Source organism: Bacillus sp. ISL-75, from assembly GCF_018613095.1.
The window spans coordinates 1-57,671 of the sequence record NZ_JAGGQX010000094.1 but is presented as its reverse complement, the minus strand read 5'-3'; the positions used below and the strand labels follow the sequence as shown (position 1 = coordinate 57,671).

57 protein-coding genes (1 of these 57 running past the window's edge) are annotated in these 57,671 nt (G+C 39.6%); 45 read left to right on the top strand and 12 right to left on the bottom strand.

The annotated features are described in order from the left end of the window. The 8 genes from J7E63_RS28880 to spo0A all read left to right on the top strand — a co-directional run. On the top strand, window positions 1-156 hold the 3' portion of the coding sequence (locus tag J7E63_RS28880) for an exodeoxyribonuclease VII small subunit (protein WP_088088916.1). Its footprint begins 78 nt before the window's first position; only the last 156 of its 234 coding nucleotides appear in the window; its start codon lies off the left edge, out of view; the stop codon is at window positions 154-156. Between the two features lie 3 nt (window positions 157-159). Next, complete coding sequence (locus J7E63_RS28875) at window positions 160-1,053, top strand: polyprenyl synthetase family protein (RefSeq protein WP_215018749.1); 894 nt, start codon at window positions 160-162, stop codon at window positions 1,051-1,053. A gap of 187 nt (window positions 1,054-1,240) precedes the next feature. After that, complete coding sequence (gene dxs, locus J7E63_RS28870; RefSeq protein WP_215018747.1) at window positions 1,241-3,136, top strand: 1-deoxy-D-xylulose-5-phosphate synthase; 1,896 nt, start codon at window positions 1,241-1,243, stop codon at window positions 3,134-3,136. Between the two features lie 3 nt (window positions 3,137-3,139). Then, window positions 3,140-3,979 carry a TlyA family RNA methyltransferase gene (locus J7E63_RS28865; protein ID WP_215018745.1) on the top strand — a complete coding sequence of 280 codons (840 nt, stop codon included), beginning with the start codon at window positions 3,140-3,142 and terminating at the stop codon, window positions 3,977-3,979. A 150-nt stretch (window positions 3,980-4,129) separates the two neighbouring features. Continuing rightward, window positions 4,130-4,579, top strand: a complete 450-nt coding sequence (gene ahrC / locus J7E63_RS28860) for a transcriptional regulator AhrC/ArgR (protein ID WP_215018743.1) — start codon at window positions 4,130-4,132, stop codon at window positions 4,577-4,579. A gap of 15 nt (window positions 4,580-4,594) precedes the next feature. Next, on the top strand, window positions 4,595-6,304 hold the full coding sequence (gene recN / locus J7E63_RS28855) for a DNA repair protein RecN (RefSeq protein ID WP_215018741.1): 1,710 nt from the start codon (window positions 4,595-4,597) through the stop codon (window positions 6,302-6,304). A 174-nt stretch (window positions 6,305-6,478) separates the two neighbouring features. Continuing rightward, window positions 6,479-7,768, top strand: a complete 1,290-nt coding sequence (gene spoIVB / locus J7E63_RS28850; protein WP_215018739.1) for a SpoIVB peptidase — start codon at window positions 6,479-6,481, stop codon at window positions 7,766-7,768. A gap of 283 nt (window positions 7,769-8,051) precedes the next feature. Further along, window positions 8,052-8,843, top strand: coding sequence for a sporulation transcription factor Spo0A (gene spo0A, locus J7E63_RS28845; protein WP_214713105.1), 792 nt, complete (start codon window positions 8,052-8,054; stop codon window positions 8,841-8,843). Between the two features lie 81 nt (window positions 8,844-8,924). Here spo0A and J7E63_RS28840 read toward each other — a convergent pair whose 3' ends face one another. Further along, window positions 8,925-9,065 carry a YycC family protein gene (locus tag J7E63_RS28840; protein WP_215018737.1) on the bottom strand — a complete coding sequence of 47 codons (141 nt, stop codon included), beginning with the start codon at window positions 9,063-9,065 and terminating at the stop codon, window positions 8,925-8,927. A gap of 36 nt (window positions 9,066-9,101) precedes the next feature. On the opposite strand from J7E63_RS28840, the gene J7E63_RS28835 reads away from it, so the two are divergent. Continuing rightward, window positions 9,102-9,827, top strand: a complete 726-nt coding sequence (locus J7E63_RS28835; protein WP_215018735.1) for a glycerophosphodiester phosphodiesterase — start codon at window positions 9,102-9,104, stop codon at window positions 9,825-9,827. A gap of 10 nt (window positions 9,828-9,837) precedes the next feature. On the opposite strand, the gene J7E63_RS28830 is transcribed toward J7E63_RS28835, so the two are convergent. Continuing rightward, a complete protein-coding gene (locus J7E63_RS28830) occupies window positions 9,838-10,077 on the bottom strand; it encodes a DUF2627 domain-containing protein (RefSeq protein WP_215018733.1) in 240 nt (79 codons plus the stop codon). 184 nt (window positions 10,078-10,261) lie between these two features. Between J7E63_RS28830 and J7E63_RS28825 the strand changes: the two genes are divergently transcribed. The 18 genes from J7E63_RS28825 to J7E63_RS28740 all read left to right on the top strand — a co-directional run bounded on the left by J7E63_RS28825 (window position 10,262) and on the right by J7E63_RS28740 (window position 32,112). Continuing rightward, window positions 10,262-12,337 (top strand): sigma-54 interaction domain-containing protein, encoded by a 2,076-nt coding sequence (locus J7E63_RS28825; protein WP_215018731.1) that lies wholly within the window; start codon window positions 10,262-10,264, stop codon window positions 12,335-12,337. Between the two features lie 131 nt (window positions 12,338-12,468). Next, window positions 12,469-13,380 carry a phosphate butyryltransferase gene (yqiS, locus tag J7E63_RS28820; RefSeq protein WP_215018729.1) on the top strand — a complete coding sequence of 304 codons (912 nt, stop codon included), beginning with the start codon at window positions 12,469-12,471 and terminating at the stop codon, window positions 13,378-13,380. A gap of 24 nt (window positions 13,381-13,404) precedes the next feature. Further along, window positions 13,405-14,508, top strand: coding sequence for a Leu/Phe/Val dehydrogenase (gene bcd / locus J7E63_RS28815; protein ID WP_215005185.1), 1,104 nt, complete (start codon window positions 13,405-13,407; stop codon window positions 14,506-14,508). Window positions 14,509-14,730: 222 nt separating this feature from the next. Continuing rightward, window positions 14,731-15,834, top strand: a complete 1,104-nt coding sequence (gene buk, locus J7E63_RS28810; protein WP_215018727.1) for a butyrate kinase — start codon at window positions 14,731-14,733, stop codon at window positions 15,832-15,834. Window positions 15,835-15,855: 21 nt separating this feature from the next. Beyond that, entirely contained in the window at window positions 15,856-17,277 is a 1,422-nt protein-coding gene (lpdA, locus tag J7E63_RS28805; RefSeq protein ID WP_168245012.1) for a dihydrolipoyl dehydrogenase, read from the top strand. A 182-nt stretch (window positions 17,278-17,459) separates the two neighbouring features. Then, on the top strand, window positions 17,460-18,455 hold the full coding sequence (locus J7E63_RS28800) for a thiamine pyrophosphate-dependent dehydrogenase E1 component subunit alpha (protein ID WP_168245011.1): 996 nt from the start codon (window positions 17,460-17,462) through the stop codon (window positions 18,453-18,455). Window positions 18,456-18,467: 12 nt separating this feature from the next. After that, window positions 18,468-19,451 carry an alpha-ketoacid dehydrogenase subunit beta gene (locus J7E63_RS28795; protein WP_168245010.1) on the top strand — a complete coding sequence of 328 codons (984 nt, stop codon included), beginning with the start codon at window positions 18,468-18,470 and terminating at the stop codon, window positions 19,449-19,451. A 139-nt stretch (window positions 19,452-19,590) separates the two neighbouring features. Then, complete coding sequence (locus J7E63_RS28790) at window positions 19,591-20,889, top strand: dihydrolipoamide acetyltransferase family protein (RefSeq protein WP_215018725.1); 1,299 nt, start codon at window positions 19,591-19,593, stop codon at window positions 20,887-20,889. A 129-nt stretch (window positions 20,890-21,018) separates the two neighbouring features. Then, window positions 21,019-22,917 (top strand): methylmalonyl-CoA mutase subunit beta, encoded by a 1,899-nt coding sequence (locus J7E63_RS28785; protein ID WP_215018724.1) that lies wholly within the window; start codon window positions 21,019-21,021, stop codon window positions 22,915-22,917. Further along, entirely contained in the window at window positions 22,898-25,096 is a 2,199-nt protein-coding gene (gene scpA / locus J7E63_RS28780; RefSeq protein WP_215018722.1) for a methylmalonyl-CoA mutase, read from the top strand. Before J7E63_RS28785 ends, scpA begins: the two co-directional genes overlap by 20 nt. Then, on the top strand, window positions 25,096-26,220 hold the full coding sequence (meaB, locus tag J7E63_RS28775) for a methylmalonyl Co-A mutase-associated GTPase MeaB (protein WP_215018720.1): 1,125 nt from the start codon (window positions 25,096-25,098) through the stop codon (window positions 26,218-26,220). Before scpA ends, meaB begins: the two co-directional genes overlap by 1 nt. An 84-nt stretch (window positions 26,221-26,304) precedes the next feature. Further along, on the top strand, window positions 26,305-26,742 hold the full coding sequence (locus J7E63_RS28770) for a BrxA/BrxB family bacilliredoxin (RefSeq protein WP_088088895.1): 438 nt from the start codon (window positions 26,305-26,307) through the stop codon (window positions 26,740-26,742). Window positions 26,743-26,873: 131 nt separating this feature from the next. Further along, window positions 26,874-28,046, top strand: a complete 1,173-nt coding sequence (locus J7E63_RS28765; RefSeq protein WP_215018718.1) for a M20 family metallopeptidase — start codon at window positions 26,874-26,876, stop codon at window positions 28,044-28,046. A 208-nt stretch (window positions 28,047-28,254) separates the two neighbouring features. After that, window positions 28,255-29,031 (top strand): ABC transporter substrate-binding protein, encoded by a 777-nt coding sequence (locus J7E63_RS28760; protein WP_215018717.1) that lies wholly within the window; start codon window positions 28,255-28,257, stop codon window positions 29,029-29,031. 62 nt (window positions 29,032-29,093) lie between these two features. Beyond that, complete coding sequence (locus J7E63_RS28755; protein ID WP_168245002.1) at window positions 29,094-29,753, top strand: amino acid ABC transporter permease; 660 nt, start codon at window positions 29,094-29,096, stop codon at window positions 29,751-29,753. Then, window positions 29,746-30,468, top strand: coding sequence for an amino acid ABC transporter ATP-binding protein (locus J7E63_RS28750; RefSeq protein WP_168245001.1), 723 nt, complete (start codon window positions 29,746-29,748; stop codon window positions 30,466-30,468). The genes J7E63_RS28755 and J7E63_RS28750 overlap by 8 nt, the downstream gene beginning before the upstream one ends. A gap of 112 nt (window positions 30,469-30,580) precedes the next feature. Next, window positions 30,581-31,576 carry an aromatic acid exporter family protein gene (locus tag J7E63_RS28745; protein WP_215018715.1) on the top strand — a complete coding sequence of 332 codons (996 nt, stop codon included), beginning with the start codon at window positions 30,581-30,583 and terminating at the stop codon, window positions 31,574-31,576. 23 nt (window positions 31,577-31,599) lie between these two features. Further along, the gene (locus J7E63_RS28740; RefSeq protein ID WP_215018712.1) at window positions 31,600-32,112 is read left to right on the top strand and encodes a L,D-transpeptidase; all 513 of its coding nucleotides are present in this window, start codon (window positions 31,600-31,602) and stop codon (window positions 32,110-32,112) included. A 44-nt stretch (window positions 32,113-32,156) separates the two neighbouring features. Here J7E63_RS28740 and prli42 read toward each other — a convergent pair whose 3' ends face one another. Further along, window positions 32,157-32,255, bottom strand: coding sequence for a stressosome-associated protein Prli42 (gene prli42 / locus J7E63_RS28735; protein ID WP_179195915.1), 99 nt, complete (start codon window positions 32,253-32,255; stop codon window positions 32,157-32,159). A 161-nt stretch (window positions 32,256-32,416) separates the two neighbouring features. Here prli42 and mce point away from each other — a divergent pair, with 161 nt between their 5' ends. From mce to J7E63_RS28715, 4 genes are all read left to right on the top strand, one after another. After that, window positions 32,417-32,830, top strand: a complete 414-nt coding sequence (gene mce, locus J7E63_RS28730) for a methylmalonyl-CoA epimerase (protein WP_215018710.1) — start codon at window positions 32,417-32,419, stop codon at window positions 32,828-32,830. Next, window positions 32,831-34,381: an acyl-CoA carboxylase subunit beta gene (locus tag J7E63_RS28725; protein ID WP_215018708.1), complete on the top strand. Its 1,551-nt coding sequence runs from the start codon at window positions 32,831-32,833 to the stop codon at window positions 34,379-34,381. Window positions 34,382-34,605: 224 nt separating this feature from the next. Next, window positions 34,606-35,727: a tripeptidase T gene (locus tag J7E63_RS28720; RefSeq protein WP_214717233.1), complete on the top strand. Its 1,122-nt coding sequence runs from the start codon at window positions 34,606-34,608 to the stop codon at window positions 35,725-35,727. Window positions 35,728-35,807: 80 nt separating this feature from the next. Continuing rightward, window positions 35,808-37,085 (top strand): DNA polymerase IV, encoded by a 1,278-nt coding sequence (locus tag J7E63_RS28715; RefSeq protein ID WP_215018706.1) that lies wholly within the window; start codon window positions 35,808-35,810, stop codon window positions 37,083-37,085. Window positions 37,086-37,129: 44 nt separating this feature from the next. On the opposite strand, the gene zwf is transcribed toward J7E63_RS28715, so the two are convergent. Next, the gene (gene zwf, locus J7E63_RS28710; protein WP_215018760.1) at window positions 37,130-38,599 is read right to left on the bottom strand and encodes a glucose-6-phosphate dehydrogenase; all 1,470 of its coding nucleotides are present in this window, start codon (window positions 38,597-38,599) and stop codon (window positions 37,130-37,132) included. 271 nt (window positions 38,600-38,870) lie between these two features. Between zwf and rnz the strand changes: the two genes are divergently transcribed. Next, window positions 38,871-39,797: a ribonuclease Z gene (rnz, locus tag J7E63_RS28705; protein ID WP_215018704.1), complete on the top strand. Its 927-nt coding sequence runs from the start codon at window positions 38,871-38,873 to the stop codon at window positions 39,795-39,797. A gap of 164 nt (window positions 39,798-39,961) precedes the next feature. Here the strand turns inward: rnz and namA are convergent, their stop codons facing one another. From namA to proC, 3 genes are all read right to left on the bottom strand, one after another. Continuing rightward, entirely contained in the window at window positions 39,962-40,978 is a 1,017-nt protein-coding gene (namA, locus tag J7E63_RS28700) for an NADPH dehydrogenase NamA (protein WP_215018702.1), read from the bottom strand. Between the two features lie 80 nt (window positions 40,979-41,058). Beyond that, a complete protein-coding gene (locus J7E63_RS28695) occupies window positions 41,059-42,198 on the bottom strand; it encodes a glycosyltransferase family 2 protein (protein ID WP_215018700.1) in 1,140 nt (379 codons plus the stop codon). Between the two features lie 59 nt (window positions 42,199-42,257). Beyond that, window positions 42,258-43,103: a pyrroline-5-carboxylate reductase gene (gene proC / locus J7E63_RS28690; protein WP_215018698.1), complete on the bottom strand. Its 846-nt coding sequence runs from the start codon at window positions 43,101-43,103 to the stop codon at window positions 42,258-42,260. A 483-nt stretch (window positions 43,104-43,586) separates the two neighbouring features. On the opposite strand from proC, the gene J7E63_RS28685 reads away from it, so the two are divergent. From J7E63_RS28685 to J7E63_RS28675, 3 genes are all read left to right on the top strand, one after another. Next, window positions 43,587-44,546: an MBL fold metallo-hydrolase gene (locus J7E63_RS28685; RefSeq protein WP_215018696.1), complete on the top strand. Its 960-nt coding sequence runs from the start codon at window positions 43,587-43,589 to the stop codon at window positions 44,544-44,546. Between the two features lie 33 nt (window positions 44,547-44,579). Continuing rightward, the gene (locus J7E63_RS28680) at window positions 44,580-45,377 is read left to right on the top strand and encodes an SDR family NAD(P)-dependent oxidoreductase (RefSeq protein ID WP_215018694.1); all 798 of its coding nucleotides are present in this window, start codon (window positions 44,580-44,582) and stop codon (window positions 45,375-45,377) included. Between the two features lie 353 nt (window positions 45,378-45,730). Next, window positions 45,731-47,464, top strand: a complete 1,734-nt coding sequence (locus J7E63_RS28675) for an ATP-binding protein (RefSeq protein ID WP_215018692.1) — start codon at window positions 45,731-45,733, stop codon at window positions 47,462-47,464. Window positions 47,465-47,558: 94 nt separating this feature from the next. Here J7E63_RS28675 and J7E63_RS28670 read toward each other — a convergent pair whose 3' ends face one another. Next, on the bottom strand, window positions 47,559-47,750 hold the full coding sequence (locus tag J7E63_RS28670) for a YqzH family protein (protein WP_215018690.1): 192 nt from the start codon (window positions 47,748-47,750) through the stop codon (window positions 47,559-47,561). A 158-nt stretch (window positions 47,751-47,908) separates the two neighbouring features. Here J7E63_RS28670 and J7E63_RS28665 point away from each other — a divergent pair, with 158 nt between their 5' ends. The 3 genes from J7E63_RS28665 to J7E63_RS28655 all read left to right on the top strand — a co-directional run bounded on the left by J7E63_RS28665 (window position 47,909) and on the right by J7E63_RS28655 (window position 49,998). Beyond that, window positions 47,909-49,168 carry a Y-family DNA polymerase gene (locus J7E63_RS28665; RefSeq protein WP_215018688.1) on the top strand — a complete coding sequence of 420 codons (1,260 nt, stop codon included), beginning with the start codon at window positions 47,909-47,911 and terminating at the stop codon, window positions 49,166-49,168. An 84-nt stretch (window positions 49,169-49,252) separates the two neighbouring features. Further along, complete coding sequence (locus J7E63_RS28660; RefSeq protein WP_215018686.1) at window positions 49,253-49,588, top strand: YolD-like family protein; 336 nt, start codon at window positions 49,253-49,255, stop codon at window positions 49,586-49,588. 77 nt (window positions 49,589-49,665) lie between these two features. Beyond that, on the top strand, window positions 49,666-49,998 hold the full coding sequence (locus J7E63_RS28655; protein WP_215018684.1) for an iron-sulfur cluster biosynthesis family protein: 333 nt from the start codon (window positions 49,666-49,668) through the stop codon (window positions 49,996-49,998). 21 nt (window positions 49,999-50,019) lie between these two features. On the opposite strand, the gene J7E63_RS28650 is transcribed toward J7E63_RS28655, so the two are convergent. After that, window positions 50,020-50,940: an alpha/beta hydrolase gene (locus J7E63_RS28650; RefSeq protein WP_088090535.1), complete on the bottom strand. Its 921-nt coding sequence runs from the start codon at window positions 50,938-50,940 to the stop codon at window positions 50,020-50,022. Window positions 50,941-51,073: 133 nt separating this feature from the next. Beyond that, window positions 51,074-51,214 (bottom strand): hypothetical protein, encoded by a 141-nt coding sequence (locus tag J7E63_RS28645; RefSeq protein ID WP_168244984.1) that lies wholly within the window; start codon window positions 51,212-51,214, stop codon window positions 51,074-51,076. 245 nt (window positions 51,215-51,459) lie between these two features. Here J7E63_RS28645 and J7E63_RS28640 point away from each other — a divergent pair, with 245 nt between their 5' ends. From J7E63_RS28640 to J7E63_RS28630, 3 genes are all read left to right on the top strand, one after another. Then, window positions 51,460-52,149 (top strand): CoA transferase subunit A, encoded by a 690-nt coding sequence (locus J7E63_RS28640; protein ID WP_215018682.1) that lies wholly within the window; start codon window positions 51,460-51,462, stop codon window positions 52,147-52,149. Window positions 52,150-52,173: 24 nt separating this feature from the next. Beyond that, complete coding sequence (locus J7E63_RS28635; RefSeq protein WP_215018680.1) at window positions 52,174-52,842, top strand: 3-oxoacid CoA-transferase subunit B; 669 nt, start codon at window positions 52,174-52,176, stop codon at window positions 52,840-52,842. Between the two features lie 115 nt (window positions 52,843-52,957). After that, on the top strand, window positions 52,958-53,212 hold the full coding sequence (locus J7E63_RS28630; RefSeq protein ID WP_215018679.1) for a YqkE family protein: 255 nt from the start codon (window positions 52,958-52,960) through the stop codon (window positions 53,210-53,212). Between the two features lie 38 nt (window positions 53,213-53,250). Here the strand turns inward: J7E63_RS28630 and J7E63_RS28625 are convergent, their stop codons facing one another. Together J7E63_RS28625 and mciZ are read right to left on the bottom strand one after the other, a co-directional pair. Continuing rightward, complete coding sequence (locus J7E63_RS28625; protein WP_214731984.1) at window positions 53,251-54,162, bottom strand: aldo/keto reductase; 912 nt, start codon at window positions 54,160-54,162, stop codon at window positions 53,251-53,253. A 64-nt stretch (window positions 54,163-54,226) separates the two neighbouring features. Continuing rightward, window positions 54,227-54,358 carry a Z-ring formation inhibitor MciZ gene (mciZ, locus tag J7E63_RS28620; RefSeq protein ID WP_088088870.1) on the bottom strand — a complete coding sequence of 44 codons (132 nt, stop codon included), beginning with the start codon at window positions 54,356-54,358 and terminating at the stop codon, window positions 54,227-54,229. 71 nt (window positions 54,359-54,429) lie between these two features. On the opposite strand from mciZ, the gene J7E63_RS28615 reads away from it, so the two are divergent. The 4 genes from J7E63_RS28615 (at window position 54,430) to fur (ending at window position 57,503) form a co-directional block, all read left to right on the top strand. After that, on the top strand, window positions 54,430-54,984 hold the full coding sequence (locus J7E63_RS28615; protein WP_215018677.1) for an NUDIX hydrolase: 555 nt from the start codon (window positions 54,430-54,432) through the stop codon (window positions 54,982-54,984). Further along, the gene (locus J7E63_RS28610) at window positions 54,981-56,144 is read left to right on the top strand and encodes an endonuclease Q family protein (RefSeq protein WP_215018675.1); all 1,164 of its coding nucleotides are present in this window, start codon (window positions 54,981-54,983) and stop codon (window positions 56,142-56,144) included. The genes J7E63_RS28615 and J7E63_RS28610 overlap by 4 nt, the downstream gene beginning before the upstream one ends. 128 nt (window positions 56,145-56,272) lie before the next feature. Next, window positions 56,273-56,920 carry a stage II sporulation protein M gene (gene spoIIM / locus J7E63_RS28605; RefSeq protein ID WP_214718897.1) on the top strand — a complete coding sequence of 216 codons (648 nt, stop codon included), beginning with the start codon at window positions 56,273-56,275 and terminating at the stop codon, window positions 56,918-56,920. Window positions 56,921-57,038: 118 nt separating this feature from the next. Further along, on the top strand, window positions 57,039-57,503 hold the full coding sequence (gene fur, locus J7E63_RS28600; RefSeq protein ID WP_215018673.1) for a ferric iron uptake transcriptional regulator: 465 nt from the start codon (window positions 57,039-57,041) through the stop codon (window positions 57,501-57,503). Window positions 57,504-57,671: the final 168 nt, after the last annotated feature.

Sequence of the window (57,671 nt, the reverse complement as noted above, 5' to 3'; positions counted from 1 at the left end):
GATGTACCGTTAGAAGAAGCGATCATCTTCTATAAAGAAGGTATGGAGCTGTCCAAACTTTGCCATGATAAATTAAAAAGTGTCGAAGAACAATTAACACAAATTATTACGGAGGACGGTCGGACGGAGAGTTTTACGATTGATGAGGAGGAATAAGACTTGGGAACCGGGTTACTAGATGTATTTGCACGAGAATATAAACTTCAGCTTGATTCGGAGCTTCGGACTCTGGTTAATAAGCTTGACGCCCCTCCTATTATTAAGGAATCAATGATCTATTCACTTGAAGCAGGAGGTAAACGAATTCGCCCCCTTTTATTATTCGCTACTCTAGAAGCATTTGGGGTAGACCCCAAAAATGGGCTTCTTGCTGCTTCGGCTATTGAGATGGTTCATACATATTCCCTAATCCACGACGATTTGCCAAGCATGGATAATGATGACCTTAGAAGAGGAAAACCCACAAATCATAAAGTTTTTGGTGATGCTATTGCGATTTTAGCAGGAGATGCTTTATTAACATATAGCTTTGAGGTAATCGGGAATATTCCATCTGAATTCGCTTCAGCAGATACAAAACTAAAATTAGTGATTGAGTTGGCAAAGGCATCTGGAACGGAAGGAATGGTTGGCGGCCAAGTTGCCGATATGGAAGGAGAAGGGAAATCCTTAACTCTCGAAGAACTTGAGTATATACACATCCATAAAACCGGTAAGCTGCTCGGATTTAGTGTTCTGGCAGGAGCGATAATGGCGGGTGCAAATCAGGAACAATTAAAAAATCTTTCCTCTTTCGCCCATCATCTAGGTCTCGCTTTTCAAATCCAAGATGATATTCTTGATTTGGTGGGGAATCAGCAATTAATCGGGAAACCAGTTGGTAGTGATACCTCCAATCATAAAAGTACGTATCCGCAGTTGCTATCGTTAGAAGGGGCAATTGCAGCCTTGAATCAACAAATAAATCTATCGAAGCAATATCTGGGTATGACAGGCTTGAATACGACCCTTCTGATGGAAATAACGGAATTAGTTGCTTCAAGAGACCATTAGAAAACGGTATTTGAGGCATTGAAATAAGTGTGTTATAATTGTTTTCATTGTAGAAAACGTTGTCAATGCCGTTATCACTCTCGTGTTAGCGGCTATTTTTTAATCAAAACTTAATTATTTAAATGTGTAATATAACACAATGACAAAAAGAAGAATGCATAAAAGTATGAAAGTGAGTGGTCCAAACATGGATCTGTTATCAATAAAAGACCCAGCCTTTTTAAAAGGCATGTCGAATATCGAATTAGAGGCTTTAAGTCAAGAAATTCGCACATTTTTGATTGAAAAGCTGTCTGTAACTGGAGGCCATATTGGACCGAATTTAGGTGTAGTCGAATTAACCATAGCCTTACATAAATGTTTTAACAGTCCCACAGATAAGATTATCTGGGATGTGGGACATCAATCTTATGTTCATAAAATTTTAACGGGCAGAGCAAGTGAGTTTGATACATTACGGCAATATAAAGGATTATGCGGCTTCCCTAAACGGATTGAAAGCGAGCATGATGTTTGGGAAACAGGTCACAGTTCTACATCTCTTTCTGCTGCTATGGGAATGGCAATTGCTAGAGATTTAAAAAAGGAAAAATCATTTGTTATTCCAGTTATAGGCGACGGGGCTTTAACAGGTGGAATGGCGTTAGAAGCCTTAAATCATATTGGTCATGAGAAAAAAGATATGATTGTCATTTTAAATGACAATGAAATGTCAATCGCTCCTAATGTTGGTGCACTTCATAATATTCTTGGTCAATTGCGGACGGCTGGAAAATATCAATGGGTGAAAGATGAGCTTGAAGTACTGTTGAAAAAAGTACCTGCAGTGGGCGGGAAATTAGCTGCAACCGCTGAAAGAGTGAAAGACAGCCTTAAATATTTATTTGTTTCCGGTATGTTTTTTGAAGAACTAGGATTTACCTATCTCGGCCCAATTGATGGTCATAATTTTGAAGCATTATTTGAGAACTTCAGCTATGCTAAAAAGACAGAAGGTCCGATTCTTCTTCATGTCATCACTAAAAAGGGAAAAGGCTATCAGCCGGCAGAAAGTGATAAAACAGGTACATGGCATGGAACTGGACCATATAAAATGGACACAGGTGCATTCGTAAAGCCGGTAAAAACACCGCCCCCTGCATGGAGCAGCCTTGTCAGTGAAACGGTTCGAAAGCTTGCCAGGACGGATGAAAGGATTGTGGCGATTACACCAGCTATGCCTGTTGGTTCTAAACTCGAAGGCTTTGCAGGTGAGTTCCCTGAGCGAATGTATGATGTAGGGATTGCAGAGCAGCATGCAGCGACAGTCGCTGCGGGATTAGCTACACAAAATATGAAGCCTTTTCTGGCGATCTACTCAACCTTTTTACAGCGGGCTTATGATCAGGTGGTTCATGATATTTGCCGTCAAAACTTAAATGTCTTTATTGGAATCGACCGTGCTGGATTGGTGGGTGCCGATGGTGAAACCCATCAAGGAGTTTTTGATATTGCTTTTTTAAGGCATATCCCTAATATGGTGTTAATGATGCCAAAGGATGAAAATGAGGGTCAGCATATGGTTTACACCGCACTGAATTATGATGACGGTCCTATTGCCATGAGATTCCCGCGTGGGAATGGACTTGGTGTCCCATTGGATAAGGATTTTCAAGCCATTCCAATTGGGACGTGGGAGGTTCTAAAAGAGGGCGATGATGCGGCTATCCTAACCTTTGGAACCACCATTCCAATGGCCTTAGAAGCAGCTGAGGTGCTTGAAAAGAAGGGGATCTCCGTCAAAGTTGTCAATGCCCGGTTTATCAAGCCTTTGGATGGAAAAATGCTGACTCATCTACTTGTGAAAAATATGCCGATTCTTACCATTGAGGAAGCAGTTTTACAAGGGGGGTTTGGGAGTGCAGTTCTGGAGTACGCACAAACCCAAGGATTTTATCACGCGCACATCGACAGAATCGGAATCCCGGACCAATTTATTGAACATGGAGATGTTGACTCACTTCTTAAAGAAATTGGTTTAACGACGGAAGAAGTAATCAAACGGGTTTCTATACTAGCTAGAAAAAAACAACAAAGGGCTTAAAATATGAAAAATAAAGAACGGTTAGACGTTTTACTTGTAGAAAGAGGTTTAATTGAAACCAGAGAAAAGGCAAAACGAACGATTATGGCAGGGCTAGTTTATTCAAACGAAGAGCGGTTGGATAAACCAGGAGAAAAGGTGAAAACAGATATTCCACTTAGTATCAAAGGGAAGATCCTTCCGTATGTAAGCCGTGGTGGATTAAAGCTTGAAAAGGCTTTGAAGGTATTTGATGTGAGTGTTACGAACAAAGTATTGCTCGACATTGGATCTTCAACTGGCGGTTTTACCGATTGTGCATTACAGAACGGGGCAAAAATGTCCTATGCTTTGGATGTAGGCTATAATCAGCTTGCTTGGAAACTTAGACAGGATGAACGTGTCGTAGTAATGGAGAGGACAAATTTCCGCTATGTTACACCTGCCGATTTAATTGGAGAGATGCCAAATTTCGCCACAATCGATGTATCGTTTATCTCCTTAACGTTGATATTACCTGTCTTAAAAACACTCTTAGTCCCTGGAAGTGACGTCATAGCACTAGTAAAACCGCAATTTGAGGCTGGACGTGAACAGGTTGGTAAAAAGGGGATCGTTCGTGATGAAAAAGTACATTTACAAGTAATTGATAAAATTATTAATTTTGCCTTTCAGCAAGGATACACAATAAAAAACTTATCCTTTTCACCTATCACTGGCGGGGATGGGAACATTGAGTACCTGCTCCATCTAAAATGGGAAGGGGAACGGGAAATTGGAGTTAATCAATTACTTGTCACCCCCATTGAAATTGTAAAGGTATCACACGTGGAACTTAAAACAAAACAAAATTCAGAAGGGTAGGCTGATGCTTATCCTTTTCTTCTTTTGGAATGAAAATTCCCCCCTTTTACACAAGAAAAAATGTACAAGCTTGTAAAAATCGGCTAACATGTGTATAAGAGCGTGTTAGTATATATTACTTAGATGTTTTAACACTTATGGGGTGAAACAATGAACAAAGGCCAACGCCATATAAAAATAAGAGAAATCATTGCTACTAATGATATCGAAACACAGGACGAGTTAGTGGATGAACTAAAAAGTGCTGGCTATAATGTAACACAAGCAACAGTTTCTAGGGATATTAAAGAATTACATCTTGTTAAGGTTCCATTAAGCGATGGACGATATAAGTACAGCTTACCTGCGGATCAAAGATTTAATCCATTACAAAAGCTGAAAAGATCATTAATCGATGCGTTTGTACGGATTGATGCGGCAGGTCATTTGCTAGTCATGAAGTGCCTGCCTGGTAATGCAATGGCAATTGGCGCACTAATCGATCATCTCGATTGGGATGAAATATTAGGGACCATCTGTGGGGATGACACAATGTTAATCATTTGTCGAACTCCGGAAGATACTGAAGTTATCACAAACCGGTTCCTAGATATGCTTTAATTGGGGGAATGTTCCTTGTTAGCAGAATTATCAATTAAAAATTTCGCTATTATCGAAGCCTTATCAGTATCGTTTACAAAGGGATTAACGGTTTTAACGGGTGAAACAGGTGCAGGTAAATCAATCATCATTGATGCTATTCATTTATTAGTTGGTGGCAGAGGGTCTGCAGAATTTGTTCGTCATGGAGAGGAAAAGGCGGAAATCGAAGGGCTTTTTCAGATTGATGATAACAAACATCCGGTAATTGCTAAAGCTTTAGAATTCGGGATTGACATTGACGAAGGAACGGTAATCTTACGACGAGATATTGCCCAAACCGGTAAAAGTGTTTGCCGTGTGAATGGAAAGCTTGTGACAATCTCCATTCTTAGGGAAATCGGAGGAACACTCGTTGATATCCATGGTCAGCATGAGCATCAAGAGTTAATGGATGACTCAAGACACCTAACACTGCTAGATCAATTTGGAGCAGATGATATAGTACCTTCGCAAGGTGAATATCAGCAAGTATTTCGTCGTTATGAGCAAACCTTCCAAAAGTTAAAAGCATTAAGTGAAAATGATCAACAAACTGCCCACCGTCTTGATTTAATACAGTTTCAATTGGATGAAATTCAAAAGGCAAATTTAAAGCTTAATGAAGATGAAGATCTTTTTGAGGAAAAAAGAAAACTAACTAATTTCGAAAGAGTATTTGGAGCCATTCAGTCCAGCCATACAGCCTTGCAGGGAGAACAAAAAGGGCTGGATTGGATTAGTATGGTTATGGGGCACCTAGAAGACGCTGCTTCACTTGATACGGCGTATAAAGACATCTACGAATCTGTCTCGAATAGCTACTACCAATTAGAAGATGCCGCGCGTGCATTAAGAAATGAATTAGATATATTAGAGTTCGACCCGCAACGGTTACATGAAATCGAAGACCGGTTGAATGAAATTAATCAGCTCAAACGAAAATATGGAAAAACAATTCAAGAAATATTAGAGTATGCTGCAAATATTGAAGAAGAAATTGAAACATTGCAAAATAAAGAAACACATATAAGCGAATTAGAAAAAGAATTAACTTCTGTAAAAAAAGACTTAATCCTTGAAGCGAAGCAGTTAACTGAAATTCGTCTTAAATGGGCTGATAAACTAACAAGGTTAATACATAAAGAATTAAAAGAATTGTATATGGCGAAAACTGTTTTTGAAATTCGTTTTGAATCAAATACCATTCAATTTACAAAAAACGGTGTGGATCATGTCGAATTTTTTATCTCAACTAACCCCGGAGAACCATTGAAGCCCTTATCAAAGGTTGCTTCTGGAGGGGAATTATCTAGAATTATGTTGGCATTAAAAAGTATTTTTTCCAAGCATCAAGGGGTAACATCCATTATTTTCGATGAGGTAGATACTGGTGTAAGCGGCAGGGTTGCTCAATCAATTGCGGAGAAAATCTATAAGGTGGCTGCCGAATCACAGGTTTTGTGTATTTCGCATCTGCCTCAGGTAGCAGCCATGGCTGATACTCACTTGTTCATTTCAAAGATCATAAAAGGGGGTAGAACGAAAACTTCTGTGACCCCGTTAGAGATTGATGAAAAAATTAATGAAATTGGCCGGATGATATCTGGAACAGAAATAACCGACCTCACTAAAAAACATGCAGAAGAATTATTACATTTAGCTGCAGAAAACAAAAAAAGTGGAAGTGCTTTGACAAGTCACTAAACTGATACATTGCTTAAAAAGGCTAAAATTTCTATATTTTTAATAAAAATTGTAATGCTATCCATTTCGGGTAGCTTTTTTATGTAGAACCAAGTTATAAATGATTGTCAAGGAGGCAAAATTAAAGATGTAGCCATTTCAATGTAATGAAAAGAAGCGAGGAGAGTGAAGAATTTGAAGTTAGAAATAATTAGAAAGATTATTGGTGGAATTCTCCTTGTTTCATTAATTAGCCTTATTTTTTTTCAGCCTATACAGCAATACCTTGCGATACCTAAAACAATTACAGTTTTTGAAGGACAAGACTATAATTTTCAAAAGGCTGCCCCGGTATCAGCCGCTTTGGTTTCTCACAATTCGAATATTACACTTGATCAAGGAAAACATACGGTTTCAATGAAGGCAACTGAAAATGGAAAAAATGAAATGCTGTTAGAGTTTGCAGGGATTCCTATAAAAAAGGTTGACGTACGCGTTTTAAAGGATTTTAGAGTCATTCCAGGCGGGCAGTCAATCGGCGTAAAATTAAACACAGTCGGCGTTTTGGTTGTGGGCCACCATTTAATCAATACTATATCTGGAAAAAAGTCTCCGGGTGAAATTGCAGGTATAAAAATTGGGGATATCATTACAGAAATTAACGGTAATAAAATAGAAAAAATGTCAGATGTAGCACCATTTGTACAAACCGCAGGACAAGAAGGAAAACCTCTCGATATGGTTATTAGTCGGGAAAGTGGAAAATTTACTACACAATTAACCCCATTAAAAGATAAAGGGGAAAATATTTATAAGCTTGGTTTATATATTAGAGATTCCGCTGCAGGAATTGGAACAATGACCTTTGTTCATCCACAATCTAAGAAATATGGTGCCCTTGGGCATGTAATATCAGACATGGATACAAAACAGCCAATTGTTGTTGAAGATGGACAAATTGTCCGGTCTACCGTAACTTCCATTGAAAAGGGAAGTAACGGAGACCCAGGTGAAAAACTTGCCCGCTTTTCTTCGGACCGAGAAATCGTTGGTAATATCCAAAAGAACAGCCCATTTGGTATTTTTGGTGAAATGGTAAAAGAATTAAAAAATGGTGTTATGGATAAACCACTTCCTATCGCATTATCACATCAAGTAAAAGAAGGACCTGCAAAGATATTAACGGTCGTTAATGATGACCAAGTAGAAGAATTTGATATCGAAATTGTCAGCACAATTCCGCAAAAGTTTCCAGCAACCAAAGGCATGGTAATAAAAGTAACCGACCCTAAGCTCCTTAAAAAAACAGGAGGTATTGTTCAAGGGATGAGCGGCAGCCCAATTATTCAAGATGGAAAACTAATTGGAGCAGTTACACATGTTTTTGTTAATGATCCAACCTCAGGATACGGGGTACACATTGAATGGATGTTAAATGAAGCTGGAATTAACATATATGAAATGCCAAAAAATAAAGCGAGTTAGGACATTGGAGCAAAATAGGAAAATCCCCCTATTTTGCTTTTTACATAAACATTTTTCGACAAAAAACATCCATATTTTAGAAATAACGCGGTTTACGTCGAAAGGGTGAGAAAAACAAAGAAAAGATAAGATTTTATCACTATTTTAAGAAATATTAAAAAAATGAGAGGAATTTTTGTTGCATTGTCGAATTTCTAATTTAGAATAGAATTAGGAGAATACAACTGATTAGAAATGTTAGATGAAATAGATCTTATGATTTAAACCCGAGGAGGAACTAGAAGTGAAGAAAATTAAAGTTTGTGTCGTTGATGACAATAGGGAGCTAGTTGGATTATTAGAGGACTTTATTTCGTCCCAAGATGATATGGAAGTTGTAGGAATTGCTCATAATGGACAAGAATGTCTAGAAATGTTATCGACAACCGATCCAGACGTTCTAGTTTTGGATATTATTATGCCGCACCTTGATGGTTTGGCTGTACTTGAGCGCCTCCGTGATCTTAAAAAGGGAGTACTTCCCAACGTCATTATGCTCACTGCCTTTGGTCAGGAAGATGTGACAAAAAAAGCAGTTGAACTTGGTGCTTCCTACTTTATTTTGAAACCATTTGATATGGAGAATTTAGGAAGCCATATTCGACAAGTTAGCGGAAATAACAATTCATTTACACGAAAATCAACATCAACAACTTATCGTTCTCAAACTGAGCAAAAACCTAAAAATTTGGATGCTAGTATTACAAGCATCATTCATGAAATTGGTGTCCCAGCACATATTAAAGGATATCTGTACTTACGCGAGGCCATTTCAATGGTATATAACGATATCGAACTTTTAGGGTCAATTACGAAAGTGTTGTATCCAGATATCGCCAAAAAATATAACACAACAGCGAGCCGTGTGGAACGAGCAATCCGTCATGCCATTGAAGTGGCTTGGAGTCGTGGAAACATTGATTCCATTTCCTCGCTATTTGGATACACTGTCAGCATGTCTAAGGCAAAACCGACCAATTCTGAATTTATTGCCATGGTTGCTGATAAATTGAGGCTTGAACACAAGGCATCTTGAAATAATAATTAATTGTAAGCCTTCATAGAAAGAAATGAAGGCTTTTTTTTAAAACACTTAAAGATGGTGTTTTTATTTATGTTATTTTTTCTCCTCTTTCTCCAATTCCATCAGTTTTTGGATGAGAATATGTTGGGGCATATGCATAATCTGTTCTATAGGCACATTTAACTTTTGGGATAGCTTGATTGTTGTTTCTGGTGATAACTGTAAAGGTTTCATTGAAATCCTCCAATTAGAAAGTTGGGAAGTGAAAATATGACTCAGATTTTTGCGCACCGTGGCTATTCGGCTTCTTTTGCAGAAAATACATTAGGAGCCTTTCGTGAAGCAGAAAAAGCAGGTGCAGATGGGTTGGAATTGGATGTTCAGTTAACAAAAGACGGCGAATTAGTTGTCATTCATGATGAAAAAGTAAACCGAACAACGAACGGGAACGGGTTTGTAAAAGATTTCTTATTTAAAGATCTTCGGAAATTGAACGCCAATCTAAAAAGCAAAAAAGAACCTATACCTGCATTAACTGAAGTTCTTGAGTGGCTTACTTCCAATAGATTATTATGTAATATTGAATTAAAGAATGCGCTATTTCCCTATAAGGGAATGGAAGAAAAAGTCATTCAACTTGTTCGAAAATTTAATTTAATGGATCGGATTATTATTTCCTCTTTCAATCACTATAGTATTGTCTATAGTTACAGCCTAGCACCTGAAATTGAAATAGCCCCTCTTTTTCTTGAAGGCATCTACATGCCATGGATTTATTCCCAAGCGATCCGAGCAAAGGGGATCCATCCAAAATATTCAGTCATGTCTGATGATGTTATCATAAATACAATAAATAACGGGATTGCCGTACGGCCATATACTGTTAATAAAGAGATAGATATGCATCGCCTTTTTAAGATTAATTGCACGGCGTTTATTACGGATGATCCAGTAAAAGCGTTAAAAATACGAAAACAATATGAAAAGAGTCCGTAGAGGCCTCTTTTTATTTTGTATTTTTAAACCTTTTTTGAACCTTGCTTCTTTTTCGGTCTCGATGAAAGATAAATCCTGCCACAAACCCTAGACCGCCGACAAAAAAGATAAGCCCGGCTAGAAATTGCAACAATAAATTAGGGAATGGGGCTTGTAAAATCCCGAATAACATATCACGCATTAATTTAATACCAACAGCAGCCAAAATTCCAGGAATCAATACTATGATGAGGGCAATTATTCGCTTCATAAATAAATCCTTCCAGTTCAAATTTTACTGTAATATCATGTCATATTAAGATTATATCTCATCAAAATATTATTATATAGATAAAATTTGTCAAGGATTGTGATTGGTTATAAAATAGATATGAAAAAAGTTGCATATTTTTCTTAAGATGATATGAAAAAAGTTTCTTAAAGGGGTAGAAAAAATGCAAAATGTCATGATTGTTGGTGCTGGTAAAGGTGGTACGGCAATCTTAAAAATTTTAAAAGAATCTGAAGTATTAAAAGTCAGTGTGGTAATTGATCGGAACTTGGATGCACCGGGGATTTTATTCGCACAAGAAGAGGGGATAAAAACAGGGGAAGACTGGCGCCCATTTTTAGCAGGTTCTATTGATATTATCATTGAAGTAACAGGAAACGATACTGTTTTCCAAGAACTTAGAAAAGCTAAAAGTCAAAATACCATTCTTATTCCAGGAAGCGTTGCATTTCTGGTCGCAAAAATTATGCAAGAAAAAGAGGAGCTAATTGAAAAGCACAAAAATGAATCCTACCAGCAGGAACTAATCTTTAATGCTGCAAATGATGGAATGATTGTTATTGATAAGTACGGAAAGGTCATTTTATTCAACAAACGGGCACAAGAAATCATGGGTGTAAAGCGTGTACAGGCAATTGGGAAATTTGTTGTTGATGTTATTCCAACAACAAGGCTGCCTCAAATTTTAGAAACAAGAAGAATTGAAGCAAACCAAGAAATGGTTCTGAGTAATGATAGAAAAATCATTACGACCCGTATTCCAATTATTGAGGAAAATGGGACCTTAATAGGTGCGTTTGCTGTTTTTAAAGATATTACTGAGGTTGTTAATCTTGCGGAAGAACTTACGGATTTAAAGGAAATTCAAACGATGTTGCAAGCCATTATCCATTCTAGTGATGATGCAATTTCTGTTGTGGATGAAAATGGCAGAGGCATTCTTATTAATCCAGCATACTCCCGTATTACTGGACTGACCCATGATCAGATTATTGGTCAACCAGCTACAGCAGATATTTCTGAAGGGGAGAGTATGCACATGAAGGTGTTGCAAACCAGAAGAGCTGTACGCGGCGTTCCGATGAGAGTGGGGCCAAACAAACGAGAAGTAATAGTAAATGTGGCCCCGATTATCGTAAAAGGGAAATTAAAAGGCAGTGTTGGCGTTATTCATGATATGTCCGAAATAAAATCACTGAATAGAGAATTGAACCGCGCACGACAACTGATCCGCAAGCTTGAAGCGAAATACACCTTTGAGGATATAATTGCTCAATCTGATGAAATGATGCTTGCGATTGAACAAGCTAAACTAGGAGCGAAAACACCTGCAACCGTTCTCCTTAGGGGTGAATCAGGAACCGGGAAAGAATTGTTTGCCCATGCTATACATAATGCAAGCGACCGTAAATATAACAACTTTATCAGGGTCAATTGCGCAGCAATTTCGGAAACATTGTTAGAAAGTGAACTATTCGGCTATGAGGAAGGTGCTTTTTCTGGTGCAATGAGAGGAGGAAAAAGAGGCTTTTTCGAAGAAGCTAATAATGGGAGTATTTTTCTCGATGAAATTGGCGAACTTCCAGTGAATACACAAGCAAAATTACTTAGAGTACTTCAAGAAAAAGAAATTATCCGAGTCGGTGGGACAAAGCCAATTTCCATTAATGTAAGAATTATTGCGGCAACTAATGTCAATTTAGAAAAGGGTATTGCTAAAGGCTCCTTTCGGGAAGACTTATATTATCGTTTAAATCGAATGCCAATCCATATCCCTCCATTAAGGAAGCGAAAAGAGGAAATTCCTCTTTTGAATGAGCGGCTTATTCAAAAAATAAGCCAGGACTATGGACGAAACGTTGAAGGAATCACACCGGCAGCGTTACACCAGATAATGGATTATGACTGGCCAGGAAATGTTCGAGAATTAGAAAATATTCTTGGCAGAGCGATTATTTTTATGAATTATTATGAGCTCCTTATTGACGTTCATCACCTACCAGAGTTAAAAAATAAAAAAAGCACAAATGAACCTTCTTTAAGCTACAGTAACGATTCCTTTGTGATAGACCGTTCCTTATCAGATATGATGGATGAATATGAGACGAAAATTATTAAGCAGACACTTCTTCGCTTAAATGGAAATAAGACATTGACAGCGAAAACGCTGGGATTGTCTGTGAGGAATTTATATTATAAGCTTGAAAAATACAACATTGAAAAGAATAGCATGCAATAAATTTCGTAGTATGAAAAGTGTTTCATACTTTAGGATGAATAATAAAGCGTTTTCATGGGGATTTGTTTGGCACGGAAATTGCATATTACATTATGGGAGTTGCAGTAAGAGGAGAAAGGGTTGATGACAACTTGTTGCTGGATTCACTAATTAACAAAGCAGCCCAAGTAAGTTCAAACACTGTTGCAGTTGCTGCTGCAGAAGATCTAGAAGTCATTGAAGCGGTTATAGCTGCATTAGACCGGAATCTTGCCAATTTTATTCTATTTGGTGATGAAGAAAAAATAAATTCAATTATTGAATTAAAAAAACAGAAAAACATTAGAAATAATTATCTAAAAGTTATCAATGCAAATTCTAATGCTGCTGCTGCAGAATTAGCTGTAAAGGCCGTTTTTAACAAAGAAGCAAATGTCTTAATGAAAGGTAATATTCCAACAAATATTTTCTTAAAAGCAGTCTTGAATAAGGAATACGGACTTAGGACTGGAAATGTTTTATCACATATTGCTGCATTTGAGGTTCCAGGTTTCAATCGTTTTACTATTGTAACAGATGCTGCAATGAATATTGCTCCCGATTTAGAAGAGAAAGCACAAATTATTAAGAATGCTGTTTCCCTTGCGAGGTCGATTGGAATAGAAATACCTAAAGTGGCCCCTATTGCTGCCGTGGAAGTAGTTAATCCGGCAATGCAGGCTACATTAGATGCAGCATTATTAACTGTGATGAATAAACGAGGACAAATATCTGATTGTATAGTAGATGGCCCGTTAGCTTTAGATAATGCCGTATCAACACTGGCTGCCGAACACAAAGGAATTCATAGTGAAGTGGCGGGAAATGCAGATATTTTATTAGTACCAACTATCGAAGTAGGTAATGTATTATATAAATCATTAATATATTTCGCAAATGCAAAAGTCGGTGCGGTAATAGCCGGGGCAAAGGCACCAATTGTGTTAACGTCCAGAGCTGATTCTGCTGAAAGTAAGCTTTATTCTCTTGCACTGGCATTATGCTGTGCAACAACAAATAGATAGTCAATATTCGAGGAGGAATTTTACATGGAAATTTTCAAGTACTTAGAACAATACGATTATGAGCAAGTAGTATTCTGCCAGGATAAACAATCAGGATTAAAAGCAATTATTGCTATTCATGATACAACTTTAGGGCCAGCATTGGGTGGAACACGTATGTGGACTTATGCATCTGAAGAAGCTGCAATTGAAGATGCCCTACGCTTAGCAAAAGGAATGACTTATAAGAATGCTGCCGCAGGATTAAATCTTGGTGGAGGTAAAACGGTTATCATCGGCGATCCAAGAAAAGATAAGAATGAAGCCATGTTTCGTGCATTTGGCCGTTACATCCAAGGACTAAACGGCAGATATATTACAGCAGAAGATGTTGGTACAACAGTCGCTGATATGGATTTAATTCATGAAGAGACAGATTTTGTAACTGGAATTTCACCGGCGTTTGGCTCATCAGGTAATCCTTCCCCAGTAACTGCTTTCGGTGTTTACCGCGGTATGAAAGCAGCAGCAAAAGAGGCGTTTGGAACAGATTCACTTGAAGGAAAAGTAGTTGCTGTTCAGGGTGTTGGAAATGTAGCCTATACACTTTGTGAATATTTGCATGAAGAAGGGGCTCAACTTATTGTAACGGACATTAATAAAGAGGCGGTTAACCGTGCTGTTGAAGCATTTGGTGCACTTGCGGTCGACCCTGATGAAATTTATGGTGTAGAATGTGATATCTATGCTCCGTGTGCTTTAGGGGCAACAATTAATGATGAAACGATTCCACAGCTAAAAGCAAAAGTTATTGCTGGTTCAGCTAACAATCAATTAAAAGATACCCGTCACGGTGATATCATCCACGAAATGGGAATTGTTTATGCTCCCGATTATGTTATTAATGCTGGCGGGGTAATCAATGTTGCTGATGAACTCTATGGCTACAACCAAGAACGGGCAATGAAAAAGGTTGAACAGCTTTATGCAACAATTGAAAAAGTAATTGAAATTTCAAAACGTGATGGTATTCCAACATACGTAGCAGCGGATCGGATGGCAGAAGAAAGAATTGCAAGGATTCGTAATTCAAGAAGCCAATTCCTCCAAAATGGCCACCATATCTTAAGTCATAGAATATCTAGATAGGAACCTTATATTAAAAATTGCTGTGTTATAGGTCATTGTTGATTTTTGTAGCTATGTTGACTGGAGTGGAAATCAACAGGCAAGTTTAACTAAGCCTCAAAAATATATCCGCAGAGCGCTGAATGGGAATTCAGCGTCTTTGCCTTTCATAGGGCACTTATAGTTATATTAAATTACCATAAGACTTCAACCATAAGAAATCCAAAATGGAGGTCAAATACGTTGCAAGATAATGAATATCGGATTCTCGTCATCAACCCAGGCTCGACATCCACGAAAATTGGGGTTTTCGATAATGATATTTCCATTTTAGAAAAAACAATTCGTCATGATTCAGAGGATATAAACTCTTTTGCAAATATAATTGATCAATATGAATTTAGAAAAACAACAATTTTGGAAATACTGGATAATGAAGGTATAAATATTTCCAAACTGTCTGCTGTATGTGGCCGTGGAGGTTTGCTTAGACCAATAGAAGGTGGAACCTATGCCGTTAATGATGTGATGTTAGCTGATCTTCGGTCTGGTTATGCCGGACAGCATGCATCAAATCTTGGCGGAATCATTGCATACGAAATCGCTTCTGGACTAAATATTCCCTCCTTCATCGTTGATCCTGTTGTTGTTGATGAGCTTGAACCACTAGCGAGAATTTCTGGATTTTCCTTAATTGAACGGAAAAGTATCTTTCATGCCTTGAATCAAAAAGCAGTCGCAAGAAGGGTAGCAAAGGAATTAGGGGAAAAATACAATGACTTAAATTTAATTGTTACCCATATGGGTGGTGGGATTACCGTTGGTATCCATAAACATGGTAAGGTAATTGATGTAAATAATGGTCTTCATGGAGATGGGCCATTTAGCCCTGAACGTGCTGGAACCGTTCCAGTTGGGGATTTAGTAGCACTTTGTTATTCGGGAGAATATTACCGTGATGAAATAATGAAGATGCTTGTGGGCCAAGGTGGCCTTGTTGGCTACCTAGGAACTAATGATGCTGTAAAGGTAGAACAAAGAATAGCAGCTGGTGATGATGAGGCAAAGCTTGTATATGATGCAATGGCCTATCAAGTAGCAAAGGAAATTGGGGCTGCTAGTGCTGTATTATCAGGAAAAGTGGATGCAATTATATTGACTGGCGGCCTTGCCTACGGAAAAGGATTTGTGAAATCTATCACCGACCGAATTAATTGGATTGCTGATGTTATTGTTCAGCCAGGGGAAAACGAACTTCAAGCTCTAGCTGAAGGAGCACTTCGAGTCTTACGAGGTGAAGAAGAGGAAAAAGTTTATCCGGGTAAATTTAAAACAGCTAAAATTTAAGGTACTTGGGGAGGAAAGAAAATGGCACAAGAATATGATTTGGTCGTTCTTGGCGGGGGAACTGGTGGCTATGTAGCTGCCATTAGGGCCTCTCAGCTTGGATTGAAAACAGCTATTGTAGAAAAAGGAAAACTTGGCGGGACATGTTTACATAAAGGATGTATTCCAAGTAAAGCGCTCCTTAGAAGTGCGGAAGTTTATGCAACAACCAAACATAGTAAAGATTTTGGGGTTATCACTAGTGATGTAACGGTTGATTTTAGTTTAGTACAGGATCGGAAAAATAAAATAATTGATCAACTTCACAAAGGAGTTCAGCATTTAATGAAGCAAGGCAAAATCGATGTCTATGAAGGATTAGGCAGAATCTTGGGACCATCCATCTTTTCACCGATGCCGGGAACAATTTCTGTTGAAATGAATAACGGGAAAGAAAACGAAATGCTGCTTCCGAAAAATGTAATTGTCGCAACAGGTTCTAGACCGAGGACACTTCCAGGGCTTGAAATTGATGGAGAATATATAATGTCCTCTGATGAAGCATTGCAGTTAGAAACACTTCCAAGTTCCATCATAATTGTTGGTGGGGGTGTAATTGGAATTGAATGGGCGTCTATGTTATCGGATTTTGGTGTGACAGTAACGGTTATTGAGTATGCTGACCGCATTATTCCGACAGAAGACAAGGAAATCTCAAAAGAAATGCAGCGCTTAATGAAGAAAAAGGGAATTAAACTTGTTACAAGTGCAAAAGTGCTCCCAGAAACGTTGGTTAAGGATAATGGCGTGGCAATTTCTGCAGAAGTTAAAGGAGCATTGAAAGAGTTTAAAGCAGAAAAAATTCTAGTTTCGGTTGGACGTCAAGCAAATACAGAAGGAATTGGGCTTGATAATACAGAAATACAAGTGGAGAAGGGTTTTATTTTAACAAATGAATTTTTTCAAACAAAAGAATCACATATTTATGCGATTGGTGATGTGATTGGTGGATTACAACTGGCCCATGTTGCTTCACATGAAGGGATTGTAGCTGTTGAACATATCGCTGGGAAAGATCCTTCTCCATTTGACTATAATTTGGTCTCTAGATGTATTTATAGTAATCCAGAAGTTTCAAGCGTCGGGATAACAGAAGATCAAGCAATAGAAAAAGGTCATAAAGTGAAAATTGGTAAGTTTTCTTTCCGTGCTATTGGGAAGGCACTTGTTTTTGGAGAATCTGATGGATTTGTAAAAATTGTTGCTGATGAGGAGTCCAATGATATTCTTGGGGTGCATATGATTGGTCCACATGTAACGGATATGATTACCGAGGCAGGACTTGCGATGGTATTAGATGCGACACCGTGGGAAATTGCACATACAATTCATCCACACCCAACTTTGTCAGAGGCAATTGGTGAAGCTGCACTCGCAGTTGATGGGAAAGCAATCCATTCTTAAAAGAATTAATAAAAAACATTGTAAAGGTTTTAGTGTCTAGCTGCAGCGCCTAGCCCCTCGAGGTCGCTTCGATCCTGTCGATGAAGTCAAAAGAACGACTTCATCGGCAGGCTCTCCAGCGCTTGTCGGGGCTGATAAAGGCGCTTCCGCATTTCTATGAACAATTGGGAGGTATGAAATAAATGACAGAAAAGCGTCATGATGCTTTAGGTTTAAGCGACGGAAAAGTATTGGAAATGTATGAAACTATGCTTTTAGCCCGCCGAATTGATGAACGGATGTGGTTATTGAACCGTGCTGGTAAAATACCATTTGTTATTTCTTGTCAAGGTCAAGAAGCAGCACAGGTGGGAGCAGCATTTGCACTAGATCGTGAAAAAGATTATGTTCTTCCGTATTATCGTGATATGGGGGTAGTGTTGGCTTTTGGTATGACCCCAAGGGAACTGATGCTATCCGGTTTTGCAAAAGCAGAAGACCCTAACTCTGGTAGTCGGCAAATGCCTGGCCATTTTGGTCAAAAGAAAAATCGGATTGTCACAGGTTCTTCGCCAGTTACAACTCAAGTTCCACATGCAGTTGGAATTGCCCTTGCCGGGAAGATGGAAAGAAAAGACCTGGTTACGTTTGTAACATTTGGAGAGGGTTCCTCTAACCAAGGGGATTTCCATGAAGGGGCAAACTTTGCTGGTGTACATAAACTTCCAGTTATCTTCATGTGTGAAAATAACAAGTACGCGATCTCTGTCCCAATCGAAAAACAATTAGCTTGTGAAAAGGTTTCAGATCGTGCAATTGGATATGGTATGCCTGGCTTTACTGTTAATGGGAACGACCCATTAGAAGTTTATAAAGTCGTAAAGGAAGCAGCGGAACGTGGCCGTCGTGGGGAAGGCCCTTCATTAATTGAAACCATATCGTATCGTCTAACTCCACACTCTTCTGATGATGACGACCGATCCTACCGTGCTCCAGATGAGGTTGCAAAAGCCAAAACACAAGACCCAATTATAACTTTTGGGGCCTATTTAAAGGAAACTGGTGTCATGGATGATGAGTTGGAAAAGGAAATCAATGACCGCGTGATGAAGCAAGTGAATGAAGCGACTGACTATGCAGAAAATGCTCCTTATTCTGCACCTGAAGAAGCACTGAAATATGTTTATGCGGATTTGTAAGGGGGATGTAACATGGCGATAATTTCATATATTGATTCAATCACAATGGCAATGCGAGAAGAAATGGAACGAGATCCAAGGGTATTTGTCCTTGGTGAAGATGTTGGCGTAAAGGGCGGTGTGTTTAAGGCAACGCAAGGATTGTATGAGCAATTTGGGGAAGAGCGTGTCATTGATACACCACTTGCCGAATCAGCAATTGCTGGGGTAGGAATCGGTGCAGCGATGTACGGCATGCGGCCGATTGCCGAAATGCAATTTGCCGACTTTATTATGCCGGCAGTTAATCAAATTATCTCGGAAGCAGCAAAAATCCGCTATCGCTCCAATAACGACTGGAACTGTCCGATGGTTATTCGTGCGCCATACGGCGGGGGTGTTCATGGTGCACTTTATCATTCCCAGTCAGTTGAAGCTGTTTTTGCTAATCAGCCTGGATTGAAAATTGTGATGCCCTCCACACCTTACGATGCGAAGGGACTATTAAAAGCTGCCGTCCGTGATAATGATCCGGTATTATTCTTCGAACATAAACGGGCCTATCGATTAATCAAAGGTGAGGTCCCGACTGATGATTACACCCTTCCAATCGGAAAAGCGGATGTAAAGCGCCAGGGAGAAGATATTACTGTTATTACTTATGGTCTATGTGTTCATTTTGCCCTTCAAGCCGCTGAAAAATTAGCGAAGGATGGAATCTCAACACATATTCTTGATTTGAGGACCGTGTATCCACTTGATAAAGAAGCAATCATTGAAGCTGCATCGAAAACGGGTAAGGTCCTTCTTGTTACAGAGGATAACAAAGAAGGCAGCATTATTAGCGAAGTCTCTGCGATCATAGCTGAAAATTGCTTATTTGAATTAGATGCACCAATTATGCGCTTAGCTGGACCGGATGTACCGGCAATGCCGTATTCTCCAACAATGGAAAAATTCTTTATGGTAAATCCGGATAAAGTCGAAAAAGCCATGCGCGAGCTTGCTGAGTATTAAACGAAAAGCGGAGGCGACTCGTTCAGCCCCGACAAGCGATGGAGGTCCTGACAGTGAAGTCGTTTTTTGACTTCATTGGCAGGACCGAAGCGACTCGAGGGGCTAGGCGCTGGAGCTGGACAATAGGAGGGTGTAAAAAGTGGTAATTGAACAAATCAAAATGCCTCAGTTAGGGGAAAGTGTAACCGAAGGTACGATTAGTAAATGGCTCGTATCCGTTGGCGATAAAGTAAATAAATACGACCCCCTAGCAGAGGTTATGACAGATAAGGTAAATGCAGAAGTTCCATCCTCCTTTACAGGTGTGGTTAAGGAGTTAATCGCTGAAGAAGGTGAAACATTAGCAGTTGGTGAAATGATTTGCACAATTGAAATGGAAGGTGGAACTCCCCAGGAAACTGCGGCTTTAGTAACAAGCGATGCCGCTGCACAAAGCGTTGCAGTAAGTGCAGAACCAGTGGACCAAGGAAACAAGGCCCGTTATTCACCTGCAGTTCTAAAAATTTCTCAAGAGCATGGGATCGATTTAACAAAGGTGTCAGGCACCGGTGCTGGCGGGCGAATTACCAGAAAAGATCTATTAAAATTAATTGAATCAGGAAATATTCCAGTTGCAGAACAAAATGTTGAAGCTAACAAAGAGTCAGCAGTTGTGGAAGCACCAACACAAGCAGCAGCTCAGTCAGTTTCTACGCCTACAGCATCTGCACAATCTGTCAATATTCCGGTTGCAGTTGGTGATATTGAAATCCCTGTGACAGGCATCCGCAAAGCGATTGCCGCTAATATGCTGCGCAGTAAACACGAAGCACCGCATGCCTGGACAATGATTGAAGTGGATGCAACTAATTTGGTGGAGTACCGCAATTCCCTCAAAGATGAATTTAAGAAAAAAGAAGGCTTCAATTTAACTTTCTTCGCTTTCTTTGTCAAAGCCGTTGCGCAAGCACTGAAAGAATTCCCGCAAATCAATTCGATGTGGGCGGGAGATAAAATCATCCAAAAGAAAGATATCAATATTTCGATTGCAGTGGCAACGGATGATGCTCTCTATGTTCCTGTCATTAAACAGGCAGATGAAAAAACAGTTAAGGGGATTGCACGTGAAATCTCTGAACTTGCAGTCAAAGTGAGAACAGGCAAGCTAAAATCAGAAGATATGCAAGGCGGAACCTTCACCGTAAACAACACAGGTTCATTCGGATCTGTTCAATCAATGGGTATCATCAATTATCCGCAAGCAGCCATTTTGCAAGTGGAGTCCATCGTCAAGCGTCCAGTTGTCATGAATAATGGAATGATTGCTGTCCGTGACATGGTGAATTTATGTATGTCACTTGATCATAGAGTGTTGGACGGACTTGTTTGCGGCCGATTCCTACAACGCGTAAAAGAAATACTTGAAAATACATCAAAATCAACAACTTCGATTTATTAAACAAAACAACCGCTTCCATGCTTGGCAGCGGTTATCTTGTTTTTAATTGCTTGAATTGTGTTTGTACCATAAAATAGTACTTAGTAGAATTAATTGAATTTTAATTCAATTATGTATAATGGGAGGGGGATGAAAAGTTTGGAAAAAATAAAGAACCAGTCTTTTCCTTCAGGATCCACACATGAATGGGAAACTAAAGCAGAGCAATCTTTAAAAGGAAAAACGGTTGAATCCTTACAAACTACTACATATGAAAACATTATTTTGAAACCGCTTTATACCCACCAAGATGAGCGACTAGTATCTGATTTTCCAGGAGGTTCAGATTTTAGAAGAGGGACCTATCCGTTAGGTTACTTGACGAATGACTGGGTGGTCGCCCAACAACTCTCCTATCAAACCGCAGAAGACTTGGAGCAGAAACTCAGACAATCAATTAATAAAGGCCAAACGGCTATTTCATTTAAAGTCTCAAAAGCTTTACTAGAAGTCGAAACAAACCTAGCAAAATTATTAGGAGAATCCTATTGTCAATATCCATTTTCAATTAACGCAAAAGGTTTACAAATTGCTTTTCTTTCGGAATTAGAAAGAATGGCGGATCAAGAAGGGGCTATCGACAAAATCCGAGGATATATTGGGGCTGATCCCGTCGCCATTTTCGCTGAAGAGGGATGTATTTCTGAGGAATTTTTCAATCATTGGGTAAAAAACATTGTCCACTCAAATGAGAAATTGCCTAATGTGCGTACAATTCTAATAGATACTGCTCCATATCATAATGGTGGGGCGAGCGCTGTTCAAGAACTAGGGATCGCAATGGCTGAAGGGGTATTTTATCTTGAAAACCTTCAGAATGCAGGCATGGAACTGGATGAAATCTTTGCAAAAATGATCTTCCAATTTTCGATTGGCAGCAATTTTTTTATGGAAATCGCAAAACTTCGCGCCGCTCGAGTACTGTGGAATCGAATAAGTAATGTTTACGGATCAACTGATGATAGGGGCAGGATGCATATAGCTGCTGAAACTTCTTCTTTCACAAAAACAGTAAATGACCCGTATGTAAACCTTCTGCGTGCTGGAAATGAAGCCTTTGCGGCCGTGGTTGGGGGCATTCAATACTTGCATGTACGACCCTTCGATGATCTCACAGGTGCCACTTCGTTTTCGGAAAGAATTGCTAGAAATACTCAACTTCTTTTGAAGGAAGAAGCACATCTAACAAAAGTGATAGATCCAGCTGGAGGTTCTTGGTATGTGGAAGAACTAACCAATGACTTAGCTGAAAAAGCTTGGGGATTTTTTCAACAAATTGAAGCAAATGGTGGCATTCTAGAAACTTTAAAATCAAATTGGCTGCAGCAGGAGATTGCTGTTGTCTATGAAAAAAAGAATCAAGATGTTCAAACAAGAAAGAAAAGCATTGTTGGAACAAATGTCTATGCTAATCTGGATGAAATTGTTACGCATAAAAAAACTCAAACGAGAAATTCATATTTTACTAATATGGAACACTCGTTAATAAAAATGGAGGCCATTCCTGATCTGAGATTGGCAGAACCATTTGAAGAATTGCGAAATAAGGCAAAGGATCTCGAAGAAAAATTAGGCTCAAAGCCGACTGTAGGGTTGATTTGTCTTGGTGGATTAAAGCAGCACAAAGCAAGACTTGATTTTATGAAGGGCTTTCTTGCAGCAGGCGGTTTGAAAGCAGCCGAAAGTAAGCCGATATTATCTTTAGAGGATGCTAGACAATTTATTTTAGAAACGCCTGCCAAGTATTATTGCTTATGCGGAACGAATGAACAATATGAAATAAACGGTTATGAAATCCTCCCTGCTCTAAAAACTGAATTCCCTGAGTTGATTTTTTACTTAGCAGGCCTTCCAGAAAAAGAGGAACTGGACCAATGGAAGGATGCTGGTATTAAGCAGTTTATCCATATGAAAAGCAATTGCTACGAAACGCTTACGACAATCCTTAACGACCTGGAGGTGAGCAAGATTGAAGAAACAAAAGCCTGATTTTCAAAATATTTCTTTATTTGACGATCAAAGTTTTATGACCAAAGAAGAGTGGAAGCAAAAAGTACACCAAGAGATAAATACCTCCATTGATGATTTACTGTTCGAGACAAATGAACAAATCAGTTTAAAACCGCTCTATACAAAAGAAGATCGTGAAGACCTTGAGCATATAGACAATCTGCCGGGACTCCCTCCTTATACAAGAGGGCCTTATCCAACGATGTATGTTAATCGGCCGTGGACAGTGAGACAATATGCAGGCTTTTCAACTGCAGAGGAAAGCAATGCCTTTTATCGTAGAAATTTAGCGATGGGGCAAAAGGGATTATCGGTTGCCTTTGATTTAGCCACTCACCGCGGCTATGACTCTAATCATCCACGTGTTGTCGGAGATGTCGGTAAAGCAGGGGTGGCCATTGATTCTATCCTTGATATGAAGACGTTATTTGAGGGGATACCTTTAGACCGAATGTCCGTTTCAATGACCATGAACGGGGCCGTTCTGCCCATTCTTGCTTTTTTCATCGTGACGGCTGAAGAACAAGGTGTAAGGCAGGAGAAGCTGGCTGGAACCATTCAAAATGACATTTTAAAGGAATATATGGTTCGTAATACTTATATTTACCCTCCGGAAATGTCAATGAAAATAATAGCTGATATTTTTGAATATACGTCAAAATACATGCCAAAGTTTAATAGTATTAGTATTTCGGGCTATCATATGCAGGAGGCTGGTGCACCAGCTGATTTAGAACTAGCTTATACACTAGCGGATGGTCTGGAATATGTACGTACGGGTCTCAAGGCAGGAATTGAAATAGATTCATTTGCACCAAGATTATCCTTTTTTTGGGCAATTGGGATGAATTATTTCATGGAAGTAGCTAAAATGCGTGCTGCTCGATTGATTTGGGCAAAAATGATGAAATCTTTTCATCCTAAAAATGAAAAATCATTAGCGTTACGCACCCATTCGCAAACATCTGGCTGGAGTTTGACAGAGCAAGATCCTTTTAATAATGTTACACGTACATTAATCGAAGCACATGCTGCGGCAATGGGGCATACCCAATCCCTGCATACAAACGCCTTGGATGAAGCGATTGCACTGCCAACTGACTTTTCTGCTCGGATTGCTCGAAACACGCAATTGTTTTTGCAAGAAGAAACGGGGATTACAAATGTTATTGATCCGTGGGCAGGCTCCTATTACGTTGAAAAATTGACAGATGAATTGGTTAATAGAGCATGGACACATATTGAGGAGATTGAAGGTCTAGGTGGCATGGCTAAAGCCATTGAGACTGGGCTTCCAAAAATGAGAATTGAAGAGGCAGCCGCTAGAAGGCAAGCACAAATTGATTCTGGAAAAGAAGTCATCATTGGTGTCAACCGTTACCGCCTTGAGAAGGAAGAAGCAATTGATATTTTAGATATCGATAATACAGCGGTTCGATTGAAACAAATTGAAAAATTAAATGTATTAAAAGCTAATCGTGATGACAAACAAGTGGAAGAAACGATAACCGCTTTAACGAAAGCAGCGGAAACAGGTAAGTACAACCTCTTGGAGCTTGCTGTCAAGGCGGCAAGAGCGAGGGCGACTCTTGGGGAGATTTCCGATGCCATCGAAAAAGTAGCAAATCGACATAAAGCGGTCATCCATGCAATTAGCGGAGTATATAGTAAAGCTTTTAGTAATGAGGAAGAAATTTTGATAGTAAAAGAAATGTCCGACGAATTCCTGAAGAATGAAGGTAGAAGACCCAGAATTCTGATTGCAAAAATGGGTCAGGACGGACATGACCGCGGGGCAAAGGTCATCGCCACTGCATTTGCTGATTTGGGATTTGATGTTGATATTGGTCCATTATTCCAAACACCAGAAGAAACGGCCTTGCAGGCAATTGAGAACGATGTCCATGTCATTGGTATGAGCTCGCTTGCTGCTGGGCACAAGACGCTACTGCCACAATTAGTGGCTGAACTGAAAAAACTAGGACGTGAAGATATCTTAGTTGTTATTGGTGGTGTTATTCCAGCACAGGATTACCAATTTTTATACGATAACGGAGCAGTGGCTATCTTCGGACCTGGGACAGTGATTCCGATAGCAGCGCAAAAAGTAATCAAGGCAATTTATCTTCAACTCGGTTATGAGGAAGTGGCAGAGTAATGGCTGCAGATCAAAAACCCGAATGGAGCGATCCAAGAAAGCCCGAACTTTGCTCAAGTGTGGTAAGAAAAGGGGAGGAACTTGAAGGTCAAGCAACTTCTTTGCAAAAAAATATTCGATTTAAAAAACGTAACTCTTCAGAACCAGAAGTTGAAGAATTATTTGACGGGGTGCTGAAAGGAAACAGAGGCTTGCTTGCTCGTGCTATTACTCTTGTAGAAAGTAATGCAGAGCATCATTTCCAAAAATCACAAGAGTTACTGCAAAGATTGCTGCCTTACAGCGGAAACTCGATAAGGGTTGGAATTACTGGGGTGCCTGGTGCTGGGAAAAGTACTTTTATCGAAGAGTTTGGAATGTATCTCTGCAGTTTGGGTCTAAAGGTGGCTGTATTAGCAATTGATCCAACTTCGAGTATCTCGGGTGGGAGTATTTTGGGAGATAAAACGCGTATGGAACAGTTAGCAAGGAATCCACGTGCGTTTATCCGTCCGTCACCATCGGCAGGAAAGCTCGGTGGTGTTCATCGAAAAACAAGAGAATCGATGCTGCTATGTGAGGCATCGGGATTTAATGTGATATTAATAGAAACGGTCGGTGTCGGACAAAGTGAATTTATCATCAGGGATATGGTCGACTTTTTTATGCTACTGGTGCTGACTGGAGCAGGTGATGAACTGCAAGGCATGAAGAAAGGGATCCTGGAGCTTGCTGATGCGATAATTGTCCATAAAGCAGACGGGGATAATAAACAAAAGGCAGAATTGACAAGGAAAGATTATAATCGAATCCTTCACTTTCTGCAGCCAGCGACAAAAGGTTGGATTTCAAAAGCCCATACCTGTTCATCTTTGACTCAAGTAGGAATTGATAAGATATGGGAAGTTATTCAAGCATTTGAATCGAGAGGAAAGTTCACTGGAGTCTTGGAAGATAGAAGGAATGCCCAATCAAGAGAATGGCTCCATGCAATGATTACGGATCAGTTGCACTATCATTTTTATCACCATCCTGAGATCATGAACCAGCTGCCAAAATTAGAGAATGAAGTAATTGCAGGTGGAAAGACAGTCGCTTCTGCTGTGGAAAGTCTTTTTAAGACTTTTTTTCAAAAAAAAGAATAAGCTGCCACAAGTATTGATATTTGATAATCAAACATTTTTACTGTTAATATGTAGATATAGTCATAAATCTAAGGAGTGAATTTAATGAGCATGGATTTTAATTTTTTTATGAATGATGTTGTTAACCAGGCACGTCAAGAAATCGTGTCTGCCGGATATAAAGAGTTGAAAACACCTGCAGATGTAGAGGAAGCACTTGAGCAAAAAGGGACCACTTTAGTAATGATTAATTCTGTATGTGGTTGTGCGGGCGGTGTTGCACGTCCTGCAGCAGCACATGCCTTACATTTTGATAAGCGCCCTGATCACCTTGTCACTGTTTTTGCTGGACAGGATAAAGAAGCAACCGAAAAAGCAAGAAGTTATTTCACTGGCTATCCGCCATCCTCCCCATCATTTGCCCTCTTAAAGGACGGCAAGATTATTACAATGGTTGAAAGACATCAAATCGAAGGTTTTGATCCAGCAACAGTTGTGTCAAAGCTTCAAAAAGAATTTGATGAATATTGCGAAGAAGTTTAATAAAAGAATCCGAATGAAGGAAGGGTCAAATCATCTATCGATTTGGCCTTTTTTATTGTCAAAATGATATTTTTAATGTATATTTATTAATTATTTTGTAATTTTACTCATACTAAAGGGGAAATTCTAGCATGAAGCATTTATTAAAAAATTATTTAGAAATCATTAAACATAGATTATGGGAGATAAGTGATTCTTTGTACCATCATCCTGAATTAGGGGATCAAGAATTTGAATCTAGCAAACAGTTAATAGAATTCCTTGAAGAACATAAATTTGTAGTTGATAAAGGAATTGTTGGCCGAGCTACTGCATTTAAAGCGGTATACGACTCTAAGAAGGAGGGACCAACGATTGCCTATTTATCGGAATATGATGCGCTGCCTGAGGTTGGACATGGGTGCGGTCATAATCTGATTGGAACGATGAGTGCCGGGGCTGGAGCTCTCTTAAGTAAAGTGGTAGATGAAATTGGCGGACGTGTAGTTGTATTAGGAACACCTGCTGAAGAAACAAACGGTGCAAAAGTTCCAATGGCTGAACAAGGTATTTTTGATGATATCGATGCAGCTATGATTTTACACCCGGCTGATGAATCCTATGAGAGTGGTGATTCATTAGCGATGGATGCGATTCAATTTGACTTCCGTGGCAGAACAAGTCATGCAGCAGCTTCTCCAGAGATGGGAATTAATGCATTGGATGCTGTTATACAATTATTTAATGGCATCAATGCACTTCGTCAACATGTGACTTCTGATGTTAGAATCCATGGGATTATTAAAGAAGGCGGAGTAGCAGCCAATATTGTCCCAGATAAAGCAGTAGCTCAGTTTTATGTTCGGGCAAAGGATCGTACCTATTTAAACGAGGTTGTTCAAAAGGTAATTAATATAGCAAAAGGTGCATCTCTAATGACAGGTGCAGAGGTTCATATTGAAAACTACGAATTGAGCTATGATAACATGGTTACCAATAAGGCATTATCCCAATTATTTACAGACAATCTCTTAGCGGCAGGTGTAAAGCAAGTTAAGAAAGCGAAGGATTCATATGGTTCCATTGATATGGGAAATGTAAGTCATGTTGTTCCTGCGATACATCCTTATATTGGTCTTGATTCGCCTGGACTAATTGCACATACAAGGGAATTTGCCGACTTAACCATCACTGACAATTCCCATCAAATTCTTTCTAGAGGTGCCTTGGCCCTTGCCTTAACAGGATTTGATTTAATAACCAATAAAGAAGCATTGGAAAAAATGAAAAATGAATTTAGGCAAACAGTAGTAGGCAATCATTAACAAAATCTCAAAAAGGCATCTCTTCTCAAGGAGGTGCTTTTTATTTGCTTTTAATATTATCCCAATATATCAGAGTGCAGAATTTTTGGAATATTTTTATATTAATATAATATCTTTTCAAAACAAATCCCATGTGTTAATATTCGTTTTGTTGAATAAAAATTCAAATTAGAATAAGCAGATATTATTAATCATAGGAGGAGTCATCATGAAAAAAACATTTTTATTTTTTACCATGATTTTAACATTAGTGGTGTTGGCTGCTTGCGGCCAGGGTAATAAGGACGGGGCAAATGGTGATAAAACAGAAGATAAGAAGGTATTAACGATGGCCACATCAGCTGATTTTGCTCCATTTGAATCAAGAGATCCATCAGGTAAGGTCGAGGGATTTGATATTGACTTAGCCAATGCTATTGCAAAAGAATTAGGTTATAAACTAGAGATTAAAGACATGAAGTTTGATGGTTTAATCGGTGCAATACAGGCTAAACGTGTGGATTTGGTACTTGCTGGTATGTCAGCAACAGAAAAACGCAAACAAAATGTTGATTTTTCAACGGCTTATAATCATTCAGGTGAAATGTTTATCACACTTAAAGATTCTAAAATTAAAACTATCGATGATCTTAAAGGAAAAACGGTTGGAGTACAGTTAGGAACCATTCAAGAAGAGGGTGCCAAAACACTTCAAAAAAAGGTTGATTTTACGATTAAGCCGCTAGACAATGCAACAACTTTAATTCAAGAATTATTATCTAATCGTATCCAGGTTGCTTATATGGATAAATCAGTTGCAACAGGATATGTAAAGGAACAAGGTTTAGCTGGATTTGATGATCCAACAACAAGTTCTCCTGGAATGGCAGTTGCTTTTCCAAAAGGCAGTGATTTAACTGATGATGTAAATAAGGTTCTTAAAGACATGGAGGAGAACGGAAAACTCCAAGAATTAAAGGACAAGTGGTTAAAAGACCAGCAATAAGCATAAAATAAATGGCAACTAGACTAACGGCGCAAAGAAAATTATAAAGTGAGGTGTAAGGCATGAATTTGGACTTTAGCCAAATTGTGCCTTATATTCCTTTTATTTTAGAGGGAATATGGGTTACATTAAAATTTGTTATTATTTCGATTATTTTAGGTTTTATCCTCGGCACAATTTTAGCTTTGTGTAAAATTTCACGAATCAAAGCATTAAATTGGTTTGGAGATGCATATACATCTATTTTTCGTGGTACACCATTAATTTTACAATTAATGCTAATCTATTTTGCGATCCCGCAATTAACGGGTTATGACATCTCACCATTTTTATCATCAATCTTAGCTTTTGGCTTAAATTCTTCCGCCTATGTTTCGGAGATCATCAGAGCCGGAATTCAAGCGGTTGATAAAGGTCAAACCGAAGCAGCTCAAGCTCTAGGTGTTCCTTATCGTCTCATGATGAAGGACCTAATCTTACCTCAAGCACTAAAAAATATCTTACCTGCATTGATGAATGAATTTATTACCTTAACAAAAGAATCAGCCATCGTTTCTACGATTGGTTATCTAGATTTGATGCGTCGTGCGCAAGTTGTCGGAGCGGATACTTATCGTAATTTTGAACCATTAATCTTTGTTGGATTAATCTATTGGATCTTAGTAATGGTGCTGACTTTGGCAGGGAAACGGTTTGAACGGAGGCTGAAGTACAGTGATTAAAGTAGAAAACCTCTATAAACAATTTGGCAATAACGAGGTGTTAAAAAATATCTCAACCAATATTGATAGTGGGGAAGTAGTTTCGATTATTGGACCATCTGGCTCTGGTAAATCCACCTTTTTACGCTGTTTAAATTTATTAGAGACACCAACGCAAGGGAAAGTTTGGATTAATAATCAAGAGATTACTGATAGCAAAACGAATATATTGAAAGTTCGTGAACAAATCGGTATGGTTTTTCAACACTTTTATTTATTTCCACATCTGTCGGTTTTGGAAAACTTGACCTATGCTCCGATGAAAGTAAAAGGTGAATCGCGAGAACTTGCTGAAAAAAAAGCACGCGAATTGTTAGCTCGTGTGGGGCTTACCGAGAAAGAAAAGGCCTATCCGAATAATTTATCAGGTGGACAGAAGCAGCGTGTTGCCATAGCTCGTGCACTTGCCATGGAACCGAAGTTAATGTTATTTGATGAGCCAACATCAGCGCTAGATCCAGAAATGGTCAAGGAAGTACTTAATGTTATGAAGGATCTTGCTCAATCCGGAATGACTATGGCTATTGTTACACATGAAATGGGATTTGCTCGTGAGGTTTCTGACCGTATTATCTTCCTTGATGAAGGGGTATTACTAGAAGAAGGCTCTCCTGATGAATTTTTTAATAACCCCCGGACAAGCAGAGCAAAGGACTTTTTAGAGAAAGTATTGTAGTAGAATCAATCTTTACTATCATGATTTCTTGCAAAAAATACTCTAATAGGGATATGCTAAAGATGGTCTAATCGATCATCTTTTTTATTTTTTCTATTTTGGGGAGATTACTATGAAATTTCGCATTGGCTACCGAACAATTAAAACAGCTGTTGGTACTGCTATTTCGATTTTAATTGCGCAGCAGCTTGGACTGGATAATTTTGCTTCCGCTGGCATATTAACCATTTTATGTATTCAGGTGACGAAGCGGAGATCGCTCCGAACAGCAGGAGATCGATTTTTAGCCTGTGTATTAGCAATGCCATTTTCGGCTATATTTTTTGAGGGAATCTCCTATCACCCAATTGTTATTGGGATCATGTTATTTTTCTTTATACCGACGATTGTGATGCTGAAGGCACCTGATGGTATTGTGACCAGCAGTGTCATTATTTTACATATTTATATGGCAGAGAAAATCTCCCTGGCAATTTTTTTAAATGAACTTGGAGTGATCACGATTGGAATTGGCGTGGCACTCCTGATTAATCTTTATATGCCGAGCGTTGATAAAAAATTAAAGGACTATCAAAGCGAAATTGAGGAGAATTTTAAAATCATTTTCGGTGAAATGGTATGTTATTTACGGACGGGAGATAGTAATTGGGATGGAAAAGAGATTACGGTTAGCGCTTGTTTACTCGATGAAGCTATAACGCTAGCTCTTCAGGATGTTGAAAACCATTTTTTACGAGATGACAATTTATATTTTCATTATTTTAAAATGCGAGGGAAGCAATTTGAAATTATCGAACGTATCTTACCGATTGTCACCTCCATTACGCGTACAGTAAAGCAAGGGCATATGGTAGCTGAGTTTCTGGAAGAACTTTCTGAGAATGTTCATCCTGGAAATACAGCTCATATTTATATTGAAAAATTAAGAGAAATGAAAAAGGAATTTGAGGAAATGGAGCTCCCGAAGACAAGAGAAGAATTTGAAACGAGAGCAGCCTTACTTCAACTAGTAAATGAAATGAATGACTATCTGATTATAAAAAGTTCGTTTAAAGGAATAAAAACTTCTTCAAAAGTGAATGAACAGAAAAAGATTGAAGCAAACTAGGAAAAAAAAGGCAGGTGGCTGCTTTGATAAAAATCTTATCGCCAATCCTGATTGCTTTTTTCATTTCACCACTTTGGCCGTTGGGGCCAAACCCTATGCCAGGCGATCCATTTGTTATTGTTAACAAAAGTAACAATGAAATGGCGTTTATTGATGAAAACAAAGTCCAAACGGTTGTAAGTGTCGGGACGGGTAAAACCCAAGAATTAACTCCGGAAGGTCTTTTCACTATTACGGTAAAGGCAAAAGAGCCTTATTTTCGGAAAGGGAATATTTCTGGAGGGGATCCAAAGAATCCACTAGGGGCCAGATGGATTGGCTTTGATGCAAAAGGAACAGATGGCAGAACCTATGGCATTCATGGGACGAATCAGCCGGCTTCTATCGGTAAATATGTCTCTTTGGGCTGTATCCGCACACAGAATGAGGTTGTTACTTCGCTTTTTCCGTTAATTCCATTAGGAACAAAGGTATTGGTTATCTCTTCCAAAAAATCATTTGAGGCACTTGCCAAAGATAATGGGGCAATACAATAGGGAAAGGGACTGTTCAATTTGAGCAGTCCCTTCCTTTTGTATATTTATGAAAGAAATGTACCAATTCCGATTAGGAGAGTTGAGGCAAGCATAGCGAATAACATTAAATAAACAATGATTTTTCTCGTTTTCTTACTTTTCATTATGGGTACCTCCTTAACATTTTGGCGCTTTATATCTATTGTACAAGGAAAATCAAAAATGAACAACGGAACAACTAAGTAATTTAGGAAGGATTTATGAACTTTTTCACGAATAAGATAATTGTCGAATTAAATTTAATTTTTAGAACAGAGGGGTAATAATGATTAAAAAGGTCGACCATATTGGAATTGCCGTTAGATCACTTGAACATACGCTTCCTTTCTATACCGATGTATTGAATCTACCATTGCTAGGAATTGAAGAGGTTGAAACTCAACTAGTAAGAGTGGCCTTTTTAGAGGCAGGAGGTACAAAACTCGAACTGCTTGAGCCTACTTCGGAAGAAAGTACCATTGCAAAATTTATCGAAAAACGCGGTGAGGGCATCCACCATGTTGCACTTGGTGTTGTATCGATTATAGAAAGAATTAGCGAAATGAAAGAAAAAGGGATTCGAATGATAGACGATCAGCCAAGACCTGGTGCTGGAGGAGCAAACATTGCTTTTATGCATCCAAAATCCACATCTGGGGTTTTATATGAACTCTGTGAGAAGAAGGGGATGAAGGGGTAAATGATAGACATCTATGAAAAAATAAATGAGTTGTATGATAAACGTCGCGAGGTTGAACTTGGAGGCGGTGACGAGCGAATTGAGAAGCAGCATGAAAAAGGAAAATTGACGGCGAGAGAAAGAATCGATCTGTTGGTAGACAAAGGGACGTTTTTTGAATTAAATCCCTTTATTGAACACCGTACCAATGATTTTGGTCTCGATGAACAAAAGGGCCCAGGGGACGGGGTAGTGACTGGTTACGGGAAAGTTAATGGTCGGCCCATTTATCTTTTTTCGCAGGATTTTACGGTCTTTGGCGGTGCATTAGGGGAAATGCATGCCAAGAAAATTGCGAATGTGATGGATTTAGCAGCGAAAAATGGGGCACCCTTTATCGGTCTAAATGATTCTGGCGGGGCGCGCATTCAAGAAGGTGTTGTTTCCTTAGATGGATACGGACATATTTTTTACCGAAATGCCATTTATTCCGGTGTGATTCCCCAAATCTCAGTAATCTTGGGCCCGTGTGCAGGTGGTGCCGTCTATTCACCAGCAATTACTGATTTTGTGTTTATGGTCGAAAAAACGAGTCAAATGTTTATTACGGGTCCTAAAGTCATCGAAACAGTGACAGGTGAGAAAATATCATCTGAAGAACTGGGCGGTGCAAATGTACATAGCTCCATTAGCGGGAATGCCCATTTTCATTCCGATTCGGAAGTAGAAGTGTTACAGAACGTCCGCAGGCTTTTGAGTTATCTACCACAGAATAATGAAGAGAAACCTCCAAGATTTGAGGTGCAGGAGGAAGAAGACTACCGTCCTGACTTATTGGATGTTATTCCTTTCGATGCCGTTCGTCCATACGATGTCCGAAAAGTCATTGAGCAAGTTGTTGACGAGGACTCGTTCATGGAAATTCATAAGGATTTTGCTAGAAATATTGTCGTTGGCTTTGCACGTATCAAAGGTGAATCAGTAGGGCTTGTCTGTAATCAGCCTAGGGTCATGGCTGGCGGCTTGGATATTGATTCCTCTGATAAGGCGGCTCGGTTTATCCGAACCTGTGATTCTTTTAATATTCCAATCATAACGTTTGAAGATGTTACAGGATTTTTCCCGGGAGTTAAACAGGAACACGGGGGAATCATTCGCCATGGAGCTAAAATATTATTTGCCTATTCCGAGGCGACAGTTCCGAAATTGACGGTTATTTTAAGAAAAGCCTATGGCGGTGCCTATGTGGCGTTAAATAGTAAGTCAATTGGTGCTGACTTGGTATTTGCTTGGCCCAATGCGGAAATTGCTGTTATGGGTCCACAAGGGGCAGCCAATATCATTTTTGCCAAGGAAATTAATAATAGCGAAGATCCTGAACAGACCAGGCAGCAAAAAATCGATGAATATCGTGAAAAGTTTGCCAATCCTTATGTGGCGGCGAGCAGAGGCATGGTCGATGATGTCATTGATCCAAGAGAAACAAGATTGAAAATAGTGCAGGGATTAGAAATGCTTAGAAATAAAAAAGAGTCAAGACCTTACAAAAAACATGGGAATATTCCACTATAGTATAATTTGAAATTGACTTCCTGCTCTTTCATTTGATGATATGAATAAGAAAGAGGTATACTGATATAAGAAAAGCGGAAGCGCCTTGTTCAGGGGCGACAAGCATAAGACGAGCCGTCGAGAAGGTTGCTCTTTAACCTTCTTGACGGCTTGGCTTATGACCTCGAGCCCCTAGGCGCTGGAGCTGGACAATTAGTGATTACATAACATGGAGGGTCAATATAATGGTTAATCAGGAACGTCTGTTGAATGAATTTTTAGAACTTGTGCAAATTGACTCAGAAACAAAATTCGAGACTGAAATTGCAAAGGTATTAAAACAAAAATTTACTGAGTTAGGACTCGATGTTTTTGAAGATGATACCACCGCTGTAACTGGCCATGGTGCAGGGAATCTAGTTTGCACGCTTGCGGCAACTAAAGAGGGTGTTGACCCGATTTATTTTACCTGTCATATGGATACTGTTACACCGGCTAAAGGTGTGAAACCATCGATTAAAGAGGGTTATGTGGTTACAGATGGCACCACGATCTTAGGGGCAGATGATAAAACAGGTATTTCTGTCATGCTTGAAACCATTCGTCAATTAAAAGAACAAAATCTACCTCATGGTTTGATTCAATTTGTCATCACTGTCGGAGAAGAATCAGGTCTTGTAGGTGCAAAAGCACTTGATTCTTCATTGATGAAAGCAAAATTTGGCTACGCACTGGATAGTGATGGCTTAGTTGGTAACGTAGTTGTTGCTGCTCCGACACAAGCAAAGGTAAAAACAGTTATTTACGGTAAAACGGCTCATGCCGGTGTGGCACCTGAAAAAGGAGTTTCCGCGATTACAATTGCCGCAAAATCGATTGCGAAGATGCCATTAGGAAGAATAGATCACGAAACCACAGCAAACATTGGCCGGTTTGAAGGCGGTCAGGCAACTAACATCGTTTGTGACCGTGTTGATATTTTAGCAGAGGCACGTTCGCTTATCCCTGAAAAAATGCAGGCTCAGGTAAGTAAAATGAAGGATGCATTTGAAACAGTTGCGGCACAAATGGGCGGCAGAGCAGAGGTAGATGTGGAAATCATGTATCCAGGCTTTAAATTTGGCGAAGGCGATCATGTTGTAGAAGTTGCACGCAAGGCCGCGGCTAAAATTGGCCGTAGTTGTGAACTGCAGCATAGCGGTGGAGGCAGTGATGCCAACGTTTTTGCTGGGTTTAATATTCCAACGGTCAATCTTGCTGTCGGCTATGAAGAAATCCATACCACAAACGAACGCATGCCGGTTGAAGAATTATATAAGCTTGCAGAAATGACACTTGCGATTATCGATGAAGTGGCAAATCAATAATGTAGTTGTAAGGAGAACCTAACTGATGGTTCTCCTTTTTGATATAATTAGGGAAGAAAATGTGGTAAGGAAGTGCCAGCATGAAGGAAATGTATCCGAAAAACGGAAAAGTCATTTTACATGTTGATATGAATAGCTTTTATGCGTCGGTTGAAATGGCCTACGATCCCAAACTGAAGGGTAAACCGCTCGCAATTGCTGGAAATGTCGAGGAGCGCAGAGGGATCATTGTAACCTGCAATTACGATGCAAGAAAATTTGGTGTGAAAACGACGATGCCGCTTTGGGAAGCGAGAAAACTTTGTCCGCAGTTAATCGTTATGAAACCTAATTTTGAGCGTTATCGGGCCGTTTCCATTGGTATGTTTGAAATTCTCAGGCACTATACAGAGCTTGTAGAACCCGTTTCGATTGATGAGGGATACTTAGATATAACGGAAAGCTTTGAATACGGCAGCCCGATAGAAATCGCCGAAAGCATACAGAAAAGGATTTTAGAACAACTAGATATACCTTGCAGTATAGGTATAGCTCCAAATAAATTTTTAGCAAAAACGGCTTCAGATATGAAAAAGCCAATGGGGATTACGATTCTTCGTAAGCGTGATATCCCAAACGTTCTTTGGCCCTTGAGCACGAACGAAATGCATGGTGTCGGGAAGAAGACAGCGGAAAAGTTACAGACAATTGGGATTCACACCATTGGTGAATTAGCAAAAGGCAATGAGATTCAACTTAAAACGCTTCTAGGCATTAATGGCCTTCGATTAAAAGAAAGAGCCAATGGGATTGATCATCGCCCTGTTGACCCGGAATCGATTGAAGAATTTAAGAGTATCGGCAATTCAACAACACTGCCTAAGGATGTTAGTAATCAGCATGAACTTTTTCGTGTGTTAACATCATTAGCGGAAACGGTCTCTATCAGGCTGAAGAGAAAGAATGTCCTTGCCGGAACTCTTGGAATTACAATTCGCTATAAGGATCGAAAGACAATTACCAGAAGTAAAAAGCTTCCCAACCCCATCAGTCATAAAGATGACATTTCTTCCTTTGCGCAGCAGATTTTTCTAAAAGCTTGGAATGGAGATGCTATTCGATTGTTAGGGATCACAGGCAATGATTTAGTGGATCATGATCATGCCTATAAACAGTTAGATTTATTTTCCTATGAAAAGGATGCGAAAAAAGAGCCGTTACTTAATACCTTATCTAGTCTTCGTGAAAAGTACGGGAAAAGTATCATTGAAAATGCGGGGTCGCACCAAATGGATGGTTCTCACAATATCGGGACTGGAACAAGCTTTAATAAAGATTTTCTGCGGACCTTTCCTAATAAAAATAATGATCTAGACTAAAAAGCACCACTTTGCTGTAATAACAAAGTGGTGCTTTTGATTATTTACTTACAAATATCAACGTCTAGAGCTGTTACAGGCCACCAGAAGTAGCCGTCTTTTTCTAAGAGTTCATCCACCTCTTTGGGACCCATTGTCCCTGACTGATAATTGGGGAAGTAATCAGCCTTCGTGTTTTCCCAAACCGCCGAAATTTTATCAACAAAGCTCCAGGAATAGGCGACTTCATCCCAATGCGTGAAATTTGTAGCATCCCCTCGCATACAATCCAAAAGAAGTTTTTCATAGCCTTCAGGAGTGTTCATCGCATGGATGCCAGTATTGGCGAAGCTAAGTTTTACTTCTTGCGCATCCAAATGTCCGCCCGCTTTCTTGGCGTTTAGGTGGAGGGTAATTCCCTCCTCTGGTTGAATATGAATCACAAGGAGGTTCGGATTTAACATTTTGTCAGTTTGGTAATATAAATTCATTGGAATATCTTTAAATTGAACGACAATTTTTGTTGATTTTGTCGACATTCTTTTCCCAGTACGGATGTAAAAAGGAACACCAGCCCAGCGGAAATTATCGATCATAATTTTCCCTGCGACAAAGGTTTCTGTATTCGATTCTTTGTCCACCATCGGTTCATCACGATAGGCAGGAACCTGGACATCCTCAACCGTGCCCTCACCGTATTGTCCGCGAACAAAATAATTATTTACTTGTTCCCCCTCAACGGTTCGAAGTGCTCGAAATACACGAACCTTTTCGGAACGGATTTCGTCGGTTGTAAGGTTAATAGGTGGTTCCATCGCAAGCAAGGCTACCATTTGCATCATATGGTTTTGAAGCATATCTCTAAGGGCCCCGCTTGTTTCATAATAACGGCCGCGCTCTTCGACACCGAGTATTTCACTTGAGGTGATTTGAATATTTGAGATATAGCGGTTATTCCAAAGCGGTTCAAAAATAGCATTGGCGAAACGTATTACTTCGATGTTCCGGACCATTTCTTTGCCTAAATAGTGGTCGATACGATAAACTTCTTTTTCCTTAAATGCACTTCTGATTTGTTTATTAAGCTCGATTGCAGAGGCTAAGTCATGTCCGAATGGCTTCTCAATCACAAGTCGTTTGTAGCCTTTTACGTCCGTCAGTTTATCTGATTTTAAATGCAAGGCGATGGTTCCGAAAAATTCTGGAGCCATGGCGAGATAAAAAATGCGATTCCCTTCTAATTGATAATTTTCATCAATCCCATCTGCTAAATTTTTTAATATTGCATATGAATTGGAATCAGCGACATCATGTGATTGATAGTAAAAATGGGAGATAAAATCATCAATCTTGTCTTTGTTTCCTAATGCAGATAATACGGAGTCTTTAACGGAATGTTGAAACTCATCGTTAGAAAGGGACCTTCTGGCCACCCCAATAACCGCAAATTTATTTAATTTGCCTTTCTCAAATAACCGGTAAAGGGAAGGAAACAACTTCCGCTTTGCTAAATCACCAGTCGCACCAAAAATCATAATTAATGAAGTCACGTTTCCAGTTTGCGTCAAATTAAAGACCTCTTTTCTATTTATGTAAATTGTAAAATCAACAAATATCACATTTCTTGATTTTATAGCATTCCGTTAGACTTCGCAAAAATAAAACATTCAAGTCTCGATTATTTTTCACATAATAGTCCGTGCTATTCACTTATTAATTAAAGGTCCCCTAGGGAGAAATTGATTTCTTTTTGTGCTATATTAACAATATTGGATAAAAGGAACGGATTGAGAGGAGCTATTATTAGTGGACATATTTTTCCTAGGAACAGGGGCGGGGATGCCGGCAAAACTCCGCAATGTGACGTCAATTGCACTGAAATTGTTAGAAGAGCGGGGGGCCGTTTGGTTATTTGATGCCGGTGAGGCGACCCAGCATCAAATTTTACATACATCGTTAAAACCTCGTAGAATTGAAAAAATCTTTATTACTCACCTTCATGGTGATCATATCTATGGTCTGCCTGGATTATTATCAAGCCGCTCTTTTCAAGGCGGAGAATCCGAGGTAACGGTTTATGGACCAAAAGGGATTAAGGACTATATTCATGTCAGCCTTTCATTAAGCCAGACCTATTTGAAATACCCGCTAACTGTTATTGAAATTGACGAGGGGATTCTTTTTGAAGATGAGCAGTTTACAGTGGAAGCCCTCAGGTTAGATCATGGCATCCCTTCATATGGGTATCGAATTGTTGAAAAGAATCGGCCTGGAACATTACTTGCTGATAAGCTAAAGGAAGCAGGAGTACAGCCAGGGCCCATTTTTAGACAAATTAAAAATGGTGAAACAGTTACCCTTGAAGACGGCAGGACAATTGATCCGAGTAAGTTTCTAGGTCCTGAACAGAAGGGGAGAATTGTCACGATTCTAGGGGACACACGGTACTGCGAAAATGCGATTTCATTGGCTAAAAATGCAGATCTTTTGGTGCATGAAGCGACTTTTTCAGCGGATGAAGAAAAACTTGCCCACGACTATTTTCATTCAACCACACATCAGGCAGCAGAAGTTGCTAAGAAGGCCGGTTGTAAGCAACTGTGTCTAACCCATATAAGCTCCCGTTATGATCGAAATGCTTGGCGGGAATTGGTGGATGAGGCAAAGGAAGTTTTTCCGAATACAGATATAGCTGAGGATTTTAAAGAAATAAATATTCCTCTTCGAAATTAAATGGGACATTCGCTAATTTTTTGATTCGCAAATAAAACCGGGTTTTTCGCAAATAAAATAGATGTATTCGCAAATAAAAGGTCCTTTTTCGCAAATAAAATAAATTCCCTGCTGATGATAAACATAAGAAGAGGATGTCCATTAGAAGACACCCTCTTTTTGATTCATAACCAGCCGCGCTCGTATTGTTTGGGTCCCTCAATTGGAACCCCTAATTCTTTTGCTGCTGTCCGGGCCCAATATGGGTCGCGAAGTAATTCACGAGCTAGGAAGACTAAATCAGCTCTGTCATTTTGTAAAATTTCCTCGGCCTGGATCCCGGAAGTGATTAATCCCACCGCACCTGTTGAGATATCGGCGCCAGTCTTTATGGTCTCTGAGAATTTCACTTGATATCCAGGATAAACGTGAATATGGGCAGGTACAACGGCACCTGAGCTAACATCAATTAAATCAACACCTTGTTCTTTCATCCATTGGGCGAACGTGATGTAATCTTCAGCGGTTAATCCTTCTGCGTGGTAATCATGAGCAGATACTCTCACAAATAATGGACCTTCCCAAACGGTTTTCACTGCATCAATCACTTCTCGGAGGATTCGGTAGCGGTTTTCAGCCGAACCGCCGTATTCATCGGTTCTTTTATTGGAAAGTGGTGAAAGGAATTCATTGATAAGATACCCATGAGCACCATGGATTTCAATCACATCGAAACCGGCTTTTGCTGCACGCTCCGCGCCTTTTTTAAATGCTACTACTGTTTCTTCAATATCCGTTTTGGACATTTCCTTTGGTGTTTTCATGTTTTCATTAAAAGCAAGTGCAGAAGGGGCTAGAATTTCACCTTCTAATACGGCTTTTCTGCCGGCATGAGCGAGTTGAATCCCAGTCTTGGCACCATGCTCCTTCATAAGACCAACAAGCTCAGAAAAGCCCTCTATATGCTCATCGCCCCAGATTCCTAAATCTCTAGGGGATATCCTGCCTTGAGGTGTTACTGATGTTGCTTCAACAATAATTAGGCCAACCTGACCGACCGCCCTGCTAGTGTAGTGGGTCCGATGCCAGTTTTGAACATGGCCATCTTCATGACTGGAATACATGCACATCGGTGACATCACTATTCGATTTTTAAGTGTAACACCCTTTATTGTATAGGGTGAAAATAGTTTTACTGCCATTTCAGAAGCCTCCTGAATTCAATCTAAAAGATCCTTTTCTAGTATAGCAAAAGGATCTTTTTAATGAAAAAACCAAGCTTCTAATCTTTTTCTCGCAGCTCACTTAACCGATAGGTGGTTCCTCTCCAAACAATACCGCCGCGCTTAAAGGTTAAGAGGCTCGCCCGAATAATCGAATAAACAAACAGTAAGGCAGTGATTGGAAATACCAAAAACATCATAGGGGAGAATAAGGTTAATTTTTTTATGACCACCACATAAAGAATTCCGCAAAGAACAATATTTCCGAAGCTTAATAGTGCAACAGTTTTATTCCCTGAAAAAATCATCACAAAGGGCAGAACGTTGGTGATAAAAACCCCGAGGATAGCAAAGATCACCATGCTGATACGATAGTGCAATCCGGCAAATGTATTTTTCTCTAGTCCAACTAATGCTTCTTTTAAACTTCCATACCATTCCACTTCGATTAGATGAAGTGCAGTCACAATTCTTTGTCGGTAGCCTGCTTTTTTCATTTTCATCCCAAGCTGCAAGTCATCGTCCGGCCGCATTTTTATCTTCTCATGTGTTCCAAACGATTCATAAGATTTTTTTAAAACAAGAATAAACGCACCAATCCCTGTTCCGATTTTTGATTTTGGGTTATTTGCCAACCAAGGACGTTTAAAATACGAAAAACCAAACAGGAAAAAGGCAACAAATGATTTTAACCAAAATCGGTTAGCACTTAAGTTTGGTGCAGCGGTTAGATGGTCAAGCATGTGTCTTTCAAAATAGTGGAGCGCTTTTGCGAAGGCTTGCTTTTCAAATTTTACGTCAGCATCGGTAAACAATAGCCATTTCCCTGAAGCTTGAAGTGCGCCCGTGTACAAGGCGTTATTCTTCCCAAGCCAGCCCTCAGGCAATTGATCAACATGAATGACTTTTAGGCGCGGGTCTATTTTTGTTAATTCTTCCATGATGGTTCCAGTCATGTCAGTTGACCGATCATTGACAAGTATCCATTCCACATTTTTGTAGGTTTGCTCCAACTGACTAAGGATACTTGCTTCGATTTGTTTTTCCTCATTACGGGCGGCAACTACTACAGATAATAGCGGTCCAAGCTCCATGCCTTCTTCTTTTTCCAGCGGATCTATTTTGCGTAAACCAATTAGTCCGTCTAAAAGAAAAATAGTCCAGACTAGCATACCTAAAGAAAATATGATCGTTAGCATCCAAGGCACTTCCCTAGCCTTTTTTTACTAGTGTAATGTAAACAAGGCAAAAGTCCAATTTAGGAAGGTTGGTCTGCAGTCTGGAGCCTAGAACTTAATTCTTCCCCCATTTTTTTGGATTGCGCAGTTGCTGCTTTAATACATGAAATAAATGCTTGCTGGACGCCGTGTTCTTCAAGAACTCTAATGCCAGCTTCTGTTGTTCCGCCAGGACTTGTTACTTCCATACGCAGTTGAGTAGATGATTTGCTTGATTTTTTCACCATCTCTGCTGCCCCAAGTAGTGTTTGAACAATCAGTTCACTGGCCATTTCTTTGTCTAGTCCTACTTCCACTGCACTTTTTTCCATGGCTTCGATAAGATAATAAATATAGGCTGGCCCACTTCCTGATAGCCCCGTAACGGCATCTAACTGCTCTTCTTCTACAAAAGAAGCCAAGCCAACTGTTCCAAACAAGTTCTTGGTTGTTTCTAACTGCTGCTCGGTAACACGTTGATTCACGGCAACAGCGGTGGCCGATTTTCCAACAGCAGCCGAAGTGTTTGGCATCGACCGTACAATCGCAAGTGGTAATTTTGCCAATGTTTCAATAGTCATCATGGAAACACCAGCTAAGACTGATACGACGAGCATTTGTTCCGTTAAGTGTTCACGAATGGATTGGACAGCTGTCGCGACATCCTTTGGTTTCATTGCTAACATCACAATGTCCGCTTGATCAAACAGTTCATTCAAATTATAAGTCGTTTGAATTCCATAACGATTTTCTAAATTAGTTAATCTTTCTTGATTAGAATTGTTTGTAATCCAGATATTTTTTTTATTAATTAGCCCATTTTCAAGAATTCCTGAAATGAATGCCTCAGCCATCGAACCTGCGCCAATAATTGCTATTTTTTCCATTAATATTCCTCCATTTCGATTCTTAAGAAAATAAAAAGACCCCTCATCCGTAAAGGACGAAAGGTCTAGCTTCCGTGGTACCACCTTCATTTACCCTTGCTTAAATTGCAAGAAGGGTTCACTCGACTCCGATAACGCCGGATATACGTTAGGTTTTCCTAAGTGCTCCTAAGGTAGGTTCAATGATTAAGAGGGCGGTGAAGTCTTTCAGCCGTCGAACTTCACTCTCTTTCGCCATTTCTCATTTACTGGCCTTATTCATCGCTTTAACGAATTAAATTTTACTAGATTATGCAAGATAAACAACCCATCTGTCAATAGATAAGTTTATTGAATTTTTCATTTTTTCTAAAAAATTATGCAGAAATAATGACAATTGGTTAAAAAGTCGCTACACTTTAGTATACATAATAAATGTCACATAATGTTCATATCTATATCGTTGGGTTCTTTATTCGACAATAATGTTAAGGGGATTTAGTAATGACAAAATGGAAAGACGGAATAGCCAAAATTACGGTGCCGACTCCTTTTGCGGTCGGAGATGTCAATGTCTATTTGATTAAAGGCGAGCGATTAACGCTTGTAGACGCGGGCGTAAAAACGGAACAGTCCTGGATGTCACTTAAGGAGCAAATGGGGGATTTAGGCTTAAGTCCTGCTGATATTGAGCAGGTGATTCTAACACATCATCACCCCGATCATGTTGGGATGCTAGATTTTTTTCCGGATTCGTTAGAAGTATATGGTCATTATTTGAATGAACGATGGATTCACCAAACAGAAGCCTTTTTTCAAGAACAAGAGGAATTCTTCCGTGTGCATTTTCTAGAATTCGGTCTGCCCGAGGAATATTTTTCGTTACTTTCTAAGTTAAGAAAAACATTGAAGTATTCATGTAACCGGTCACTAACTGGGCATCTTGTTGAGGGAATGAGACCTCCTGGGCTAAGTGAGTGGCAGGTCATTGAAACACCGGGTCATGCCCAAAGTCAAATTGCACTTTTCCGGGAAAAGGATGGAATTTTGATTGGCGGAGATTTAATCTTAGCGCACATTTCACCAAATCCATTGCTCGAGCCGCCATCCCCTGGTGAAACAGAAAGAGCGAAGCCACTGCTGCAGCATAATAACTCCATGAAGAAGCTGCTATTGTACCCGGTTCAATGTGTCTACACTGGTCACGGCGAGGAAGTCTACCAGTTAGCAGAGTTGATTGAAAAACGATTGATACGCCAACACGAGCGGGCAATGACGGTCCATAGCTGGTTAAAAGAAGAGCAGCTCACCGTTTTTGAAATCTGTAAACGCCTGTTTCCGTCTGTTTATCAGCGCGAACTGATGCTGACCATTTCGGAAACCGTCGCACAACTTGACTATTTATCATCTATCGGGGAGATTATTAGTAAGAATACTAAGCCCGTGCTTTATCAAGCTAAGTAATAAGCATTGGGTCAACTCAGATGAGGTGTAGAAATGGTTAGGGAACATTTAAAAGGTAAAAATATCGTGATTACGGGTGCCTCCGGGGGAATCGGAGCGGAAATCGCCAAGCTATGTGCGGCAAGCGGTGCCAATCTTGTTCTGCTTGCAAGAAGCATTGGTAAACTCGAGCAGCTGCAAACGGAACTACAGCAAAAGTATCAAGTAAAAGTGGATGTTTTCAAGCTGGATGTCTCGGATACAGCTCAGGTGCAGGAGGTTTTTCAACGGATTTTCGATAAAATCGGAGAGATTGATATCCTTGTCAATAATGCTGGCTTTGGAATTTTCCGGGAAGCCCATTTGGCAACAATAGATGAAATCAAGGGAATGTTTGATGTCAATGTCGTCGGGCTTATGGCCTGCACAAGCATGGTGCTGCCGAAAATGCGGGAACGGCGTTTTGGTCATATTATCAATATTGCTTCACAGGCTGGTAAGATTGCCACGCCCAAATCGAGTGTCTATTCAGCCTCTAAGCATGCCGTGCTTGGATACACAAACTCACTGCGAATGGAGCTTTCCGATTATAATGTACAAGTGACTTCGGTAAACCCTGGGCCAATTGCCACAGATTTTTTTAATATAGCCGATGAAAAAGGCACGTATGTTAAAAATGTGCAGAGATTTATGCTCAAGCCCGAGTACGTCGCTCAGAAGGTCGTTGACAGCATGCTGACGAAAACAAGGGAGATCAATTTGCCGCGTTGGATGAATATGGGAAGCGTTGTCTACGTCCTCTTCCCGCGGCTGTTTGAGCGCCTTGGCAGACGTGCATTTAATCAAAAATAGTTTATAAGTTGATTAGGCCTCATTTTTAGAGGCTTTTTGCTTTGCTGTCATCCTGTTAAAAACTCATAAACTGTATCATGTACAACCTCATATTTAAGTTAATTGAGGAAGAACTACTTTAGACAGATGGCTCCCTCTTTTCTAAGAAAATCCATTTCCAAAATTAATTAATAGGTTTCTACTTCTGATAGAATTATAGATTTTTAAAGGGGCAGCTAAGATATTATCTGGACTTGCCGATTGTAACTGAATTAAAATATAATGATGTGAATAAGGTTGCCATCACCTCCCATGGATATGGCGGCAACAATTCGTGTTTATTACTTTCAAAAATGTAGAAGGACTGTATAGCATTGGAATTTATCCTCCTGTTTTCAATATCATTAATCCCGTTTTTCTGTGGCCTCATCATTTTTGGGGGAAACAAAGTAGCGATTGCAAGATTGATTTCTATTTTTTTATTTTTATTATCCATTTGGCAGCTAGATATCGCATTTTTATATGCGGAAGATTTTTTATCCATACCAACGATGGAAATTCTCTTCAGGATTTTTCGCTTTGGGCCGATTATGATCATGCCTTTATTATACTATATTGCATTTTACATTTACAAAACGGGCCTGGCTACTAAAAACCTCAAGAAGCATCATAAGGTGTTTTATAATAAGTGGATATTTTATTTCGTTCTGTTGGTTAGTTCAATGGTTTATTTTGTGAACCTTACTACGGCTGGAGTTGTTGGGTTACACCAGATTCACGAGTATCCTACCTTTCCTGCCCATTATATTCCAATTTACGGCGCGATGAATATAACATTTTATGTCAATATTATTCTCGTTTTTGTTCATTCTTTTTTCCTGCTGTTTATTTGTCAAAAAATTTCGGATAGAACAATAAAGAAATTCTTCCGCTCGCTTGTTTTTGCCTCATTATTTATTTTTGTGAATGGGATTTTAAGCGGGTTTTTAGTGTTTCCTCTATTCTTCTCAATCTTAAATTCGATCTTTGCTGCGATTGTTTTATTTGCATCGTATTTTACTTTGCAAAATGCAACGATTGAAAAAATCAATCAGGAATTAAAAGAAGAAAGAAGCTTTTTGGAAATTATTTTAAATATTAATCCGAATTATATTTATGTGAAAGACAGCAACGATCATCTCGTGATCGTAAATGAAGCCATATCCAAGCTATACAATAGAATCCCTGACGAGATGATTGGTGTAAACGAAAACGATATCAAAAAGGAATTCCTCCTAAAAGAGAATCAGAATCCATTGAAGGAAACAGTCATCAACTGCAACGGGGACCTGAGAACGGTTGAATGGCAATTTTTGCCGATTTATTTCAAAGGTAATCATAACCATACTCTTAGTCTTGGCACTGATATCACGAAAAGAAAAAAAGAGGAAGAAATGCTGGTAAAGTCCGAAAATTTACGAGTACTTGGGGAAATGGCTGCGGGGATTGCCCATGAAATAAGAAATCCACTCACGTCGATTAAAGGTTTCATCAAATTACTCGATCAAAGTGTGTTCGATTCCAATGAAAAATATTATTTGTCGATTATGACTGATGAAATTGACCGGATCAATGATGTGGTTGGGGAATTGCTATTTATTGCTAAGCCTCAGGCTTCTGTTCAAAAAAATAACAAAGTAAATATCGAAAAAGTGATACAAGACGTGAAAATGTTACTGGATACGACAGCGTTGCTTATCCAAGCATCTATCGATATTCAAACGAATGGCTTATTACAAACTTCGGCAATCGAAGAAAAACAGGTAAAGCAGGTATTAATTAATATTCTTAAAAATTCTTTGGAAGCTGTGTCAAAGGACGGAAGGATTAGAATTAAATCTGAAAAAATCCCAGGAAACAGAATAAGAATTCGAGTGATTGATAACGGTGGCGGGATTGCGAAGTCGATGTTACAGAAATTAGGAGAACCTTTCTATACGACAAAAGAGCGCGGGACAGGTTTAGGCCTCACTGTTTGCTTTAAAATTATCAGAGAAAATCATGGCGATATCCTTATTAGAAGTAAAGAAGGATTCGGATCGATTGTGGATATTATTTTTCCAGAATAGTATTGAATATATATCGGTTTCTCCAACAATAAATCAAGAAAGTTTGGTCCATCACGACCGCACTGTGAATCTTTCACTAGTGCGGTTTTTTGTATCACTCTGCTAAATACTCATATACCGTATCATTCACAATCTCGTATAAATCTGCAGTTGGTTCCTCTGCTTTCGTTTGAAGGATTTGATTGCTTAGCTTCTCCAAATCGTTGTCTCCAATAGGCATTGTCCCCGTCTCATAATACTGTTTAAAACAATTTTTGATCATCTTAACCACCAATTTTTTATCCATAAACATGCACCTCACTATCCATTATACTATGTTTTCCTCGACTTCCATAAAGGAACGGTGTCAAAAAATTTCCATTGAATACGAACGCATATTCGCTTATGATAATGAATATAATGAAAAGGAACGAATGTTCGATATTCTGATTGTGAGGGAATGCCATGGTGGATTACAGCGCACTGCCGCAAAATAAAATTTTATGTGTGGACATGAAGAGCTTTTATGCCAGCTGTTCGGCTGTCATGCGGGGCCTTGACCCTATGGAGTGTTATTTAGCGGTGGTCGGTCAAAAAGAGCGGCAGGGAAGTATTGTCCTTGCTGCTTCGCCGCGTATGAAAAAAGAATTTGGCATCAAAACCGGTTCCCGGATGTTTGAGATTCCACAAGACCCCAGGATTGAAATTGTTGAGCCAAAAATGGCAACGTATTTGAGGATTGCCACGGAAATTTCTCGTGTCTTTAACCGCTATGTTCCAAAAGAAGCGATTCATGTCTATAGCGTCGATGAAAGCTTTATTAAAGTGGATGGTGCCATTCATTTGTGGGGGGATGCTCACACGATTGCCAAAAAAATAAGGGATGATATTGAGCGGGAGTTTCAACTGCCGTGTGCCGTTGGAATTGGCCCTAACATGTTACTGGCAAAGCTATGTCTTGATCTTGATGCCAAGAAAAGCGGAGTGGCCGAGTGGACATATGAAGATGTTCAGACAAAGCTTTGGAATGTGTCACCGCTCAGGGAAATGTGGGGGATCGGCAGGCGGGTCGAAAAAACATTAAATGGGATGGGGATTTTCACTGTCGGTCAGTTAGCCCGTTATGATTTAGAAAAGCTGGAAAAGAAATTCGGTATCATGGGAAACCAGCTTTATCATCATGCCTGGGGAGTTGACCTTTCTGATTTGGGTGCACCGCTTATCCAAGGACAAATCAGCTTTGGAAAAAGTCAAATTCTGTTAAGGGACTATAAAGAGGAAGCGGAAATTAAGACGGTCATTTTGGAAATGTGTGAGGAAGTAGCAAGGCGGGCAAGGACGCATCGAAAAGCAGGGAGAACGATAAGTCTCGGAGTCGGCTACAGCCAGGATGAATTTGGCGGTGGTTTTCATCGCTCCAGGAGCATTGGACAGCCAACGAATGTGACAATGGAGCTTTACCGTGTTTGTCTTGAATTATTTCATGAGCATTACACAGGAAAGACCGTACGGCAGATTTCGATTGCCATCAGTAACATTGTTGATGACCATGAGCTGCAGCTTGATCTTTTCGACATGGGTGCCTATAAGAGGCGAGAGCTCGGCTATGTGGTGGATACGGTTCGCAGACGCTTTGGTTCAGGTTCCTTGTTGCGCGCGGTTTCATATACGGCTGCCGGAACGGCTAAGCACCGGGCTACACTTGTTGGTGGACATAAAAGATAAATGCGGAAGCGCCCGTTTAACGGCGTTAAAGCTAGACAGTAGTCAAATAATTAAGACTGAATACTGAGAAAGAAGGAGAGACGTATGATTCGCGACCGTGGAAGGATCAAATGGACGTCGATGATGCTTCCTGAGCATGTGAAACTGCTCAGGGATTGGGTGAAAGAAGATCGGTACGAACAGAAACGAGAAATGGATGAACAGCAGCTGGAGCTCATGAACGGGATCTTGTCCGAAGCGATTGAGTATGATCAGTACGTAACGATTACCCATTACCGGAATCGGAACTATGAAATCGTGATTGGCAAAATCCATTACTGGGATGAACTGACGCAAAGGCTTCATGTGATAGATCGCTTTGATGAGGTGCACCGGATTCCGATGGATGCTATTGCTGACATTCGGATGACGGAGATCTAAATCTATGAGCAAAGATGAATCAACCTCTTGTAACATGTGGTACAATCACCATATGCTAAATGAGAGGGGCAATAAACTTGGAGATAACTATTACTGCAGAGGCAGCTAACAAAATAAATGAGCGAATTGACGGTCGAGAGGGCTACTTAAAGCTAAAATACGATACAGACGGCTGTGGCTGTGCCGTAAACGGGGTAGTGGCTTTGTGGTTTATCCCAGAATTAGATTCAGATGATATTGCTATTGAAACAAATGACCGGACGGTTTATGCAGAAAAATCAAAAATGGTCTTTTTCGATGAGCAAATGAAAATTGACTTTTCTAAAGCGTGCAATTGCTTTCAACTAAAGAGTCCGCAGCAAATCCTAAATGGCCGTATGAGCCTTATAATTAAAGAAAAAACAGACTGATCCATGATGGATAGTCTGTTTTTAGCTTGGCAATGGATGATCAACATATTTTTGTAAAAATTCATCAATCACCCGTTCGTAATCAGCCCGGTTTTCATTAAAAGACTGGGCATGGCGGCCGTTAGCCGCTAAAAAAAGCATTTTAGGACCCTTTTTATGCTCAAATAAATCCTTTGTCATGGTAGGAAGGATAAAATCATCCTTTTGGCTGTGAATGAACAAAATCGGATGTTTGATATTTTCAATAACCGAAATCGGGGAAACATTTCGGATCGAATATTTGTCCCGAAGGCGTAAAAGGGCATCCCCAAGCGGTAGCAGAAGACCAGGGATGAGCTTAAAATCCTTTTTAATCAAATAAGCCAACTGCTCCTTAAAATCAGAAAATGGGCAATCGGCAATATAAAAATCTGCCCCATCCTCAAGGAGTCCAGCATATAACAGCATGGTAGCTGCACCCATCGATTCCCCGTGAATCCCAAGTTCAAGCTGAGGTCCTTTTTCTTTTTTGAGCCAATCGACAACTGTCTTCAAATCAAATTTTTCATAATGACCAAAACTAGTTGTTTTGCCGCCAGATTCCCCGTGACGACGATGGTCATAAATTAACGTATTAAACCCACGCTCTAAGAACATATTTGCATATTTAATGGAATTAATTTTCGTTTCGGTCACACCATGAGAAATAATGATATAGCGGTTGGTCTGGTGCGGTTCCACGAGCTGGGCTTTAATTGTGTATCCAAAAGGCGAAGAAATATCAACCTCCCGTTTCGGGAGAGAATCAAATTCATCGGGATTATACCGGCCAGCTTCTTTTTCACGCCTTAAAATTAATTCCTCATCCTTCTTTTTCATATACATGAGACGGTTTGTAAAATACAAACCAAGAGATAACCAGAAAAACAACAAAACAAACAAAGTTCGAAATGCCTTCCTCACCATTGGCACCCCCTGTAGGAATTAATATAACATATGTAAAATAAGTACCGAGCGCCCATAAATTAGCCATTTTAATTTTAACACAAAGAAAACCGCTGACACCAATGAGCGGTTTCCGAGTTTACAGAATGATTTACTGCTCTGCGTTTTGTCTTTTGGTAGGATGGATGGCTTTTTCGATTTCTTCAGCGGCAATCACCCGCTTGCCTCCACCTGCTGTGTCTGCATAGTTTTTTCCTTTTTGACTGGAACCTTTATCACGTTTTTGGCTCAAAATAATCTGTCCCCCTTCAAGCTAGTCTCAATTAATAAGATGCATTAGTCGAAGACTGATTATTCATGAAAAATTTAATTTAGACAGTTTGGCATTCATTTTCCCCCTCTAATAATCATACTTTCATTGTAGTGGTGTAATTTCAAAAAAGCCGGAATAATAGAAATTTTGACAAAATAAGAGGATTTTCTGCATTTTTACTAGAAATAGTAAAGGGAAAATGGGGATTAGGGGGAGAAATCAGGATGAAAAAAATATGTACATCCTTCCAGGATGCAGTTGCCGGAATTCATGATGGGGCTACATTAATGGTTGGTGGGTTTGGTTTGTGCGGCATACCGGAAAACCTGATACTTGCATTGGCAGAAAAAGGCGTAAAGGATTTAACAGTTATTTCAAATAACTGCGGGATTGATGAGTGGGGTTTAGGACTTCTATTAAATAATAAACAAATCAAAAAAATGATTGGATCCTATGTTGGTGAAAATAAAGAGTTTGAGAGACAGGTTTTAACTGGAGAACTCGAAGTAGAATTAACCCCACAAGGTACATTGGCTGAAAAAATCAGGGCAGGCGGGGCCGGAATCCCAGCATTTTATACACCAGCCGGAGTTGGAACACCGATTGCTGAAGGGAAAGAAACGAAGGTTTTTAACGGGAGAGAATACCTTTTGGAAGAGGCGCTAACTGCCGACTTTAGTCTTGTTAGGGCATGGAAGGGCGACAAAATGGGAAATCTCGTTTACCACAAAACAGCGCGAAACTTCAATCCGATGATTGCAGCTGCTGGAAAAGTAACGATTGCTGAAGTGGAAACACTTTGTGAGATTGGTGAATTAGATGCTAATTTTATTCATACCCCTAGTATCTATGTACAAACAATTATCGAAGGAACACAGGAAAAACGAATTGAGAGATTGACAGTGAGAAAATAGTGTTGGGAGAAGGGAGAGAGCGTAATGGTGAATGAAATTGTCTCCGTTAGAGAGAGAATTGCGATAAGGGCTGAGAAGGAAATAGAAAACGGATTTTATGTAAATCTAGGCATAGGTATGCCAACCCTTGTTGCTAATTTTATGTCAGCAAATAAACAGGTTGTCTTGCAGTCTGAAAATGGTCTTCTTGGCATCGGACCCTACCCAGGTGCGGATGAGGTGGACCCCGATTTAATCAATGCCGGTAAAGAGACCGTTACGGCAATTAGTGGTGCAGCCTATTTCGATAGCGCCGAATCGTTTGCGATGATTCGCGGCGGTCATGTCAACTTAGCGATACTCGGTGGAATGGAAGTATCTGAAACTGGTGACTTAGCTAACTGGATGATCCCTGGAAAGATGATAAAAGGAATGGGTGGCGCGATGGATCTCGTTCATGGTGCCCAAAAAATAATTGTCATTATGGAGCATGTGAATAAAAAGGGTGAATCCAAAATATTGAAACAGTGCACGCTTCCTTTAACAGGTAAAAGGGTAGTTAATCGAATTATTACCGAGCGTGCAGTCATGGATGTAACGGAATCTGGGTTAAGGCTCGTGGAAGTTGCTAAAGGGTATACGATTGAGGATGTTGTCAATTCTACTGAAGCCACATTGTATGTGGACAAAAACGTGGTACTTGAAGCTTATTAAAAATAATAAGTAAGAGCAGGCTGACTATGATTAAGCATAGCCTGCTTTTTTATATGGGCGATGCTTGGTGACATGGTATAATATAAATGAAATTTTGATGATGGAGGCGTTTTGAATGAAAAAGCAATCTAAACAAAAAAATCAATCGAAACCCAAAAAAGATGATTCAGCGGTAACGCTTGGCGATATGATCAACCCAAATTTATTCAAGCAACTAAAAGAACAACAAGAACAGCTTAAAGCAGCAGCAGAAAAAAGAAAAGAAGACGAAGAGCTAAGAAAGAGAGAAGAAAGACAATTAAAAGAAAAAAACAAATCATTTGCAGAACTATTAAATGAGAGCGGCATGAACTGGAAGGAGTTTAAATAAAAATAATATAAAAAGGAGGGCGTACGAACGCTCTCCTTTTAACGATGTTCTTTATAAATGCCAGCCTTCGTTAACTCTCTAATTACTGAAACTTCTTCCTCAGAAAGCGGCTGACTTCTGACTGCTTTCGCATTACTCCTAATTTGTTCAGGACTACTGGCCCCGGCAACAACAGAGGCTACAACAGGATGGGCCAGATTATACTGAAGGGCTATCTCTGTAAAAGAGCGTGTGGCTGCTACCTTTTCCTTTAACAACGGCAAGACGTCATTCAACTCGGTTAAGCTGTAGTCTTGATACCCCTTCTCAGTTACCTTCTCAAGCATTTTATCACTTAAAAGACCTTTTGCGAGCGGTCCGCGGGTCACAACGCTAAGCCCATGTTCCTGAAGAAGTGGCAGTGCTTCTTCTTCAGGGCGGCGGTCTAAGATACTGTATTGCATCATCACAGATACGATACTAGACTTGTTAACATATTCCCGTATTACATTTGGGCGAATAGAGGAAATGCCATAGTAGCGAATATAGCCTTCTGCTTTTAATTCTTCGAACGCTTCTATTGTTTCCTCAATTGGATCATTGATTGTCCCTCCGTGCAGCTGATAAAGATCGATATAGTCGGTACCCAGTCGGTTAAGACTTTGTTTGACTTCTTCCTTTATATAGGACTTCGAGGGATCCCAGGACCATCCCTTCTGATCTTGACTCCAGCGATTCCCAACCTTTGTTGCAATAATGACATTTTCACGGACTTCCTTCAATGCTGTCCCAACTATTTTTTCATTTTCACCAAAATCATATAAATCAGCCGTATCAAAATAATTGATCCCTTCCTCAAGTGAGGCTTCGATAATCTTTCTAGCGGTTTTCTCCTCGGTTCCAATCGACATACAACCAAGTCCTAGTTCCGATACATACAAATCCGAATTTCCTAGTCTTCTCTTTTTCAAAAACTCACCCCGTCCTTTTTCTACAATTTTATAAAAGAAAAGGACAGACTACAATCGAAAGACTTTATTTTTGATTCACCTTTTCAATCCATTCGGAAACGGTGAAATAATCTTTGTTGTATTCTTTTAGTTTCTGAAGTATTTCCCATCCTTTTCCAACAAGAATGATTCCTTTATCATGAACGTACACCTTCATTCCATCCCCCTCCAAATAAAGTATGGTAAAATGTATGAGCAGATTAAAGGAATAGAACAGGAGTGACCCATATGAGCAATCTCGAAGAAAAAACACTTCATAGTGAAGAAATTTTCTCAGGAAAAGTAATCAGTCTTCATTTACAGGATGTAGAGCTTCCGAACGGGAAACAATCGAAACGGGAGATCATTAAACATCCCGGGGCTGTCGCTATTTTAGCCATTACCGACAACAAGAAAGTAGTAATGGTTGAACAATATCGGAAAGCACTGGAACGAACCATTGTTGAAATTCCCGCCGGAAAGCTGGAAAAAGGGGAAGAGCCTGAGCTTTGTGCTCGCCGTGAACTGGAGGAAGAGACAGGCTATGAGTGCGAGAGCCTTGAATGGCTTACTTCTTTTTACACCTCGCCAGGATTTGCCGATGAAATCGTTCATGTCTATGTTGCGACAGGACTAAGCAAAAAAGAAAATGCAGCAGCACTTGATGAGGACGAGTTTGTTAATCTAGAGGAATTAACTCTGGAAGAAGCAGCTCAATATGTAAAAGAACAAAAAATATATGATGCTAAAACGATTTTTGCTGTTCAATACTTACAATTGCAAGAGGCGTTGAAAAATAAATGAATCGCTACTATGTAGATTTACATATACACATTGGACGTACCTGGACAGGGAAGCCGGTAAAAATCACCGGTGCCAAGTCTCTAACGTTTACGAATATCATTGAGCATGCACGACACGAAAAGGGACTTAATATGGTTGGGATCATCGATAGCCATTCTCCTGAAGTCATCCTTGAAATGGAAAGTCTTATCCAAAGTGGAGATGTAGTGGAACATCCGGACGGTGGGTTGGTGTTTGGTGATTTAACGGTTATTCCCGGTTCTGAATTGGAGATTTATGACGAACAATCTAACGGCCCAATCCACCTGCTTATGTTTTTTCCAAGTCTTGCCATCATGAGAGAGTTCTCCTCGTGGCTGTCAGGTCACTTGAAAAATATTCAACTGAGTTCACAACGGATCTATGCCACGGGTCTTGTTTTACAAAAGAAGGTAAAAGAGTTAGGTGGAATCTTCATTCCTGCTCATGTTTTCACGCCCTTTAAAAGTTTATACGGGAAAGGTGTGAGTCATTCACTTACTGAGGTATTGGACCCGGAATTGATTGACGCAATTGAGCTTGGATTAAGTTCTGATACGACTATGGCGGATCAAATAAAGGAATTACATGACTATACATTTGTTACGAATTCTGATGCCCATTCACTTGCAAAAATAGCCCGTGAATACCAAGTCATTGCGATGAAGGAACCAACATTTTTAGAGTTGCAGAAAGCATTAAAGAAGGAAGATGGACGTAAAATTATCGCAAATTATGGTCTTGATCCATTGCTCGGTAAATACCATAAAACAGTTTGTGCAGAATGCCATCATCCTGCTGCTGATGAGGATCAAATATGTACGCAATGTGGAAATAAGAAAATTATTAAAGGTGTAGCTGACAGAATCTTTGAACTGAAAACGGCTGAACAAGGTCCAGAAGACCGTCCGCCCTATATCCATCAAGTCCCGCTGGAATTTATCCCCGGCTTAGGACCTCGCTTACTTGAGAAGCTGGTTGATCATTTTGGGAGTGAAATGGCGATTTTGCATGATGTACCCTATAAAGGATTGAAAGAGGTTGTCCCGGAAAGGATCGCTGACCTTATCCTAAAAGCAAGAGCGGGTAAAGTAAATCTAGCAGCCGGCGGCGGTGGGAAATACGGAAAAATTTCAGACTAAAAAAAGATGAACCCCGGTAGCATAAAGCTATCGGGTTTTATTATGTAATCTATTAAAATGTGGGAATAGATATACTAGACTGGCATACAATGTATTAACTGAACTGAGAATAGTAGGAGGATACGCAAATGAAAAAACGATTGTACCAGTCCGATGCCGCTAGTTATTTCCGTGAGCATTCCTCAATTTTTTTGTTTATTGTTGTCTTATTTTTAATGGGAGTAATCTTTGGGGCAATTGTTGTAAACAGTATGAGCATTACTCAGAAGGAAGATTTATTCTACTATTTATCACAATTTTTTGGTCAAGTCTCGAGCGGAAAAGAAGCAGAAGACAATGATTTATTCCTGCAAAGCCTTTTCCATAATAGTAAGTTTATTGGGCTCATGTGGATACTAGGAATTTCAATCATCGGTCTTCCAGTGATACTTATTCTATTATTTATTAAAGGAATGGTAGTTGGGTTTACCGTGGGTTTTCTAGTCAGTCAAATGGGCTGGCAGGGCTTTATGCTCGCCTTTGTTTCGATTTTGCCTCAGAATCTGATTATTATTCCCGTGTTCATTATGATGGCAGCATTATCAGTGATTTTCTCACTACGAATGATCAAAAAGCAGTTTATGAAAAAATATGCCCAGCCAATCCTTCCTTTTTTTAAAAGTTATATTTTAACCTTGATTGTAGCGGTAATATTTATAGCTGCAGCATCTGGGATAGAGGCCTATCTTTCGCCTTGGTTAATGAAAACCATCATTAGTTCAACCATTTTAAAGTAATTATTATATAATATTTAATATAGAATATTGTTTATTGTAGTTTATAATAATTTTATTTTGATTCTCAATTGTCATCTGTTATAATGAGAATTAACAGTGGCGAGGGAGGGACTGCAGGATGGAAACTAGAATTGAAAGAATTAAGAAACAGTTGCATTCAGCAAGCTATAAACTAACACCTCAGCGTGAGGCAACCGTTCGAGTTTTATTGGAAAATGAAGAGGATCATTTAAGTGCGGAAGATGTATACCTCCTCGTGAAAGAAAAATCGCCTGAAATTGGTTTAGCAACTGTTTATCGGACGTTGGAATTATTAACGGAATTAAAAGTTGTTGATAAAATAAATTTTGGGGATGGGGTTTCTCGCTATGACCTTCGCCAGGAAGGCGCAGCCCATTTTCATCATCATTTGGTTTGTATTGAATGTGGTGCCGTTGATGAAATTCAAGAGGATTTACTTGAAGATGTAGAAGCAGTTGTGGAACGCAAATGGAATTTTAAAATAAAAGATCATCGCCTCACTTTTCATGGGATCTGTTACCGATGCCAGGATAAAGATAAAGAGGAAGAAAAAGCTGATTAACCAATGAAAGCTCCTTGAAAAGGGCTTTTTTCTTTTTAGTGAAAGGCTATGGTAAAGGTCATTGTTGATTTTAGAGCCATGTTGATTGGAGCGGAAGGCGCGAAGACTCCTGCGGGAGGACGGGGCAGGGGAGACCCCGCAGGCGCTAGCGCCGAGTTATCATGAACG

What these genes read in the sequence shown, in the direction of transcription:
- lpdA (WP_168245012.1), top strand. Translation starts at nt 15,856, where the DNA reads ATGGCACAAGAATATGATTTGGTCGTTCTTGGCGGGGGAACTGGTGGC.
- proC (WP_215018698.1), bottom strand. Translation starts at nt 43,103, where the DNA reads ATGGAAAAAATAGCAATTATTGGCGCAGGTTCGATGGCTGAGGCATTC.
- J7E63_RS28660 (WP_215018686.1), top strand. Translation starts at nt 49,253, where the DNA reads ATGATTCGCGACCGTGGAAGGATCAAATGGACGTCGATGATGCTTCCT.
- namA (WP_215018702.1), bottom strand. Translation starts at nt 40,978, where the DNA reads ATGGCAGTAAAACTATTTTCACCCTATACAATAAAGGGTGTTACACTT.
- J7E63_RS28865 (WP_215018745.1), top strand. Translation starts at nt 3,140, where the DNA reads ATGAAAAATAAAGAACGGTTAGACGTTTTACTTGTAGAAAGAGGTTTA.
- prli42 (WP_179195915.1), bottom strand. Translation starts at nt 32,255, where the DNA reads ATGAAAAGTAAGAAAACGAGAAAAATCATTGTTTATTTAATGTTATTC.
- spoIIM (WP_214718897.1), top strand. Translation starts at nt 56,273, where the DNA reads ATGAAAAAACGATTGTACCAGTCCGATGCCGCTAGTTATTTCCGTGAG.
- J7E63_RS28755 (WP_168245002.1), top strand. Translation starts at nt 29,094, where the DNA reads ATGAATTTGGACTTTAGCCAAATTGTGCCTTATATTCCTTTTATTTTA.
- J7E63_RS28760 (WP_215018717.1), top strand. Translation starts at nt 28,255, where the DNA reads ATGAAAAAAACATTTTTATTTTTTACCATGATTTTAACATTAGTGGTG.
- J7E63_RS28770 (WP_088088895.1), top strand. Translation starts at nt 26,305, where the DNA reads ATGAGCATGGATTTTAATTTTTTTATGAATGATGTTGTTAACCAGGCA.
- J7E63_RS28830 (WP_215018733.1), bottom strand. Translation starts at nt 10,077, where the DNA reads ATGAAGCGAATAATTGCCCTCATCATAGTATTGATTCCTGGAATTTTG.
- J7E63_RS28665 (WP_215018688.1), top strand. Translation starts at nt 47,909, where the DNA reads ATGGTGGATTACAGCGCACTGCCGCAAAATAAAATTTTATGTGTGGAC.
- J7E63_RS28765 (WP_215018718.1), top strand. Translation starts at nt 26,874, where the DNA reads ATGAAGCATTTATTAAAAAATTATTTAGAAATCATTAAACATAGATTA.
- J7E63_RS28840 (WP_215018737.1), bottom strand. Translation starts at nt 9,065, where the DNA reads ATGAAACCTTTACAGTTATCACCAGAAACAACAATCAAGCTATCCCAA.
- J7E63_RS28825 (WP_215018731.1), top strand. Translation starts at nt 10,262, where the DNA reads ATGCAAAATGTCATGATTGTTGGTGCTGGTAAAGGTGGTACGGCAATC.
- J7E63_RS28745 (WP_215018715.1), top strand. Translation starts at nt 30,581, where the DNA reads ATGAAATTTCGCATTGGCTACCGAACAATTAAAACAGCTGTTGGTACT.
- J7E63_RS28785 (WP_215018724.1), top strand. Translation starts at nt 21,019, where the DNA reads ATGAAAAGTTTGGAAAAAATAAAGAACCAGTCTTTTCCTTCAGGATCC.
- ahrC (WP_215018743.1), top strand. Translation starts at nt 4,130, where the DNA reads ATGAACAAAGGCCAACGCCATATAAAAATAAGAGAAATCATTGCTACT.
- J7E63_RS28670 (WP_215018690.1), bottom strand. Translation starts at nt 47,750, where the DNA reads ATGGATAAAAAATTGGTGGTTAAGATGATCAAAAATTGTTTTAAACAG.
- fur (WP_215018673.1), top strand. Translation starts at nt 57,039, where the DNA reads ATGGAAACTAGAATTGAAAGAATTAAGAAACAGTTGCATTCAGCAAGC.
- bcd (WP_215005185.1), top strand. Translation starts at nt 13,405, where the DNA reads ATGGAAATTTTCAAGTACTTAGAACAATACGATTATGAGCAAGTAGTA.
- J7E63_RS28715 (WP_215018706.1), top strand. Translation starts at nt 35,808, where the DNA reads ATGAAGGAAATGTATCCGAAAAACGGAAAAGTCATTTTACATGTTGAT.
- J7E63_RS28725 (WP_215018708.1), top strand. Translation starts at nt 32,831, where the DNA reads ATGATAGACATCTATGAAAAAATAAATGAGTTGTATGATAAACGTCGC.
- J7E63_RS28630 (WP_215018679.1), top strand. Translation starts at nt 52,958, where the DNA reads ATGAAAAAGCAATCTAAACAAAAAAATCAATCGAAACCCAAAAAAGAT.
- J7E63_RS28835 (WP_215018735.1), top strand. Translation starts at nt 9,102, where the DNA reads ATGACTCAGATTTTTGCGCACCGTGGCTATTCGGCTTCTTTTGCAGAA.
- J7E63_RS28640 (WP_215018682.1), top strand. Translation starts at nt 51,460, where the DNA reads ATGAAAAAAATATGTACATCCTTCCAGGATGCAGTTGCCGGAATTCAT.
- zwf (WP_215018760.1), bottom strand. Translation starts at nt 38,599, where the DNA reads ATGATTTTTGGTGCGACTGGTGATTTAGCAAAGCGGAAGTTGTTTCCT.
- J7E63_RS28680 (WP_215018694.1), top strand. Translation starts at nt 44,580, where the DNA reads ATGGTTAGGGAACATTTAAAAGGTAAAAATATCGTGATTACGGGTGCC.
- J7E63_RS28610 (WP_215018675.1), top strand. Translation starts at nt 54,981, where the DNA reads ATGAATCGCTACTATGTAGATTTACATATACACATTGGACGTACCTGG.
- dxs (WP_215018747.1), top strand. Translation starts at nt 1,241, where the DNA reads ATGGATCTGTTATCAATAAAAGACCCAGCCTTTTTAAAAGGCATGTCG.
- J7E63_RS28615 (WP_215018677.1), top strand. Translation starts at nt 54,430, where the DNA reads ATGAGCAATCTCGAAGAAAAAACACTTCATAGTGAAGAAATTTTCTCA.
- J7E63_RS28695 (WP_215018700.1), bottom strand. Translation starts at nt 42,198, where the DNA reads ATGCTAACGATCATATTTTCTTTAGGTATGCTAGTCTGGACTATTTTT.
- mce (WP_215018710.1), top strand. Translation starts at nt 32,417, where the DNA reads ATGATTAAAAAGGTCGACCATATTGGAATTGCCGTTAGATCACTTGAA.
- mciZ (WP_088088870.1), bottom strand. Translation starts at nt 54,358, where the DNA reads ATGAAGGTGTACGTTCATGATAAAGGAATCATTCTTGTTGGAAAAGGA.
- J7E63_RS28800 (WP_168245011.1), top strand. Translation starts at nt 17,460, where the DNA reads ATGACAGAAAAGCGTCATGATGCTTTAGGTTTAAGCGACGGAAAAGTA.
- J7E63_RS28635 (WP_215018680.1), top strand. Translation starts at nt 52,174, where the DNA reads ATGGTGAATGAAATTGTCTCCGTTAGAGAGAGAATTGCGATAAGGGCT.
- J7E63_RS28720 (WP_214717233.1), top strand. Translation starts at nt 34,606, where the DNA reads ATGGTTAATCAGGAACGTCTGTTGAATGAATTTTTAGAACTTGTGCAA.
- J7E63_RS28795 (WP_168245010.1), top strand. Translation starts at nt 18,468, where the DNA reads ATGGCGATAATTTCATATATTGATTCAATCACAATGGCAATGCGAGAA.
- meaB (WP_215018720.1), top strand. Translation starts at nt 25,096, where the DNA reads ATGGCTGCAGATCAAAAACCCGAATGGAGCGATCCAAGAAAGCCCGAA.
- J7E63_RS28685 (WP_215018696.1), top strand. Translation starts at nt 43,587, where the DNA reads ATGACAAAATGGAAAGACGGAATAGCCAAAATTACGGTGCCGACTCCT.